This window comes from Bradyrhizobium sp. 62B (genome assembly GCF_030272265.2).
Lineage (GTDB): Bacteria > Pseudomonadota > Alphaproteobacteria > Rhizobiales > Xanthobacteraceae > Bradyrhizobium.
Window position 1 is genome coordinate 4992080 of the sequence record NZ_CP092841.2, and the last position, 57303, is coordinate 5049382.

The following is a 57303-nucleotide window of genomic DNA, read 5'->3' on the forward strand; positions in this document are numbered from 1 at the left end:
GGAAATTCCTTCCACTCGGCGATCTCCATCGCGCGCTTGAGATGCGCGGCGAAGTCGCCGGAATCATAGACCTTGCCCGTGGCCGTCTTGTACGGCAGCGCCTTCGGCGGGATGAAATTCTTGCGGCGGATGGCATCCGGCGTCATGTCGAGTTTGCGCGCGCAGGCATCGACGAGGCGCTCGATGACATAGGCCGCCTCGGGCCGGCCTGCGCCGCGATAGGCGTCCACCGGCACGCTGTGGGTGAAGATGGTGCGCACCCGGCAATGGAAGGCCTGGATGTCGTAGAGCCCCGGCAGCATGCCGGCACCACCGTGCGGAATGTAGGGCCCGAAGGTCGACAGATACGCGCCCATGTCGCCCATGAGGTCGCAATCCATCGCGAGGAACTTGCCGTCCTCGGCCAGCGCCATCTTGGCGGTGGTGACGTTGTCGCGGCCCTGCGCGTCGCCCACAAAATGCTCGGTGCGGTCGGCCGCCCATTTCACCGTCTTCTTGAGCTTCTTGGCCGCAACCGCCATCAGGGCGTATTCGCGATACGGAAACAATTTCGTGCCGAAGCCGCCGCCGACGTCGGGGCAGATCACCCGCATCTTGTCGGTGGGGATGTTGAGCACGTTCTGGCACAGGATGTCGCGCAGGCGATGGCTGCCCTGGCTGCCGATCGTCAGCGTCAGATAGTCGCGCTTGGAATCGTATTCACAGACCGCGGCGCGCGTCTCCATGAAGCTCGCGACCACGCGCGGATTGACGATGGAGATTTCGGCGATCGCATGCGCCTTGGCGAAGGCAGCTTCGGTCGCCGCCTTGTCGCCGATCGAGACGTCGAACAGCACGTTGCCGGCCTTGTCGGGCCAGACTTGCGGCGCGCCCTTCTTCACGGCGTTGACGACACCGGTGACCGCCGGCAGCGGCGACCATTTGACCTCGATCGCCTCGATCGCGTCGCGGGCCTGGTCGATGGTCTCGGCGACCACGAAGGCGATGGAATCGCCGACATGGCGAACCTCGTCCTTGGCGAGGATCGGGTATGGCGGACCGGTGAACGGATCGGTCTCGAGATTGAACAGGCACGGCAGATTGCCGAGATCGGCGACGTCATCCGCGGTCAAAATCAGCGCAACGCCGGGCATGCCGCGGGCACGGCTTGCATCGATGGTGTATTTGGCATGCGCGTGCGGCGAGCGCAGCATCAGGCAGCGCAGCGCGGCCTGCGGCGCGTAATCGTCGGTATAGCGGCCCTTGCCGCGGATGAGCGCGTCATCCTCCTTGCGCAGCACGCTTTGGCCAACGCCGAACTTGATGGGAGCCGCCATTTTATCTTCCCGTTCTCATGGTTGTTTTGCGGGCATATTGCCGTGGAAAAACCGGCAAGGCAAACGGGGATTGGGCACGCCCACCCTCGAAAGGTCGGCATGCTGCCCCTGTCGGAGGCGATGAGACGGAAAAGTCGCAGCTCGGTCATTTCTCGGTGAAGATCGATCCCGACCGAGGCACGATAGTTGCCAAACTTACCTGCCGTGCATGCATGCTTGAACAAGCGGCCACGCTGACCGCCGCTTGTTCGCAAAGCGCATGCCCTCTCCGATGGTTGATCACCTACATCCCACCACGGTTCAACAGATACCTTGTTCGATCCCTGAGCGCATCGATCGCGCGTCCGGGTGCGATGCAGTCGATCTCACCGCGCGTCAAGCCGATATCCATCAGCTCCCGGTCGTTCAGATCATGGAGGCTGACCTGTGATCGCTCGCGCCTCTGCAAAAGCGCCTTCCAATACTGATTGAGCAGACCCAAAACGCTTCGCGTCGCGGATCCGGCGGCATTCTTGTCGTGCAAAGCGGTTTCCAGAGCCGCGGCCGATGCCTTGAGCCGTGCTGCCAACGCCTGGTCGACCGCGCTCTTCGCTTGCACAATGGAGAGATTGAGGCCGCGCCTTGCGGCATCGCCCTCTATCCCGGGTGATATGTTCGTCAGTTGAGGTGGCATCGGATGCTCCTGCTGTTGAGCCGGCAGGGAGCGTGGCCACAAAAAAGGCCCCGTCCGATGCCGGCGGGGCCTGGTGGAAAAGATGTCGTTGAATTCCTAGCGCACGACTCCTCCCACGGCCCAGCCGAAGCGGGTCATGTGGTTGCGGTTGACGGTGCACGAGCATTTGGTCATGGGCTGCGAATAGCACGGCAATCGCGCAAAATCAAGAGATGTGGAGGGGCTGCCTACATCCTTCAGGCGAGCGCCTCGTTTCGGCGGATGCACCTGCAAGGCCCTCGGATCATCTTCCGCGGGGAGGCGCTGCAGCAGGACAGGCAAGCGAACTCGATACGTGCCGGCGGCTACTTTTGCTGAATACGGCCGAGATAATCGACGACGGAGAGGATACGTTTTCGCACGACGACCTCCGGGCTCTGCTCCGGTCCGGCTTTCTGCCAATAGGACGGATCGACATAGTGAGGCAAGTTGATGATGGGATTGAATCGTTCTCCCCAAACTGGCATCTCACGCGTGCCGTGAGCGGGAATTGTCTTCATCCCATCGATGACTTCATAGATGTTGTTCGTGGGAAACACGCCGTTGTTGTTCTTGGCCAGCATCGTCAGATCGGCAGGCGCTGTCTTCAACTGGCCGCTCACCGGTCCCTTGCCTCTGGCATCCGCACCGTGGCAACTCGCGCACGACGCCTGAAATTCCGACTTGCCGACGTCGAAATCTTCGGCCTGAGCCGCTGCGGCGAAACCAGCGGCAAGACCGGTAATGATCAAACATTTCACAGCAGATTTTACCATGTCCTGCTCCGACGCTGGCCAGCAAGCCCCTACTCCTAGCCACTTCGCCCGCCGGCAGTTTGACCCACATCAAGACTGGCTTACGCGCGCTCCGATCCGACCCGGGTTCGGGCGGACGCGGACGGGATTTTGAAAAAGCTTGCGACCGCGCCTAACCGCGCACCAGCGAGACCAGCCAGCTGCGGCCGAACAAAACGAGGATCGCGAGCGCATAGACGATGGTGCCGCCGGCGGCGAGCAACACCAGCGTCACCTCGTCACGGAAATGCATCGAGCCTAACGAGGGACCGCTGAAGCGCGCGATCAGCCAGAACGCCATCGCGAGGATGATGCCAATCAGCAGGAATTTGCCGAGCGACATCAGCCAGGCTCGGTCCAGCACGAGGAAACCGCGCTGCACGGCGAAGAACAGCACCAGCAACAGATTGGTCCAGACGCCGACGGCGGTGGCGAGCGCAAGGCCGATCTGGGCGAGCGATCCCATCAAGGCGACTTTGAGGGCAACGTTGACGGCGATGCCGGTCAGGGATGCCCGCACCGGCGTCGCGGTGTCCTTGCGCGCATAGAAGGTCGCGACCGCGCTACGGATCAGCACGAAGGGGATCAGGCCGATCGCATAAGCCGCGAGCGTGCCGCCCGCGGCGACCGCATCGGCCTTGGAGAATGCGCCGCGGGCGAACAGCGCGCGCATGATCTCGTCAGGCACGGTAAGGAAGGCCGCGACGAACGGGATCGAGAACAGCAGCGTGAAATCGAAGGCGCGGCGCTGCGCCTTCATCGCGCCGTCGAGGTCGTTGGCCGTGATCCGCCGCGACATCTCCGGCAGCAGCACGGTGCCGATGGCGATGCCGATCACGCCGATCGGAAGCTGGTTGAGCCGGTCGGCATAGTACAGCGCCGACAGCGCGCCCGCGGGCAGGAAAGTCGCGATGATGGTGTCGGCGAACAGCGCGACCTGGGTGCCCATGGAGCCCAGTGTCGCAGGTCCCAGCGCTTTGAAAAAGCCGCGGACGTCTTCGTCGAGCTTCAATGGCGCAAAGCGCGGCAGGCCGCCATGACGGGCGAGATCGCCGGCAAGCAGGAAATATTGCAGGAAGCCCGAGATCAGGACGCCCCAGGCGGCGGCGTGGCCTGCGGTCGGAAACCAGACCGCAACCGCCAGCGTCATCATCATCGCGACGTTGAGGAAGATCGACGCCGCCGCTGCGCTGGCAAAGCGCTGCATCACGTTGAGCATGCCGCCATAGAGCGTCACCAGCGTGATCAGGAGCAGATAGGGAAAGGTGATCCGGGTCAGTTCGATCGCGAGCCTGCGCTGCTCGGCGTCCTCGGAAAAGCCTGGCGCCAGGATGCTCATGGCCTGCGGCATGAACAGCCAGGCGACGAGCAGCAGCACCATCTGCGAGGCCAGCAGCAACGTAAAGATACGGTCGGCGAACAGATGTGCCGCCGCCTCCCCCTTCTCGCCATGGACATGGGCATAGGCCGGCACCCAGGCGGCGTTGAAGGCGCCCTCGGCGAAGATCGCGCGGAAATGATTGGGCAGCCGCAGCGCCACGAAGAAGGCATCGGCCACCGGGCCGGCGCCGAGGATCGCCGCGAGCATGATGTCGCGGGCAAATCCCGTCAGCCGCGAGAGCAGCGTGTAACCACCGACCGTGAAGATGCGTCCGAGCATGCGTCTGTTTTAGAGCATGGCGCGATTAGGTCTAGGTGGAAGCGGCCACAGAAGTCGATTGCAGCGACGATGCCCGTTGCTGTGCCCTCTCCCCTTGTGGGAGAGGGCAGCGCCGAGGGTAGACGCAAGCTCAATCGCCGCTACGCGGCGATCCACCCTCTCCCACAAGAGGAGAGGGAAAGAAATCAGCCCGCCAGCGCGCCGCGCACGGCGGCGATCACGCGTTCCTGGTCGGCTTCGGTCAGATAGGCGTGCATCGGCAGGCTGATGACGTCTTGCGACAGGCTCTCGCAACCCGGAAGGCCGCCCTCGGCGACCGGATACTGCTTGTAGGCGGTCTGCTGGTGCATCGACTTGCCGTAATAGATCGCGGTCGGCACGCCCCGGGCCTTCAGCGCGGCAGCGAAGCCGTCGCGGTCGGTACCTTTGGGCAGGCGGATCGTGTACTGCGCCCAGACCGAGGTGTTGCCGGGCGCGAGGCGCGGCACGGTGACGACGTTGGAGAGGCCACGCGCGTAGCGCTCCGCAACCTTGTTGCGGGCGGCGATCTCGTCGTCGAAGATCTTCAGCTTCTCGATCAGGACCGCGGCCTGCATGGTGTCGAGCCGGCCGGTCAGGCCGAGGCGGACGTTGTCGTATTTGTCGACGCCCTGCCCGTGCACGCGGATGCTGCGCAGGGTCGCCGCGAGCTCGTCGTCATCGGTGAAGATCGCGCCGCCGTCGCCGAAGCAGCCGAGCGGCTTGGCCGGGAAGAAGCTGGTCGCGGTGGCGAGGCCGAAGGTGCCGAGCTTGCGGCCCTTGTAGCTGGCGCCAAAGCCTTGCGCTGCGTCATCGAGCACGAACAGGCCCTCGGCCCTGGCGATCTCGGCGATGGCGTCGTGATCGGCGGGCTGGCCGAACAGGTCGACCGGAATCACCGCCACCGGCTTGAGCCCGGCCTTGCGCGCGGTCGCGATGCCGCGCTTGAGCGATTCCGGGCTCATGTTGAAGGTGGTCTCGTCGACATCGACGTAGACGGGCGTAGCCCCAGTCCGCGCTACCGGCGAGGCCGTTGCGATGAAGGTGAAGGACGGACACAGCACGGCATCGCCGGGCCCGACATTCTTCGCCATCATCACCATCAGAATGGCGTCGGTGCCGCTGGCGCAGCCGATCACGTGCTTGGCGCCGCTATAGGCTGCGAGCTGCTTCTCGAGCTCGAACACCTCAGGGCCGTTGACGAACTGGCAATGGTCCATCACGCGCTTGACGGCCTCATCGAGCGAGGCGCCGAGCCGGCGGCGCTGCGAGGCAACGTCGATGAAGGGAATGGGTTCGGAACGCAGATGCTGGTTCATTGTCTGGTTCTTGGCGCCTTGCTGGTGTTGAGCAGTCGACATGGTAAGGGATCAGCCGGCGACGCGGCGCGGCCCCTTGAGGGCGGACGATTTGGCCGCGGGCCGCGACGGCGTCTCCAGGCACTGGGTCGCGATCTCGAGGCTGGCGACACCCTCGTCCCCGGTGACCGCCGGCGTCTCGCCGTTACGCACCGCCTTGAGGAACGCGATCAGCTCGGCGCGCAGGGGCTCGTCATGGCCGACCGGCAGATGCCGCATCGAATAGCTGCCGTCAGGCTTGAAGCCGAAGCATTCGGTGACCTGGCGCGTCAGGAGATCGCCCATCACGTATTTGCCGCGGGTCGCGACCGTGACGCTGCGCGCCTTGAACGGCGTCAGCCAGTTGGTGTTGATGTGGGCGAGCACGCCGCTCTCGGTGCGGAACTGCAAGAGCGCGATGTCCTCGCGCTCGGCAACCGCGCTCGACAATTGCGGCTGCACCTCGACGATATCGGATTCGGTGAACCAGCGGATCAGATCGATGTCGTGCACGGCAAGGTCGATGACGACGCCGACATTGGACATGCGCGGCGGGAACGGACCGACGCGGGTGATGGCGATGGAGAGAATGTCCTCGCCCGCGATCGCCTGCTTGACGGCGGCCACGGCCGGATTGAAGCGCTCGACATGACCGACCATCAGCGTCACGCCGGCCTTCTGCGCGGCGGTGACGATCTCGCGGCCCTCTTGGACGGTGGAGGCGATCGGCTTCTCGACCAGGACATGGATGTTCTTGGCGATGCAGGCGAGCGCGACCTCGTGATGCAGATGGGTCGGCGCAGCGATGGTGACGGCGTCGACGCCGGCCGCGAACAATTCGTCGAGCGTCTCGAAGCTCGGGCAATTGGCAAGTTCCGTCGCGCGGCTGCGATGCGCCGGCGAAGGATCGACGACGCCGACGAGGCTGACGCCGGGCAGTCCGCTGAGCACGCGCGCATGGTTGCTGCCCATCACGCCCGCGCCAATGACGCCGACGCGCAAGCCGGCCTTGGCCGGTGCAGATCCTTTGGAACTCATCTGAGCAAACCCCGATTCAACGCAAATCCCCGGCGCGCTTCTAGCACGGACGCCACATTTGTGGCGAATGCCGCCCTCGCGGCCCGGACACGATTTGATTCAAAAAGTTACACGTTCCCCGGGCCTTAGGCCGAAAAATGTCGCCTGTTTGGCCCGGGTCTCGTGATTCGGAGTTTGCTGGTTACGACCTTTGGTAGTCGTCTTCAATCCGGATGATGTCGTCTTCCCCGAGATAGGAGCCGGTCTGGACCTCGATCAGTTCCAGCATGATTTTACCGGGGTTCTCCATGCGGTGGACGGCGCCCATCGGGATGTAGATCGACTCGTTCTCGTGCACCATCTTCACGGTGTCGTCGACCGTCACCTGCGCGGTGCCGCGGACCACGATCCAGTGCTCGGCCCGATGATGGTGCTTCTGCAGCGACAGCCGCCCGCCCGGCTTCACCACGATGCGCTTGACCTGGTGGCGCTCGCCATTGTCGACGGACTGGTAGCTGCCCCAGGGACGATGCACCTTGAGATGCTCCTCGGTGACCTTCGGCGCGACCGCCTTCAGCTTGGTGACGAGACGCTTCAGGCCGTTGGCATCCTTCTGGCGCGAGACCAGAACCGCATCCGCGGTTGCGACCACGACGAGATCATCGACGCCTTCGAGCGCGACCAGCGCCTGGTCGGTCGTGACGTTGCAGTTGCGGGAATCCTCGAACACCGCGGCACCGTGCGCCGCATTGCCCTGCGCGTCCTTCGCGGACAATTCCCACACCGCATGCCAGGAGCCGACGTCCGACCAGCCGCACGACACCGGCACCACAGCGGCGCGCGAAGTCTTCTCCATCACGGCATAGTCGATCGAGATCGCCTTCGCCGCGCCGAACGCCTCGGGCTCCAGCGTGACGAAGCCGAGATCGCGGCCGGCATTGTTGACCGCGTTGCTGACCGCCTCGACGCTTGCCGCATCGACCTTGCGATATTCGTCGAGCAGCACACTCGCCGGGAACATGAAGTTGCCGCTATTCCAGAGATAGCCCGAATTGACGTAGTCGGAGGCCTTCACCGCGTCCGGCTTCTCGACGAAGCGCGCGACCGCATGCACCTCGCCGGAGATCACCTCGCCAGGATTGATGTAGCCATATTCGGTCGCCGGCCGCTCCGGCTTGACGCCGAAGGTGACGATGCGTCCGGTGCTCGCGGCGGTAAGCCCCTCGCGGCAGGCGGCAACGAAAGCGGCATTGTCCTGCACCACGTGATCGGCGGCGAGCGCGAGCACGATGGCCTCACTGGCGCGGTTCTGCGCGAACACCGCGCCGGCTGCGATCGCCGGCCCTGAATCCCGCCGCATCGGCTCGAGGATCACGTCGGCCTCGACGCCGATCTCGGCGAGCTGCTCCAGCACCATGAAGCGATAGGACGCGTTGGTGATGACGATCAGCCGGTCGAACAGGGAGGGATCGGAGACGCGCAGCAGCGTGTCCTGGAAGGTCGAGCGCGTGCCGAACAGGGGAAGGAACTGCTTGGGCCGCACCTCGCGCGACGCCGGCCACAGCCGCGTGCCGGCACCGCCGCACATGATCAGGGGGATTATGCGTTTGTCCATCGTCATCTCAAACCTTGAAGTAGTCCCGATACCAGGTGACAAAATTATGGACCCCATGCTCGATCGGCGTTGACGGTGCAAAGCCGGTGTCGCGCATCAAGTCCTCGACATCCGCGAACGTTTCCAGCACATCTCCCGGCTGCATCGGCAGCAATTCTTTGATCGCCGTCCGGCCCAGCTCCCGCTCCAGAAGACCGACGACGTGCATCAGTTCCTCCGGATGGTGATTGCCGACATTGTAGAGCTTAAACGGCGCATTTGCGGCAGAAGGATCGTCCGAGGGCACAAGATCGATCAGCTTGGATACGACACGCGTCACATCATCAATATAGGTGAAGTCGCGGCGCATCTGCCCATGGTTGAAGAGCCGGATCGGCTTGCCGGCCATGATGGCGTTCACGAACAGAAACATGGCCATGTCGGGCCGTCCCCATGGCCCGTAGATGGTAAAGAAGCGCAAGCCCGTGACCGGCAGGCGATAGAGATGGCTATAGGACTGCGCCATCACCTCGTTCGCCTTCTTGGTCGCGGCGTAGAAGCTGACGGGATGATCGGTACGGTCCGCAACCGCAAATGGCATTTTTGTGTTGGCGCCGTAAACGGAGGATGACGAGGCGTAGACGAGATGGCGACAGCCGTTATTGCGGCAGCCCTCGAGCACGTTGAGAAAGCCGACGAGGTTGGAATCGGCGTAGGCGTGCGGCTGCTCGATCGAGTAGCGCACGCCGGCCTGCGCCGCGAGATGCACCACCTCCGTGAAACGATGCTGCGCAAACAGCCTCGCGATCGTCTCGCGGTCGGCAAGATCGGCCTCGACGAAGGAGAAACTGGAGTCGTTCTGCAACAGCGCCAGGCGGGCCCGCTTCAGTGCCGGATCGTAATAGGGGTTGAGATTGTCGAGCCCGACGACGGTGCGGCCTTCGCCCAGGAGCTGCCGGGCGACGTGAAAACCGATGAAACCAGCCGCGCCGGTAACCAAAATCGCCTGATCTGTCATCCTGTTCCCTGGGGATCCAAGCCGGCCCTGTTTAGCCGCCACCTCGATCGGCTCGCAATAGGCCCGCCGCGCGTCATGAGGACTCCTCTCAGCGTCCTTAACGAGGGTCAGCATCCTTAACGATGGCTATTGCAAGATCGGCGCCAAAACCATACCAAAGCGGCCGAATTCGGCGCCTCGCGTCGGGTTGCCTCAAATCTTCGCAAACCCTGTACATGCGGGCGAGATGCGCCGAATCCTGCTTTCTGCGGCCAAAATCCTGATTTCCGCGGCGCTGCTCTATCTGGCGCTGCGCAAGGTCGATCTGTCCGAACTGTTTTCGCGCTTCACCGTGAGCAGCCTGTTCTGGATCGGCGTGGCGATCGCGGTCACATTCCTTCAGATCTTCGTCGGCGTGCTGCGCTGGCGCGAGATCAGTGCCGTCTGCGGCGCGCCGCTCGAGCTCGGCCGCGCCATGCGCTACAACGTGATCGGCTCGTTCTTCAACCAGACCCTGCCGTCGGCGATCGGCGGCGACGCGGTCCGGCTGTGGCTCGTGGCACGCGCCGGGGCCGGCTGGCGTGCAGCCACCTACTCGATCTTCGTCGACCGCGCGATCGGCCTGATCGCGCTCGCGGTTCTCATCGTCGCGAGCCTGCCCTGGAGCTACACCCTCATCACCGATCCGCACGGACGCTCGGCGCTGCTGCTCGTCGATCTGCTGGCGCTCGCCGGCGGCGTCGGCTTCCTGATCTTCGGTGCGCTGAAATGGCGCTGGCTGAAGACCTGGTGGGCCACGCACCATCTTCACGCCTGCGCGGTGATCGCCAACCGCGTGATCTTCAGCCGCAGCCGCGGGCCGATCATCGCGATCCTGTCGATCCTCGTTCACGTCCTCGCCGTCGTCATCGCCTGGTGCGTGGTGCAGTCGATCGCGGCCCCGGTTCGCTTCAGCGATGTCTTCATGCTCGTGCCGCCGGTGATGCTGATCACGATGATGCCGATCTCGATCGCCGGCTGGGGCGTGCGCGAGGCCACGATGGGCCTGGCATTCGGCTTCGCGGGACTCGCCGCCAATGAGGGCGTCAACGTCTCGCTGCTGTACGGCGCCGTGTTCTTCATCGTCGGCGCGTTCGGCGGCCTGGTCTGGATCCTCAGCGCGGAAAAGGCCGCGCAGGGGGCCACTCCGATCGGGGTGCCGGAGTGACGACGCATGCTTGCGATCCCGTGATGACGATCGGCCTTGTGCTGCTTGCGCTCGCTGCGGCTGCGTTGCTTTCTGCCTTCATCACTTGGCGAAGTATGCCGCTGCTGCAGCGATATTCGCTGGCCCGTCCTAACCATCGCTCCTCGCATCGGATTCCGACACCGCAGGGCGCTGGTATTGCGGTTATCGCTGCAACCCTGGTGGTGGCGTCGTCATTGGCCGCCTGGATGAATACCGCCATTCCGGCAGTGTTGATCGGCTCTACAGTGCTGATTGCACTAGTTGGCCTTGCTGACGATATCAAATCATTGCCGGTGCTGCTCCGGCTTACACTACAGGCGGCAGCCGTCGGAGCTGTCGTATTATCCGCCCCCGAAACCGCTCGGATCGTGCCGTCGCTGCCATTTTCGCTGGAGCGCAGCCTAATCCTGCTTGCCGGCGTGTGGTTCGTAAATCTCATCAACTTCATGGACGGGCTCGACCTGATTACGGTCGCGGAGGTAGTGCCTGTTACCGCGTCCCTTATGATGCTTGGATGGCTTGGCGAGCTGTCTTGGCCAGCTGCGCTAGTCGCCGCAGCGCTGTGCGGGGCGACCCTCGGCTTCGCGCCCTTCAATCGGCCGGTCGCCAAAGTATTTCTTGGAGACGTCGGAAGCCTACCAATTGGTCTGCTGCTCGGCTGGTGTTTGCTGGAACTCGCCTGGCATCGCCAGCCAGCCGCAGCACTGCTGCTGCCTGCCTACTACCTCGTTGACGCTACCGTCACGCTATTTCGACGCATTGCACGTCGCGAACAGTTCTGGACAGCGCACCGCACACATTTTTATCAGCGCGCCACCGACAACGGCTTTACAGTGCCACGGGTGATCGGCGAGGTGTTTGCGCTCAACCTCCTGCTCGCGCTGCTCGCTATAGTGACGGTCCGCAGTACGCTGTTGGCGACTACGGCACTGGCATTGCTGGCTGGAGCGATCGCGATCGGCGTCGTCATCTGGCGCTTCTCTCGGCCTCGCAAGTTCTAACATGCGAGCGCCAGCCGAAGGCCCTCGTCAAGAGACACTTGTGGCTGCCAACCAATACCGAGCGCCTTGGATACGTCGAGCTCGAATGAGCCGATTAGACTATCATGTGCATCCAATCGACCGAAGATATTGAGCAAGAAATTCAACAGCTGCGGCTGCATATAGAACAACCGGGGGCGCTTGCCGGACGCTCCGGCCAAGCGCTGGATCAGTTCGGGCGTCGAGACCTGCTCCTGGTCCGCCAATAGGAAAACCTCGAAATTGCTGGTCGAGCGGGGATCAGCCAATCTCCAAACGATGAAGGAGGCGAGGTTCTGCACCGCGAGAAAGGCCCGCCGATTACGGATCCCGGCGAGCGGCAACGGCAATCCAATCTTTACTGCGCGCGTTAGCAGAGCGAAATTGCCTTTAGCTCCCTCACCATAGATCAGCGGCGGCCTGACCACCGTGATCTTCATTTCGCTGCCGCTCGACAGCCTCCGAAGACCAGATTCAGCCTCTGCCTTAGACATACCGTAGAGACCACTTGGCTTCAGCATGTCATCCTCGCTGAACGGCGGCCGGCCCGCGTTGCAGCGACCATGAACGAGAGCTGTGCTCACGAAGATAAACTGGCGCACGCCGGCCGCCGCCGCGCAACGCGCCAAATGCAGGGTGCCGGCCGTGTTGACGCTGCGATAGAGTCCTTCAGCGTGCTCCTCGTGCTTGTGATGCACGCGCGCGGCAAGATGCACGACGGCATCGACACCCTCGAGCGCGCCCGTCCAATCGGTCTCCGGGCCGATCGTTTCGATCACGACCTCGTCGCCGGTCCCCTCGGGGCTGCGCACCGCGCGGCGAACCGACCATCCCGCGCGCGTGAGCGCGGGCACGACATGACGGCCGACGAAACCGTTCGCCCCCGTCACAAGCACCACTGGTTTCCGCTCGCTCATCCTTGCTCCGCCAGAACAGGGTTGCGCAACAATTCGCCGATCACGCCGGCATAGGCGTTCATCGCGACGGTCCGGTCGAACTGTGCGGCCGCCTTCACCGCGCGTCCCGCCATGGCGTCGGCGTCGGAACGGGACGCCACACGGATCGCGTCCGCCAAAAGATCGGCGCGGCCGGGCTTCACCACCCAGCCGAGTCCGTTCTCCACCACCGTCAGCGCGGCCTCGGCCTCCGGCTCGGAGACCAGCGCCACGGGACGGCCAACCGCCAGCAGATTGTAGAACCGGCTCGGCACCGACACCCCCGCAACGTCCTTCCGGTACGGAATGATCCAGAGATTGGCCGCCGCCAGGAACGCCTCGAGCTCGGCATCCTCGACCCGCGCCACGAAGGTGACATTGGCGAGCTTCGCCTCGGCCTGCAACTGCTTCAGCCGGTCGAAGCCGATGCCCCAGCCCGAGAGCAGAAAATGGATCTCCGGCTGATCCTTCAAGAGGCGCGCCGCCTCGAACACAATCTCGGGATCATGAGTGAAGCCGAGATTGCCCGACAGGCCGACAACGAAGCCCGCCGACAGCGTCTTGCGGAACGGATTTTCCGGTGTGATCGGACGGGCACCGGGCACCAGCGTCGCCCAGTTCGGGATGAAGCGGATCTTGTTCCGCGTCATTCCGGAATAGCTGAGGAGCGGCCGCTCCGCATCGCGACCGATGGTGATGACCGCATTGAGCGCGCGGAACATCAGGCCGTTGGCGGCCCGCATCATCCGCGTCACGAACGAGCCGGGCTTCAGCAGGCCCGCCATCACCAGCACGTCGGGAAAGAGGTCATGCATGATCAGCGCCGAGCGCGCGCCCTTGAGCCTGGCCGCTGCCGCCACCGCGTAGGGCAGCATGAACGGCGCGGTGACCGTGAGCACGACGTCCCCTCGCCTCAGCTGCCGCGTCAATGCGAAGAACGTGCGCGCCGCGAACATGAGCTCGGACATCGCGCGCCGCACTAGTGCCGCCTTGCCGGCCAAGCGGTTCTTGATGGCGACGACGCGCGGCATGCCGGGACCGGTCTGCGAGGCCGGCAACGCGCCCGGCCAGCCCGAGAGCACGAGGACCTCGTGCTCGGCGGCGAGACGGCAGGCGATCTCGGCCATGATCGCCGCCGTCGTGCTGGTATCCGGCGGATAATGCTGGCTCGCGACGACGATCTTGCCGGAAGGCTGCATGGTCAGGCCGCGGTCGACCCGAATTCCGGCACCGCATCTTTCAGGATGGTCCTGATGGTGGCACGGTCCTCGCGCGCGACGGCCTGCTCCAGCGCGGTGATCCATTTGCGCAGCGTCTGCATCGGTGGTTCGTTCGGCTGCGCGGCCATGATGCCGGCAACGCCGATCTCGCGGGTCGGCTCCTCGGAGGCGAACAGGATCTCGTGCAGCCGTTCACCCGGCCGCATGCCCGTGAACACGATCTCGATGTCATAGCCGGGCTGCAGGCCCGAGAGACGGATCATGCGCTCGGCGAGATCGACGATCTTCACCGGCTGACCCATGTTGAGCACATAGACCGCAACGTCGGGACGCTGCGTGCCGAGCGCGTGCGTGGCCGCGGTGATGACGAGATCGCAGGCCTCGCGGATGGTCATGAAGTAGCGGACCATGTCGGGATGCGTCACCGTCACGGGGCCGCCGGCCTCGATCTGGGCCTTGAACTTCGGCACCACCGAGCCGTTCGACGCCAGCACGTTGCCGAACCGGACCGAGATCAATCGCATCGGTGGCCTGGCACCGCCGCTGGCCGCTGCGATGTCGTGATCGAGCGCCTGGCAGTACATCTCGGCGAAACGCTTGGTCAGGCCGAGCATCGACACCGGCTCGATCGCCTTGTCGGTCGAGATCATCACCATGGCTTCGGCGCCGGCACTGTGCGCGGCATCGGCGACATTGATCGAGCCGAAGATGTTGGTCTTGACGCCCTCGCTCCAGTCGCGCTCGAGGATCGGCACATGCTTGAGCGCGGCGGCATGGAACACGATATCGGGCTTGAACTCCGCCATCAGGCGCATGATGCGATCGCGATCCCGAATGTCGGCGATCCGCCCCTCGATCTCGGCAACCGCACCCCGGGCGGCGAGCGCTTCCGTGATCGCATAGAGCGCCGGCTCCGAGTTTTCGACGATCAGGAGCCGCGCGGCGCCGAAGGCGACGACGCGCTCGCAGATCTCCGAACCGATCGAGCCGCCGCCGCCGGTGACGATCACCGCCTTGCCGTTGATCAGGGCCTCCAGGCGGGCATAGTCGATCGTCTCGCTCGGCCGCAGCAGGAGATCCTCGACCGCGACAGCCGTGAGCCGCGGCGTGTCGCCGCTCTCGAGCGAAGGCATCCGGTTGACGATCACACCCAGCTTGCGCGCCCGCATCAGGATCGATTCCGGATGCGCCTCCGGCTCGAACGCCGACGGCGTCATCACGAGGCGCGCGATCGGCTTGTTGCGCTTGGCGAAGTCCGCAATGACGTCCTCGATATCGTCGATGCCGCCCAGCACCGGCAGATTGCGGATGAACTGGCCCCGGTCCGAAAGCGACGGCGACAAGACGCCGACCGGCCAGATGCGCTTGATCGCCCCGCTCTCGATGCCGCGCAGCAGCACCTCCGCATCCGCGGCGCGGCCGATCAGCAGCGTCGGCGCGGCCTCATCGGTCCGCGCATGACGCCGCACCCGCGTATAGCGGAAATAGCGATAGGCCATGCGCAGCGCGCTGAGGAAGGAGATCTCCAGGAACCAGTAGAGGACGATCGTCACCTTGCCGAGGAAGAAGGCGCCGCGAACGTTGGGGGCAACAAAGATGTAGTCGAGGACGAGCAGGGCAACCGTCAGCACGGTCGCAGCGCGAATGATATTCAGCGCGTCGGGCAGCGAGATGAAGCGCCATTTCGTCGTGGTCAGGTTCAAGACGAAGAACACGACCACGCTGAAGGCCAGAAAATAGGGCAGGATCTGGAACAGCAGCGGCAAACGGTCGAAGAAGCCGTCGCCCCCTTCGAATCGCACGTAAAAGGCGGCGAAGAGCGCTGCCGTGGTCGCCAGCAAATCGTGGAGCGCGATCAGGAAATTGCGCAAAGTGAGATGCGAAAGACGCGTCATCCGCCGACCGATGAAAACCCAGTTAGATGCAACCTGCTTGCGCTGATAGCCTATCTGGATCAGACTTGCCAGCCGCGCGGCCGGTCAGGAACCGCTTCCCCCATCTTCGCCTCGCCCCATTCGGCCCGGATCACCATGCCGCCGGCAACGCCGACGCCGATGACGTACATCCAGCCCTCGTGGAAGTCGAACAGATGGGAGTTGAACAGCGAGGTGAAGACGTTCTGCACCACGACCAGGAGCCCGATCCAGTTGGCAAGTCCGTCGCCGCGAAATAACATCAGGTGCAGGATCCAGATCGCATAGAGAACGGCGACGCCGATCACGCCCCATTGCACGGCAACGTTGAGCGTCTGGTTGTGCGGATTGCCGATCACCTCGGCCGAGGCTTTGTTCTGGCCGCCCGGCGCAGCGGCCCTTTCGAACAGGCCGCGCGTCGAGCCCGTGCCGTGCCCGGCGATCGGCGCCTCCGCAAAGAAGCCGAGCGATTTCCGCCAGAATTCGAGCCGCAGGCCCGCCGAGGTGGCCTCGCCCTTCTCGACATAGCGCGTATAGTCGCTGGCAAAGGTGTCAGCAGTCCTGCGCAATTGCGGCGAGGTCTGCCAGGCGATGGCGGCGCCGGCGAGCACGACCGCGGAGATGACGACGATGCTGCGCCATTTGAGGTGGAGCAGCGCGAACACGCCGAACATGATCGGAACGGTGACGAGCGCGGTGCGCGACACGACCACGAAGACCATGTTGACGAAGAAGCTCAGCGCCAACGCGGTCAATAGCCCCGCGAGCAGGTAGCGCCTTTCACGCAACAGCATCACGACCGGATAGGCCAGCGCGACGGCGCAAAGCGCGAATTCCTGGCTCTGGTCGATGTAGTTCTTGACGAAGATGCCGCGTTCGGGCGGATCGGTCTTGAGCGCGAGGTCCGGGTAGAAGGCGACCAGCCAGGACATCACCGACAACAAGGCGCAGGACACCAGGAAGGCGATGAAGATCCAGTGGGCGCGCGGCGACCGCTCGAAATGATAGAGCAGGACCGGCAGCACGAGCAGCTTGATGGTCGGATTGATGGCATAGAAGCGTGCGCCCCAGGTCGCGTCCGACCAGAGTGTCCCTACCAGCGCGAGCAACACCAGCGCGATCGGGGCCGCGCAGATCGGACGCTTCAAGGATTGCAGGAACGCGCGGACGTCGAGGAACGGCACCATGCAGACCAGCATCAGCGCGTTGAATATCCCCGCAAGCGAGGTCGACCAGGGCAGCGAGGCCGCGGTCAGGACCGCGAATATATCGACGGTCTCGCGCCAGGCGGCCGGGCTGCGCAGACGGCGAAGCAGCATTTCGCCGGTCGTCTCGCGTGCGAGCACCGTCACTTGCCCCCTCCCCGGGCGCGGTGGACCAGCGCCGTCGTGCTGAAGCCCTGGAGGATGTCGACCAGCACGACCACCCCGCCCGCTTCCTCGACGACCTCGTGGCCGACCACCTGTTCGCGGGTGTAGTCGCCGCCCTTCACCAGCACGCCGGGCTTGATGCGCTTGATCAGGTCGATCGGGGTGTCCTCTTCGAAGACGACGATGAGATCGACGGCCTCCAACGCCGCGAGCACCTCGGCACGCGCGCGCTCGTCCTGGACCGGCCGCTCGGCGCCCTTGAGCCGCCGCACCGAGGCGTCGCTGTTGAGGCCCACGATCAGGCGATCGCAGGCGGCGCGCGCCGCGGTCAGCACCTTGACGTGGCCGGGATGCAGGATGTCGAAACAGCCATTGGTGAAGCCGACGCGCCGGCCCTGCCTCTTCCATTCGGCGAGCTGGGCGTCGAGCGTATCAAGCTCGAGCACGATCTTTTCCTCGGCCGCGAGGCTGGCATGCGGCAGGATCTTTCGGCGCAGCTCGGCCGCACTCACGCTGGCAGTGCCCTGCTTGCCGACGGCGACCGCGGCCGCGGCGTTGGCGATGCGCAACGCCGTGTCCCAGTCCGCGCCGGCCGCAAGCGACACCGCGAGCGCGGCGGCGACGGTGTCACCGGCACCGGAGACGTCGCGCACCTTCACCGGGAATGCCGGGACGTGAACGGCCTCGCCGCTCCGCGGCACCAGCGTCATGCCGTGCTCGCCCTGGGTGACCAGGATCGCCTCGCAATCGGCTAGCCGCATCACGTCCTCGCTGGCATCGACGATGCTCTGCGGGGTATCGGCGCGACTGCGGGTCGCCTCCGAAAATTCCTTGCGGTTGGGCGTGAGCATCGTGGCGCCGCGATAGATCGCCCAGTTCAGGCTCTTGGGATCGACGATCACGGGCTTGCCAAGCTTTCGCGCGGCGTCGATGGTGTGGCGAATGACGCGCGCCGTCAGCACGCCCTTGGCGTAGTCCGACAGCAGCACGAGGTCGGCGCGCGCGATTCCCGGCAGGATCGCCTCGATCAGCTTCGTCTCGATCTCATCGGATACAGGCGCCGCCTGTTCCCAATCCGCACGCAACATGTGCGTGGAAAAATGCTCGGAGACGAAGCGGACTTTTCGCGTGGTCGGGCGCGAGGGATCGCACACCAGCACGCTTTCGATTGCAGCGAGCTCGTCCAGCGCCGTCTTGAGCCGTGCACCGGCATCGTCCTCGCCGACGAGGCCGACGAAAATGCAGTGCGCGCCGAGAGAAGCGACGTTGCGCGCGACGTTGCCGGCGCCGCCGATATGGATCTCGCTGCGCTGAGCCGTGATGACAGGCGTCGGTGCTTCCGGCGAAATCCGCGAGACCTCGCCATAGACGAACTCGTCCAGCATGATATCGCCGATGCACAGCACCGTGCGGCCTGAGATGGCTTGCGCGAGGGCGTCGAAATCGAGAATGGGCGTCGGCATGGCGTTGGGCGTCAGCGGAAGCGGTCCGGCCGGTCGAGGTAATCCCCGACATAGGCCTTCACCGCGTCCTCGAGCGTCGTGAAGCCGCCGTTATAGCCGGCGCGGTGGAGCCGATCGACCTCGCTCTGGGTAAAATACTGATAGGCCCCGCGGATCTGCTCGGGCATGTCGATATATTCGATGTTGGGCTTGGTGCCGAGCGCCGCATAGGCAGCCAGCATCAGGTCCCTGAAGCTGCGCGCCTTGCCGGTTCCGACGTTGAAGAGGCCGGACACCGACGGCGTCGCGAGCAGCCACATGACGACGCGCACGACGTCATCGACATAGATGAAATCGCGGCGCTGATCGCCGTCGGCGATGCCCTCGCGATGCGACTTGAACAATTGCACGACGCGGCCGGCCTTGACGTCGTCGAAGCGGCGCGCCAGCACGCTCATCATCGAGCCCTTGTGGTATTCGTTGGGGCCGAACACGTTGAAGAATTTCAGGCCGACACATTGCGGCGGCAGCGGATCGCTGTTCGCACCGCGCGCGGCAACCGCAAGATCGAACATGTGCTTGCTCCAGCCGTAGAGATTCATCGGCCGAAGCTTCTTCAATGCGGGGATCGAGGCGTCGTCGTCAAAACCCGTCTCGCCCTCGCCATAGGTCGCCGCCGAGGAGGCGTAGATGAACGGCACCGCGTTCGCTGCGCACCAGTCGAGGAGGCGCATCGACAAGCGGAAATTGGTCTCGAACACGAGGTCGCCGTCGGTCGCGGTGGTCGCGGAAATCGCCCCGAGATGGATCACGGCATCGAGCTTGCGACCCTTCAGCCAGTCCATCAGCTCGGCCGGCGGGACGATATCCACAAGCTGGCGCTTGGCGAGGTTCCGCCACTTGCCATCGCCGCCCAGCAGATCGCAAACCACGACGTCGCTACGGCCCGAATCATTGAGCGCGGCCACGACATTCGACCCGATAAAACCGGCCCCGCCGGTCACCAGCAACATTCCGAAATCCCTGCCCGATTCTTTGCGGCCCAGTCCTGCCGTAGCGCATGAGCCGCCAAAGTGTAAGCGCTTTTGGGATTGAGCGGTTTGCCCGCTTTACCTGCCGGCCGGGAGCGGCTACCGAACCGCCAAAATCATTGCGGCCTCATTTAACGAATGAATCAAAATTCACAATTTAGTGGAGATGCGGACCGGAGCGACACCCGCCCGATTCTGATCATTCCCTATATGTGGATCGGCGATTTCGTCCGGAATCACACAGTCGTACGGGTCCTGAAGCAGCGCTGGCCGAACCGGCCGGTCGATCTCCTCACCACGTCGCTGTGCGCCCCCTTGGTCGATTACATGCCCGGCGTGCGCGAGGGGATCGTCTGGGACCTGCCGCGCGGCCGCCTCGCCGTGGGCCGGCAGCTGGCTTTGGCCAAGCTCCTGCGCGAGCGGAACTACGGTACCGCCCTGGTGCTGCCGCGCACCTGGAAGGCTGCCATCGCGCCTGCCCTGGCCGGTATTCCTGAACGGGTCGGCTTCGTCGGCGAGTTCCGGTTTGGCCTGCTCAACCGCTGGCGCTGGGGCGAAAAGAAACTGCCCCGTTTCATCGACAAGAACGCCGCCCTGGCCCAGCCCGACGGGGCCCCCCTGCCCCCGGAATGGCCGGTGCCTCAATTGCGGGTCTCCCCCGAGGAGATCGTCCGCTGGCGGCAGGCCAACGGTCTCAGCGCCGCAGCCGCGGTGGCGCTCGCCCCTGGCTCGGTAGGGGCCTCAAAACGCTGGACCTACTATCCGGAAGCCGCCCGGCTCCTGGTTGAGCGCGGGCTGGAGGTCTGGGTGGTCGGCGGCCCCGGGGAAAAGGCCCTCGCCCAGGAGATCGTCGCGGCCGGCGGCGCGGGCGTGCGGAACCTCACCGGCAACGACCTGCGCAACGGCGTGCTGGCCATGGCGGCCGCCGGCGCCGCCATCTCCAACGATTCCGGCCTGATGCACATCGCGGCCGCGCTCGGCACGCCGACCATGGGCATCTTCGGCCCGACCAGCCCCTATCTCTGGGCCCCCCTCAACGGCCTCGCCGCGACCGTGGTGCAGGACAAGGAAGCGCTGTCCTGCCAGCCCTGCCAGAGCACGATCTGCAAGATGAACGACCACAGATGCATGCGGAATATCGCAGCGAGCGAGGTGGTAGCGATTGCGCAGCGGGTGCTGAGCGAGGCTGGGGCGAAGGCGGAGAACTGAGCGCCGCTGGCGAACGCGATCCGCATCGCCGCTACGCCAGCACGATCAAGCATGCGCACGCGACAGCTCATATTGAGCCGTCAAAGCGCCAATGGGAATGCTCCATTCCTTGCTGATGGTCCGGATCATATCCAGCGTCAGTGGACGGATGCGATTCAAGACTTCGGACGCCCGATTGCGTCCGATCAGAGCCGCCAATTCTGTCTGCGAGCGCCCCATGGATTCAATTGCGAAATGGAGAACGTCGATGGGATCGCCCCGGGTGGTCGCGAAGTGATTATCCTCGTACGCCTTGATGAGTGAGGACAAAACTTCGAAGCGATCACCGTCAGGCGTGCCGGGAGCGGGCTCGGCCTCGAAATAGCGGGATACTTCACCGATAGCCCAATCGTAATCCTGTTCGTTGCGAAGCGGCCTTACGTCCATCATCACACGGTCTCCGCGTCTATTCCGTCGTACTCTGCATGCGTGCCGACAAACTTGATGAGAGCTGTTTTGAACTTGTAGGAGAAGTGAACCACAAGGCGATACTTGTTGCCGCCAATGTCGAAGACGGCTCTGTTGTCGCCAACAAAGTCGATGTTGTTTCCAAACGCTCTCTTCAGGTCTGCGGGGCCGCTCCAGTCACCCTCGAAACGATTTCGTACCAGGTGCCCAAGGGAGTTTCCGCTTGGGGGTATCGCTCCCAAAAGACCTTGAGCGCCCTTCTAGCTATTACGTTCATAGCCATAGCATGTTCCCAATTCGGGATCAACGCAAAATTCCCAAAGCGGGAACAAACCTCTGGCACCAGCGGCATAAATCCGCAGTTCAGCGCTGTCGCCAATCCATTGATTTCCTTACGGCCGCCTACTGTGCATGGGGTTGTTTTCACAGTTTTTGTTTGCGGGTGAGGGCGGCAGGTCAGAGCAGCGGCCGATAGACCTCCCCGATCCGAGCCGCTTCCGCATCGAGACTGAACTTTGCGAGCACCCGCGCCCGCCCCCGCTCGCCCATCATTGTGGCCGCAGCGACGTCGCGCATCAGCGGCTCCAATGCCGCCGCCAATGCATCGGCATCGCCTGTCGGGATCAGCACGCCGGTGACACCATCCTCGACCACGAGTTCGGCCGCGCCGGCGCGCGCGGCGACGAGCGCGCTGCCGGCCGCCATCGCCTCGATCAGTGTCAGGCCAAAACCTTCGTTGCGCGAGGTGAAGGCGTAGATCGTCAGCCGCTGATACCAGCGCTGTACATCTTCGATCGGCAGCTCGCCGGTGATGACGATGCGCGATTGCAGGCCGGCGGCCTCGATCCGCTTTTTCAGATTGTTGGCAAAGGGCATCTGCTCCGCCGTGACCTGACCGACGATGACGGCGGTGAAATCCGGATGGCGCGGCAACAGGCGGCACATCGCATCGACGAACAGATCGGTGCCCTTCTGCGCACGCACGCGGCCGAAGCAGCCGATGGCGTAGCGGCCCGGCAGCGCGGCTTCCGCGAAGGCCGCCGCGCGATCGACCGGCGGCGCGTAGACGTCGGTGTCGACGCCGTGCGGGATCACCGTCGCCTTCACCTTCAGGAACGAGGCCGAGAGATCCGACGTCGCGATGATCGCGTCCATGCGCCGGATCAGCCAGCGCGTGATCCAGCTATGGTGCCGCTGCGCCGCCGAGGTGAACACGAGCTTCAGCGGCCAGCCGAGCGCGCGCAATGCAACGCCGGCAATCATCTCGTTGTTGCGCCGTGCGTGCCAGATCAATGGTTGCTTGCGGCGCCATAGCTTGAGAAAATCGGCAACGCCGAGGCGCGCGATGCCCGCCGGCGCGTCGGAGCCGAACCAGGCGGCGCGATACAATTTCGCCAGCCGCGGCGCCACCATCCGGTTGGTCGCGGTGACCCCGGAATAGCGCCTGTGCAGATTTGGCACGATCACTTCGAGATCGCCGGGGGAATTGGCCACGTCACGCTCCGTTTGACAGGCCCCCTATACGCAACATTAAGCATAGTGACCAGTTCGGCCGCCCCGATACCCCCTCTTCACCACGCAGACGTTAGCTTGCAGCGTTGATCGAAGACGGGTGAGATCATGACTGTGCTAGTCACCGGCGGCGCCGGCTACATCGGAAGTCACACGGTCCTCGCGCTGGCGGAAGCCGGCGAAGACGTCGTCGTGATCGACGATCTCTCGACCGGATTTTCCGCGTACCTACCTGAGGGCGTGCCGCTGTTCATTGGCGATGCAGGCGACGAGAACCTGCTCGAAGGCGTGATCGCCCAGCACAACATCGAAAGCATCATCCATTTCGCCGGCTCCGTCGTCGTGCCGGATTCGATGCGCGACCCGCTCGGCTATTACCGCAACAACTTCATGACCGCGCGCAACCTGCTCAACGTCGCGGTCAAGCGCGGCATCAATCGCTTCATCTTCTCCTCGACCGCCGCCGTCTATGGCAATCCGGACCAGGTCCCGGTGCCCGAGCACGCGCCGACGCGGCCGCTGTCGCCTTACGGCTCGTCGAAGCTGATGACCGAGATCATGCTGCACGACGTCGCCGCCGCCTACGGCATGCAGTACGTGACCTTGCGCTATTTCAACGTCGCCGGCGCCGATCCGCACGCCCGCATCGGGCTGGCCACCGTCGGCGCGACGCATCTGCTCAAGATCGCGGTGGAAGCCGCGACCGGCCAGCGCGCCAAGATCGACGTATTCGGCACCGACTATCCGACGCCCGACGGCAGCTGCATCCGCGACTTCATCCACGTCACGGACCTCTCGCAGGCGCATCGCTCGGCCCTTGCGTATTTGCGCAATGGCGGCGCCTCGACGACGCTGAATTGCGGCTATGGCCGCGGCTATTCGGTGCTGGAGACCATCGACGCCGTGCGCCGGGTGTCGGGCCGCAGCTTCGCCGTGCAGTACGCGCCGCGCCGCCCCGGCGACATCATGACCATGGTCGCCGACACCAGCCGCATCCGTGGCCTGCTGGACTGGAAGCCGCAATACGAGGACCTCGAGACCATTGCCGCCCATGCTCTGGCGTGGGAGGACAAGCTGTTCCACGAGCGCCATGGCGAGCTTCGCCACGCCGCCTCGGCCTAGAATCATCCCCAGCGCAAGCCCTTAATTGGGCTTGAAAAACCCCGCTTGAGCGGGCACAGAGGCCCATCGATCCCTGACGCGCGGGCAGGCTTTGTCCTGCGCCGTCAATGGACACCGGATGGCCCAGTTTCCAAAGAAAATCACCGACGATCCCTATGCGGCGATGGCCCTCGTGCGCCGCCTGGTCACGGAACAGGGGATCGTCTACTGGCGGCGCTACCTCGTTGCCTTCGCGCTGATGGCGGCGGCCGCGGGCGCGACTGCGGGCGCGACCTACGTGCTCGGCCAGGTCATCAACCAGGCCTATGTCGACAAGAACATCCCGGGCATCGCGATGTTCTCCGGGATCACGGTGCTGCTGCTCTTCATCAAGGGCGTGGCGACCTACGGCCACATGGTGATCCTGACCAAGATCTCGAACGCCATCCTCGCCACCAACCAGCGCCAGCTGTTCGCAAAACTGATGCGCGAGAGCGTCGGCTTCTTCTCCGAGCGCCATTCCTCCGAATTCCTGGCGCGGCTGACCGCCGGCGCCAAGTCGATCACCGACGTGCTCAACATGCTGGTCAACGCCATCGGGCGCGACCTGTTGATGCTGCTCGCCATGATCGGCGTGATGGTGTGGCAGGACCCCGTGATGTCGTTCATCGGCCTCGTCGTGGTGCCGCCGGCGATGCTGGTGCTGCGCAAGCTCGTCAAGCGCATCAAGGGCCTCGCCTTCAACCAGTTCACCGGCACCGCCGACATCATGGAGACGATGCAGGAGTCGCTGCAGGGCATCCGCACCGTGAAGGCGTTCACGCTGGAAGAGACCATGCAGAAGCGCATCGACGAGAACATCGCGATCGTCGAGCGCAATGCCAACAAGATGGCGCGCGTCGCCAACCGCTCCAATCCGCTGATGGAGATGCTCGGCGGCTTCGCGGTCGCCGGCTGCCTGATGTATGGCGGCTACAGCGTGGTCGCGCTCAACGCCACGCCCGGCGCGTTCTTCTCCTTCATGACCGCCTTCCTGATGGCGACCGAGCCGGCCAAGCGGCTGGCGCGGCTCAACATCGATTTGAACAGCCAGCTCGTCGGCGCGCGCATGCTGCTCGAGATCGTCGATAGCCCGGCGAGCGAGCATTCCGACGACGACAAGCCGCCGCTGAAGCTCACCGAGGCGCGGATCGAGCTGCGCGACGTCAGCTTCGCCTACCGCAGCGGCGAGACCGTGCTCAACCGCATGAGCTTCGTGGCCGAGCCCGGCAAGGTCACGGCGCTGGTCGGGCCGTCCGGCGGCGGCAAGTCGACCGTGCTGGCATTGCTCTTGCGCTTCCACGAGGTGACGCAGGGCGACATCGTGATCGACGGCCAATCGATCGGCGCGGTCTCGCGCAAGTCGCTGCGGTCGCAGACCGCTTATGTCGGCCAGGACGTCTATCTGTTCCGCGACACCATCCGCAACAACATCGCCTTCGGCAAGCCGGGCGCGAGCGAGGACGAGATCATCGAGGCGGCGAAGGCGGCCTGCGCGCATGATTTCATCATGGGCTTCCCGCTCGGCTACGACACGCCGGTCGGCGAGCACGGCACGCAACTGTCCGGCGGCCAGCGCCAGCGCATTGCGGTTGCGCGTGCACTGATCAAGAACGCGCCGATCATCCTCCTGGACGAAGCCACCGCCGCGCTCGATTCGGAGTCTGAGCGGCAGGTGCAGGAGGCGATCGAGCATCTCTGCCAGAACCGCACCACCATCGTGATCGCGCACCGCCTGCACACCATCATGCACGCAGACAGGATCCTGGTGGTCGAGGGCGGCGAGATCGTCGAGCAGGGCCGGCACGAAGAGCTGCTCCGCCGCGGCGGCCGCTATGCCTCGTTCTTCCGCCTGCAACACCACGATTCCGGCGCCCTGGCGCCGATCAGCGCAACCGCATAGAGTTCGTTCCACCTCAAGAGCAGCGAGACCCGCTTCATGAACGCCGCCTCCTACGTCATCCCGCTTCCGCCCCAGGCTTCGCTTCCCGTCGTCGGGGAAAGCGGCCGTTATCCCGTGCGCCGCATCTGGTGCGTCGGCCGCAACTATCTCGAGCACATCCGCGAGATGGGCAATGACGAGCGCGCCCCGCCGTTCTTCTTCGCCAAGCATGCCGACATGCTGGTGCCCGACGGCGCCACGATTCCCTATCCGCCGCTGACCAAGGATCTGCATCACGAGGTCGAGCTGATCGTCGCGATGAAGAGCGGCGGCCTCAACATCCCAGCCGACAAGGCGCTCGATCACGTCTACGGCTACGCGGTCGGCATCGACCTCACCCGCCGCGACCTCCAGATCGCCTCGCGCAAGAAAGAGCGTCCCTGGGAGATCGGCAAGTCGTTCGACGGCTCCGCCCCGTGCTCCGCGATCCAGCCGGCCTCCAAGATCGGCCATCCCGCTAAGGGCAAGATCTGGCTCACGGTCAACGGCAAGGAAGCCCAGAAGGGCGACCTCACCGAGCTGATCTGGAACGTGCCCGAGATCATCTGGCAGCTCTCGCAGCAGGTGAAGCTTGCCGCCGGCGACATCATCATGACTGGCACGCCGGCCGGCGTGTCCCAGCTCCAGCCCGGCGACAAGCTCGAATGCGGCGTCGACGGCGTCGGCACGCTGAAGGTCAGCATCGGCCAGCCCGAGTAATTTCCGAGCGTAGGGCGGATTAGCGATAGCGTAATCCGCCACCTTCGCGGCCATCGGCAACGTCGATTGTTGCTCGACCGTACGGCGGATTACGCTGCGCTAATCCGCCCTACACGCTACCAGGCCTTCACCGGCCGGTTGGCATAGCTCGCCTGCGGCACACCGCGGTTGAGCGACATATGCGAATGCACGCACAGCCAATTATCGCCCTCTCTTGAAAACACCATCGTCGCCCGGCCCGGGCGCGGAAATGGGTTGCCATCGGGATGATAGCCCGTGCTTGTCCACGGCGCGATCACCGTGGCCATCGTGCCGTCGGGCGATGCCAGGATCGAGGTCTGGTCGAGCACGAAACGGAAGTCGGCCGTCTTCGGCCAGACATTGTCCCATTGCGTCGAGACCCATTGATCGAGGCCGGGGATGACATCGTTGTGCGTGCCGAAGGCCAGTACGTCCGGATGAAAAAGCGGCCGCGCCGAGGCGTAGTCGACCTCGCGGACATAGCCGGCGAAGGTCTCAAGCCAGCCGCGGAAGAATTGCACGATCTCGGTATTCGCGGTCGGCAAGGAGGCCATCACCTGCTCCACATTCGACAACTCAATCACGGCAATCTTTGTTGCCATGAGCCGGGCCATCCAGCAAGATTTAGCTCCGGGATCACTCGATCGCGATAGGGGTAACTCGCAGCCGGCTCTGATGCTTCGACATCGGCTGGCTCGATTTGATGGAGCCAGAGTCATGAACCGCCTCCTTCTGCTTGCTGCCGCTCTCCTCCTCACCGGCAGCGCAGCCAGCGCACAGTCCAGCCAACCCTATGCCGGTCTGGAAGGGCGCTCCATCAAGACGCTGTCGCAGCAGCAGATCGACGATCTTCGCGCCGGACGTGGCATGGGCCTGGCTCTTGCCGCGGAGCTTAATGGATATCCCGGTCCCAGCCACGTGCTCGAGCTCGGCGATCGCCTCGCCTTGACCGCCGATCAACGCGCCGAGGTCCGGCGGTTGTTCGATGCCATGAAACAGGAAACCGTTCCGCTGGGTAACAAGCTCGTCGAACAAGAAAGAGCGTTGGAAGACCTTTTCGCCTCCCGTGCGGTCACATCGGAAACGCTCAAGACGAGCATCGGAGCCATTGCCGAGACGCAAGGGCAGCTCCGCGAGAGCCACCTCAAATATCATTTGTCGACCGCTGCCTTGCTCGATCAGAGCCAGATGCAGCGATATGCAGAGTTACGGGGCTACCAGCGTCCCGACAGCCACGCAGGGCACAAGCACCATCATTAGACAATGCCGATCGAGATCAGGCGATCACGGCAGGATAGGCAAAGAACTCCATATCGGCACGATGCAAGGGCGAACCAAGCTATGCTGATCCGCCCTCCTGCAGCGCTTCAATTCAGTGCCGAATATACGATGAGGCCGAGGATCAGCGCCGTCAGCGAGTATTTCAGCGTGCAGTAGACGTTGCGGTTCCACTCCTTGACCTTGCGGCTAGCAAGATGGATCTCGTAGAGCTTGCCGAACACCTTGTTGAGCACGCCGACATTCTCACCCTCGACGTTCTGGGTCGCCGACGCCTTGACGATGTGATGGCTGACCCAGCGGTTGATCGCGGTCATGAAGCCGAACTTCATCGGGCGCTCGACGTCGCAGAATAGGATGATGCGATTGACGTCGGTCGCATTCTCGGCGCTGTGGATGAAGGTCTCGTCGAACATGAAGGCCTCGCCGTCGCGCCAGACGCATTCGACGCCATCGACCAGGATGCGGCACTTGTTCGAGTTCGGCGTGACCAGGCCAAGGTGATAGCGCAGCGAGCCGGCGAAGGGATCGCGGTGCGCGCCGAGCTTGCCGCCCGGCGGCAGCATCGCGAACATCGCGCCATGCACGCTCGGGATCGACTTGAGCAGCTCCACCGTCTTCGGGCACAGCGTGTTCGCCGAGGGCAGGAAGTCATCGTACCATTTCAGGTAAAACCGCTTCCAGCCGCTCTTGAAGAAGGAGTAGAAGCCCCAGTCGTTATTCTTGGCGGCGGCGCGAATGAAACCCTCGTCAAACAGGCGCACGGCCTCGTCGCGGATGGTCTCCCAATTCTCGCTCAGCGGCTTCAGCTCCGGAAACTGCTCCACCGAGATCACCGGCTTGTTCGGCACCGCCGAGCCCGCATACATCAGCACATTGTAGGGTGCCAGATAGGTCGAGTGATCGCCGAGCTGGCGCGCAAAGCGCAGCCGCTGCTTGCCGCGGAAGTGGACGTAAATCGTCGAGGCCGCCAGCACATAAAGAATGACGAGTTGCGGCGCAAAAAGCTGTTTCAACATTTCCCCGTTCCCCAGTGAACCCAGCCGGGGACGTCGTCTACTCCGGCCGAACGGGCGCGACAAGATGCTCACCGTTGGGTTGCGTTCACACTGGAGAGAGCGCACGAAGGAACCTGGCGCCGGCCGATCGAGCCATCAGGTCCGGGACAGCGCCTGGAGGCCCTTGAAGGTCAGGCGCTTGGGGTCGGTGACGCCAGCCTGATAGAGACGGCGGATGAAGGCGACGACGGCGTCGCGGTCGCAATCGGTCAGCGCGACGACGGCGTCGACTGCGATTCTCTGGGCTTCCATTGGGCTTACCTCGGCCTTGCGAGTAACCCCGGCCGAGACAGGCTAGGACTGATCCGTAAATCCGGCGTTAACCGTCCGGGTCACAACCGTCAGGAGTATCGCATCACGCCATCGTCGATGCGGCCGAAGCGCAAGGTGACGATGTCGAGCGCGTAGTTCTGATACAGCCGCCACGGCTGCTTGGAGCCCTGCTTCGGCATCTTGGCCACCGAGCGCTGCACATAGCCCGAGGTGAAATCGAGCGAAGGCTGCGCGGTGATGGCGGGGTCGTCATTGTGCGGCATGCACTGGCGGAAATTGTGCCGGTCCATGTAGTTGATGAGACGGCAGACATATTCGCAGGTGAGATCGCATTTCAGCGTCCAGGACGCGTTGGTGTAGCCGAAGGCCGAGGCCATGTTCGGCACGTCGGCATACATCATGCCCTTGTAGGTCAACGTCTTGGCGAAATCGACGACCCGGCCGTCGACACTGACCTCGAGGCCGCCGACGACCTGGAGCACCAGCCCGGTCGCGGTCACGATGATGTGGGCCGCAAGCTCGCTTCCGTCCTTCAGGCGGATGCCGTCATGCGTGAACGTGTCGATCTCGTTGGTCACGACGCTGGCGCGCTGCTCGCGGATCGCCTTGAAGAGGTCGCCATCGGGCACGAGGCACAGACGCTGGTCCCAGGGATTGTAGCGCGGGGTGAAATGGGTCGCGACATCGTAATCGGGGCCGAGCGCCATCCGCACGCCACCGAGGATCAGGTTCTTCACCTTGTCCGGCCGTCGCCGGCTGAGCTGGAAGAAGAACATCCCCCACATCACGTTGCGCCAGCGGATCAAATGATAGGCCAGCCGCGCCGGCAGATTGCGGCGCAATTTGTTGGCGACGGGATCCTGCGCCGGCCGCGACACCACATAGGTCGGCGAGCGCTGCAGCATGGTGACCTGCGCGGCGTTCTTGGCGAGCTCCGGCACCAGCGTCACCGCGGTGGCGCCCGAACCGATCACGACGACGCGTTTTCCCGCATAGTCGATGTCCTCGGTCCATTTCTGCGGATGGACGATGCGGCCGGCGAAATCACTGGCGCCCTTGAACTCCGGCGTATAGCCCGCCTCGTATTTGTAATAGCCCGAGCACATGAACAGGAAATTGCAGGTGAAGCGCACGAGCTCGCTCGCGCCCTCGCCCGTGATGCGCTCGGCTTCCACCGTCCAGCGCGCGTCTGGCGTCGACCACGATGCGCGCTTGACGCGATGGCGGAAGCGGATGTGCTTGTCGATGCCGTTCTCGGTCGCGGTCTCGCGCACATAGTTCAGGATCTGCGGCCCGTCCGCGATCGCCTTCGGATCGGTCCACGGCTTGAAGGAATAGCCGAGCGTGAACATGTCGCTGTCGGAGCGGATGCCGGGATAGCGGAAGAGGTCCCAGGTGCCGCCGATGCAGTCGCGGCCCTCCAGAATGACGTAGCTTTTGCCCGGGCATTTGGTCTGGAGATGATAGCCCGCGCCGATGCCGGACAGGCCGGCACCGACGATCAGCACGTCGAAATGGTTTGCCATGACGTTTCTCCTCGACGGCGCCAATACCCCATCAGATGACATAATAGCGCAGCCACGCAAGGGAGGGCCGTGTTGACGGTCCCGTAGCGCCGACTACTATAGGTGGTCTTTTTGCCTACGCACAGTCTTTGATTTTCAGTTCATAATCTGGTGGGGGGCTTCATGTTTGGCAGCAATGTATTGGATATCGCGATTGGCCTGATTTTCACTTTTCTGACCGTCAGCCTGATCGCCAGTACGGTCACGGAGGCACTTTCCTCGGCCATGTCCTGGCGGGCGAACACACTGTTCGAAGGCGTCAAGAAACTCTTGAACGATCAGAACTTCACTGGGCTGGCAGTGGACATCTACAACCACGGCCTGGTGAACAGTCTTTCGAGTGGCACTGCAACCGCTGGCACCAGTCCGCCGATCAAGCCGTCCTACATCGATCCGAAGCTGTTTGCGTCCGCCCTGACCGACGTGGTCAACCTCAACCCCGCCCAGACGCTCACCGAGCTGAAAGCGAGCATAAGCACGGTTCAGGATCAGCAACTGAAGGACGTTCTCAACGGAATCGTCGACCGCACGAACGGCAATTTCAGTCAGGTTCGCGATGAGATCGCCTCCTGGTTCGATCAAAGCATGGAGCGGGTCTCGGGCTCGTACAAGCGCAAGACACAACTATGGTCGCTCATCATCGCTTTCGTTGTCGCGGTCGCGTTGAATATCGACACGGTCAAGATTGCCGCGACGCTCTGGGATCAGCCGATGTTGCTCAAGGGTATTTCGCCTCAGCCTGGCGCGACTGCGCAACAGGCACTTGCGCAATTGGAACAGCTCAAGCTGCCTTTCGGCTGGAGCAACGGCGCCCTTGGCAATTTCTTCACGGGGCTGAACTGGGCCTTCGTCATCCCGGGATGGCTCATCAGCGCGATCGCCGCGCTGTTCGGCGCGCCATTCTGGTTCGATACGCTGCAAAAATTCGTGCAATTGCGTGGCACCGGGCCCGACCAAAAGAAGCAATCTTGACCGGCTTGCCGCCTGCGGGCCCCGCATAGAGCAATGGCCGGGCTTGCGCCCGGCCATTGTCGATTCGACGATTTCAGTCTCGTCAGCGTTCAGGACGCTGCGTCTCAGTAGCGGTAATGATCCGACTTGTACGGACCTTCCTGCTTGACGCCGATGTAGTCGGCCTGGTCCTTGCGGAGCTCGGTGAGCTTGACGCCGATCTTGGCGAGGTGCAGGCGTGCGACCTTCTCGTCGAGCGTCTTCGGCAGCACGTAGACTTCCTTCTTGTACTTGCCGTCCTTGTTGTTGGCGAACAGCTCGATCTGCGCCAGCGTCTGGTTGGTGAACGACGCCGACATCACGAAGGACGGATGGCCCATCGCGTTGCCGAGGTTCACCAGGCGGCCCTCCGACAGCATGATGATGCGGTGCTTGTCGGGGAACTCGATCTCATCGACCTGCGGCTTGATGTTGGTCCACTTCAGATTGCGCAAGCTGGCGATCTGGATCTCGTTGTCGAAGTGACCGATGTTGCAGACGATGGCGCGATCCTTCATCGCGCGCATGTGCTCGATCGTGATGATGTCCTTGTTGCCGGTGGCGGTGACGAAGATGTCGGCACGCGGCGCGGCGTCTTCCATGGTCACGACCTCGTAGCCTTCCATCGCGGCCTGCAGCGCGCAGATCGGATCGACTTCCGACACCATCACGCGGCAGCCGGCCTGGCGCAGCGAGGCGGCCGAGCCCTTGCCGACGTCGCCGAAGCCGGCGACCATCGCGACCTTGCCCGACAGCATCACGTCGGTGCCGCGGCGGATGCCGTCGACCAGCGATTCACGGCAGCCATAGAGGTTGTCGAATTTCGACTTGGTGACGCTGTCGTTGACGTTGATGGCCGGCCACAGCAGCGTGCCGGCCTTCTGCATGTCATAGAGACGGTGCACGCCCGTCGTGGTCTCTTCGGACACGCCCTTGATGCTCTCGGCAATCGCCGCGAAGTAGCCCTTCGGCTTCTCCTTGAGCTGCTTCTTCAGCAGCGCGAAGAAGACTTCCTCTTCTTCCGAACCGGGCTTGTCGAGGAAGGCGGTATCGCCCTTCTCGGCGCGCAGACCGAGATGGACGTACATGGTGGCATCGCCGCCGTCATCGAGGATCATGTTCGGGTGACCGCCGCCGTGCCAGTCGAACAGCTTTGCGGTGTAGTCCCAGTATTCGGTCAGCGTCTCGCCCTTGACGGCGAAGACGGGAATGCCGGCGGCCGCGATCGCGGCGGCAGCATGGTCCTGCGTCGAATAGATGTTGCAGGAGACCCAGCGGATGTCGGCGCCGAGCGCGGCCAGCGTCTCGATCAGCACGCCGGTCTGGATCGTCATGTGCAGCGAGCCGGCGATGCGGGCGCCCTTCAGCGGCTGCTTCGGGCCGTACTCCTCGCGGGTGGCCATCAGGCCGGGCATCTCGGTCTCGGCCAGCGAGAGCTCCTTGCGGCCGAAATCGGCGAGCGAAATGTCCTTGACGATGTAATCGGTGAAGCCGGGCTTCGCGTTCATAGGGGGTTCCTGTCTGTTTGGCTCGTCATTCCGGGCTCGCCGCCGTCGCGGCGCCCCGGAATGACGCAAGTGACTTAGAGCGCGCGCTTGAGCTGCTCGACGAGGTCGGTCTTCTCCCAGGAGAAGCCACCCTCATTGTCGGGCGTGCGGCCGAAATGGCCATAGGCCGAGGTGCGCGCGTAGATCGGACGGTTGAGGTCGAGATGGGTGCGGATGCCGCGGGGCGTCAGATCCATCGCCTGCGCCGCGGCCTTCTCGAGCTGCTCCTCCGGCACCTTACCGGTGCCGTGGGTGTCGATGTAGATCGACAGCGGGCGCGCCACGCCGATGGCGTAGGCGAGCTGCAGCGTGCAGCGGTCGGCAAGGCCGGCGGCAACGATGTTCTTGGCGACGTAGCGCGCGGCATAAGCCGCCGAGCGGTCGACCTTGGTCGGATCCTTGCCGGAGAACGCGCCGCCGCCATGCGGGGCCGCGCCACCATAGGTGTCGACGATGATCTTGCGGCCGGTCAGGCCGGAATCGCCGTCGGGACCGCCGATGAAGAACTTGCCGGTCGGGTTGATGTGCCAGATCGTCTTCGGCGTGATCCAGTCCTTCGGCAGCGCCTCGCGCACATAGGGCTCGACGATGTCGCGGATCTGCTTGGACGAGATGTCCTCGACCAGATGCTGGTGCGAGACCACGATCTCGCGCACGCCGACCGGCTTGCCGTTCTCGTACTGCACGGTGACCTGGCTCTTGGAGTCCGGTCCGAGCACCTTCTCCTTGCCGGAGTGGCGCGCTTCGGAGATCAGGCGGAGGATCTTGTGGGCGTAGAAGATCGGCGCCGGCATCAGATCGGGCGTCTCGTTGGTGGCGTAGCCGAACATGATGCCCTGGTCGCCCGCGCCCTCTTCCTTGACCTCGCCCGGCTGCAGCGCATCGACGCCCTGGGCGATGTCGGCCGACTGCGGATGCAGCAGGATCTCGATGTCGCAGGTCTTCCAGTGGAAGCCTTCCTGCTCGTAGCCGATGTCCTTGATCGCGCCGCGGACGACGCCCTCGATCTGCTCGTTGGTCACCGACTTCGGACCGCGGGTCTCACCCGCGATCACCACCTTGTTGGTGGTGGCGAGCGTCTCGCAGGCGGCGCGGATCTGCCAGGGGTCGATGCCGGCCTTCGGCCCTTCGCGGTAGAACAGATCGACGATCTCGTCGGAAATGCGGTCGCAGACCTTGTCCGGATGACCCTCGGACACGGACTCGCTGGTAAAGAGATAGGACGCGCGCATCAGTAACCCCTTATTCCGCCGCTAAGCCGGCGGGCGTTTGCGATGTTTACCTGTGGAGATGTCAATCACGCCGGCGCGAGATGACGTAGGATTCGTCGAGAAACCAGAGCCCATTGTACTTTCGCAGCACGTCCCTGGCGGCATCCAGAGTGCGGCCGTTTTGAGTCATTGCCGTCAACCGGTCGTCCTCAATCTGAGCGACATACACCGCCGCATTCCACGCTGCAAAGGCCGTCGAGGTTCCGATCGTCCCGGTCACCTCGTTGGGCAGCGCTTCCATATCATACCTGAAGATCGAGCGGTTATCCGCATATGCATTAAAATTTAAGTCGCGGCCCACCGATCCCAGTTCATACTTAACGGCGCGCAATAGCTCATGACGGCTCACCGCGAAAGGATTTTCTCCGGGCCAGATCGCCTGGATCATTTCCATGCCTGGATCCTGGCCATGGGAGTGGATCCCGATCAGCCGCCCGCCCGGCCGCAGCGCCCGCGCCAGCGGTGCGATGATCCGCTTGGCCCGGAAGTTGACCGAGGACAAAGCGCGGTAGGGCTGGGACGCGATGACGAGGTCGAAATTGGCTTCGGTCTGGCCCGGCCGAGGAATGGTCGAATCCAGCAGGAACCTGTGATCCTCTCGATACAGCACCAGAACGACGGGCCGCTCGTAAAGCGGCATGGCGGTGCGCGGGCTGATCGCGGCGCGCCAGTTCTGCTCCAGGAAGGGCCGGAGCTCTGCGATCTGCTGCTCGAACTCGCCCGACGAGGCGCCCCGCAGCGGGACCTCATGCCAGACGGTCGCTGCCGCCGCCGCGGGCGATGCCGGCGTGAGCCAGGGCGCTTCCGAGTAGAACATGTTGGTGAAGACGAACACCGACGCCGGATGCTCGAAAATGCGGTCCGGCACCTTCTCCAGCGTCAGGCGCAGGTCCTCGAGGCTGAGCTCCTTGCCGGCGACGTAGAACGGCATGTGAGGATAGCGCTGGTGCGTTGCGCGCAGCACCCGCGCCAGCACCGTGCCGTCGCCGACGCCGGCGTCGAAGATGCGCAGGGCCGGCGGGCGGGGATGGATCGAGGCGAGCTCCAGCGCCACCCGGTCCGCGACCACCCGTTTCTCGCTGCAGGTGTGGACGAACAGCAGGTACTTCTGCCGGTTCTCGAAAAAGCGGAAATTGCCGCGCGGATCCCGCTTTTCCGGCGGCACCTGAAGCCCCCGCGGCGGCGGCAGGCCACCGGTCGTCGATGCCGCGATATAGGCCTGGATCCGCTCCAGCGTGTCGATGGTGATGCGCTTGCCCTCGCGCAGGCGATGCACCAGCTTGCCATCGTTCACCGCGCGCCGGCCGAACGTCGATTCCGCCATGTCCGCCGTGCGGCAGAACTCCGTGATCTGGCTCAGGATTTCGTCGTTCTTCATGGATGGGATGCGGTGGGCAGACGGAGTGGGACGAATTCCCTAGCAAAATCTGCCCACCGAGGGAATAGCGCATCTGGGCTTCTCCCGCCCCGTTCGCGCCGCCGTGGACGGATGAACCCCGCCGGCCCGCCGGGCAACAAACAGGCGCTTCTCCTCTGACGGAGCCATCGCCATGCGCCGCCTGCTCGTCGCGCTCACTCTGCTCACAGCATTCCTGTGGTCCGCGCCCGCGGGCGCGCAGGCGCGCAACCAGCTTGGGGCCGCTCTGCACCACCGACACGGCGCCGGCGGACAAGATGATCGATGCCTGCAACAAGATCATCGCGTTGAAGGTGTTTCGGGGCGAGCAGCTTGCGACGATCCATTTCTGGCGCGCGGTCGGCTGGAACAAGAAGGGCGACTATTCCAAGGTCATCACGGACGCCACCGAAGCGATCCGGCTCCATCCGAGCCAGGCGGCCTACAATCTCAGGGGATCGGCCTATTACGACAAGGGCGACTACGAGATCGCGATCAGCGATTTCGACGACGCGCTGAAGCTCGGACCGCCCAGTGGCACCATCTTCCACAATCGCGGCAACGCCTGGCGTGGCAAGCACGACTACGCCAAGGCCATTGCCGATTACGACATGGCGATCAAGGCCGATCCGAAATCGGCGTTCTCGTTCCAGAACCGCGGCATCTCGAAGCAGGCACTCGGCGATCTCGACGGTGCGCTCGCCGACATCAACCAGGCGATCCGGCTTGATCCGTCGCTGCCGCAGCCGCTGATCAACCGCACCGCGATCTGGCGCGCCAAGGGCGATCTCGATCGCGCCATCGCCGATGGCAGCGAGGCGATCCGGCTCGCCAGGGACAAGTTGCCGGCCAACATCATGACGCCGCCGAACAGCGTGCTGATCTCAGGCTACACACACCGCGCGCTGGCCTATGAAGCCAAGGGTGACTACGCCCGCGCGCGCGACGACTACAACGCGACACTGGCGATCGTGGCGTCCGACGCCGGCAGCAAGGCCAACCAGGCCACTGCCAAGGTGCGGCTGTCGCTGGTGACGGACGCGAGCGCCCCGATCCCGCGCGATGCGCCCTCACCGACGCCGCAACCGGCGATGACTCCTGCCGCGCAGCAGACCGGCGCGGCACCGGCCGCCTCGCCCACTCCGACCATTCGCGGCGCCCGCATGGCGCTGATCATCGGCAACGGCGCCTATGCGCATGTCAAGGCGCTGCCCAATCCAGCCAACGACGCGCGCGCCGTCGCCAGAAGCCTGCGCGACATCGGTTTCACCGTGTCGGAGGGTATCGATCTGGACCGTGCCGCGATGCAGAAGATGACGCGCGACTTCCTGCGCGAGGCGGCCCGGGCGCAGGTCGCGGTGGTCTATTATGCCGGCCATGGCGTGCAGGTCGACGGCCGCAACTATCTCATTCCCGTCGACGTCGCGCTCAAGCCGGGCACGGCCATGACGGACGCGATGATCGACATGGACACGATCATGGCCGGCCTCGACGACCAGGTGCGCACCAACATCCTGATCTTCGATGCCTGCCGCAACAATCCGATGGCGCAGCAGGTGGCAAGCGCCGGCACCAATCGCGGCATCGAAGGCGCCTCGGGCCTCGCAGCTCCGACCAGCCTCGGTAGCGGCGCGACATTGGGAGCCGGCACGCTGATCGCCTTCGCGACCGCGCCGGGCCAGGTCGCGCTCGACGGCGAAGGCGCCAACTCGCCGCTCTCCGCCGCGTTGTCCCGCCATATCGGCACGCCCGGGGTGGAGTGCAGCAGATGCTGACGCGGGTGCGGGCGGAAGTGGTCTCGTCCACGAAAAACAAGCAGGTGCCGTGGTCGAACTCGTCGCTGCTGGGCGAGGTGTATCTGGCGGAGAAGTGAGGGCGGGCTTTTGCGTCGTGACGTCCAGGATCGCGGAGCTATCAGCCACCTGCCCGGTGTCGTCGCCCGACTTTGATCGGGCGATCCAGGACTCCGTGACGGCCGCGCCTTATCGAGCGGCCGCGGCGTACTGGATTCCCCGCCTTCGCGGGGAACGACAGTGAGTGTGTGGAGAGGCCTCGCCTCTACGCAAGCGACAATGCGAGGCTTACTGGCCCCACACTTCCTTGGCGATCTCGACCGCGAGGCTGAGCTTGGCCCACTGCTCTTCCTCGGAGAGGATGTTGCCCTCCTCGGTCGAGGCGAACCCGCATTGCGGGGAGAGCGCGAGCTGCTCCAGCGGCGCGAACTTGGCGGCTTCCTCGAGGCGGCGCTTGATGTCGTCCTTCTTCTCGAGCTCGCCGAACTTCGAGGTGATGACGCCGACCACGACGACCTTGTTGCCCTTGGGCAGGAAGCGCAGCGGCTCGAAGCCGCCGGCGCGATCGCTGTCATATTCCAGGAAGTAGCCATCGTAATTGGTGCCGGCGAGCATGGTTTCGGCCACCGGCTCGTAGCCGCCCGAGGAAATCCAGGTCGAACGGAAATTGCCGCGACACACATGCGTCGTCACCACCATGTCGGCGGGCTTCTCGGCCAGCGCGTAGTTGATGATGCGTGCATAGATCTGCTGCAGGCCGTCCGGATTGTCGCCGCGCTCGCGCGCCTTCTGCAATTCCTCCTGCGAGCAGAGGTATGCCCACACGGTGTCGTCGAACTGCAGATAACGACAGCCAGCGTCGTAGAACGCCTTGACGGCTTTGCGATAGGTCTTGCCGAGATCCTCGTAGAAGGCCTCGAGATCGGGATAGACGTCCTTGGAGATCGACTTGCGGCCGCCGCGGAAGTGCAGCACCGCGGGCGACGGGATCGTCATCTTGGCGGTGACGTGGGCCTGATCAGCGACCTTCTTCAGGAAGCGGAAGTGGTCGAGCATCGGGTGATCTGCGGGGAAGTCGAGCTTGTCGATCACGCGCACCGCATCGTGACGGGTCTGCACGCCCGCGAACTGGATGCCGGCGTCGGGATGGAACAGCTCGCATCCGGTGAGCTTGGCCAGGAAGTCGAAATGCCACCAGGAGCGGCGGAATTCGCCGTCGGTCGCGAGCTTCAGGCCGACCGAGGCCTGCTTGTGCACGACCTTCTCGATCTCCATGTCCTCGATCTTGCGCAGATCGTCGGCCGAGATCTCGCCCTTCTCGAGCCGGCTGCGGGCTTCCTTGATCTTGGCCGGACGCAGGAGGCTGCCGACCTTGTCGGCGCGGAAGGGGGCTTTGGTGCGCTGCATGTCTTACTCCCTGGACATTTTAGTTTAGTGAGCCGCCGCCCCGGCGACGCCGAGATGGCGTTCCAGGACCGAAGGGTCGGCCTTCAGCGCGGCGCTCGGAGCGTCGTGGACGATCGTTCCGCGCTCCAATATCACAACGCGGTCGGCGAGCCCCAGAATCTTTTGGGCATTCTGCTCGACGATGATCGAACAGATGCCGCCCGCCCGGGTGATGGTCCCGATCGCCTTCAAGAGCTCCTCGACGATGATCGGGGCAAGGCCTTCCGTCGGCTCGTCAAGCAGCAGTACTTTCGGGTTCAAGGTCAGCGCGCGGCCGATCGCCAGCATCTGCTGCTCGCCGCCGGAGAGCTGGTTGCCAAAATTGCTCCGCCGCTCCTTCAGCCGCGGGAACATCTCGTAGATCCTCTCGACCGTCCAGGGGCCAGGCTGCGCCACCGCGGTCATGTTCTCCTCGACCGTGAGGGAACGAAAGATATTGCGCTCCTGCGGCACCCAGCCGATGCCGGCGCGCGCGCGCTGGTCGGGCCGCAGGCTCGTGACGTCGGTGCCGGCGAGCGCGACCGAGCCGGAGAAGCGGCGCGTGACGCCGACGATGGAGTTGATCAACGTGGTCTTGCCGGTGCCGTTGCGGCCGAGCAGCGCCAGCACCTGCCCCTCGGCGAGGCGCAAGGACATGTTGGGCAGCACCACCGCCTCGCCATAGCCGGCGCGCAATGCCTCGATCGCGAGCAGGTCAGACATTGACCGCCTCCTCGCCGAGATAGACCGCCTTGACCTGCGGATCGCGCGCGACCTGCTCGGGCGGGCCTTCGGTCAGCAGCGCGCCAGAGACCAGCACCGAGATGCGGTCGGCGAAGGAGAAGACGAGGTCCATGTCGTGCTCGATCAAGAGCACGGTGACGTCGCGCGGCAGCGCGCCGACCACGGCGAGAATATCGTGACGCTCGCTCTCGGGCACGCCGGCAGCGGGCTCGTCGAGCAACAACACGCGGGGCTTGGCGGCAATCGCGACCGCGATCTCGAGCAGGCGCTGCTTGCCGTATGGCAACGTCACGGTCTGCTCGTTCATGACGTCGAGCAAGTGGAAGCGCGAGAGCAGATCGGCGATCTCGCCGTTGACGTCGCTGCGCGTCCCCATCCGCCGCCACCAGTCGCCGCCATGGCCGAGACGTTCGGAAACGGCTAGGCCGATGGTTTCGAGCGGGGTCAGGTCGGGATAGAGCTGGTTGATCTGGAAGGTACGCGACAGGCCGCGCAGCACGCGCTTGTGTACGGGCAGATCGGTGATGTCCTGGCCTTCGAGCAGGATGCGCCCCGAGTTCGGCTTGAGTACGCCGGTGAGCTGGTTGATCACCGTGGTCTTGCCGGCGCCGTTCGGACCGATCAGCGCGTGGCGGGCACCCTGCTCGATCCTCAAGGACAGATCGCGAGTGACGCGCAGGCCGCCGAACTGCTTTTCGAGATTTTGGGTTTCGAGCGCGATGGTCATGAATCGCTCTCCGGCACGGCAACGACCGCTCTACGTCCCGCAACCTGCCTGATGACCAGGTTGGGCACATACAGCACCCAGCGATGCAGGCGCTGGCGGCCGATCAGCACGATCAGGACCAGCACGAGGCCGATCCAGAACTGCCAATATTGCGGGGTGATGGTGGAGAACAATTCCTGGAGCATGCGGAAGATCACCGCGCCGATCAGCCCGCCATAAAGATAGCCGGTGCCGCCGATGACGAGCACCAGCATCAGGTCCGCCGAACGTTCGAAGGCGAAGACGTCGAGCGAGGCGATCGCCGTGGTCTGGGTGAACAGCGCGCCCGCAATGCCGGCATAGAAGGCCGCCAGCGTGTAGATGGCGATCAGGCGGCGGTTGACGGGGATACCGATCGCCGCTGCCCGCAGCGGATTATTCTTGATCGCGCGCAGAGACAGGCCGAACGGCGAATGCACGACGCGGCGGGCGAACAGGAACAACAGGAACAGGACAGCCAGCGAATAGAAGAAGCCAGCCTTGCCGAACATGTCGAACGGAATCTGGCCGAAGATCGGCTGCATCTCGATGCCCTGCAGGCCGTCGGTGCCACCGGTGATGTTGGAGAAGCGTTCGGCGAGTGCTTCCAGCAGCAACGCGATGCCGAGTGTCACCATCAGGCGCGTCAGGTCGACGCCGCGGATCACAAGGAAGCTGGTGGCAAAGCCGAGCACCATTGCGGCAAGGCCGGCGACGATCAACGCGAGCACGGGCTCGTTGATGATCCCGTGCAGCGCGAGAAGCCCCGCCGCATAGGCACCGACGCCGAAGAAGGCGGCGTGGCCGAGCGAGACGATGCCGGCATAGCCGAGGATGAGATCGAGCGACATCGCGAACAACGCGAGCCGCAGGATGTCGGTCATGATCAGATAGCGCGTGGGAAAGACGAAGCCACAGGCCAGCACGATCAGCCAGAAGGCGGCTTCTCCGTAAGTCCAGCGTGCCTGGCGCTGGGCGTGATATCCGACGTCGGAAGCAGCGCTCATCGGCAAACTCAACGCGCGGCCGTGCGGCCGAACAGGCCGTTCGGGCGCCAGATCAGGATCACGATCATCATGGTGTAGATCACGAAGGGGCCCATCTTCGGCACGTAATATTTGCCGGCGACGTCGCCAATGCCGAGCAGCAGCGAGGCCAGGAACGGGCCTGTTATAGAGGAGGAGCCGCCGACGGTGACCACGATCAGGAAGTAGATCATGAACTTCAGCGGGAAATACGGATCGAGGCCAAGGATCTCGGCGCTCAGCGCACCGCCGAGACCGGCGAGTCCGCAGCCAAAGGCAAAAGTGAAGGCGAACACCTGCGGCACGTTGATGCCGAGGCCGCTCGCGGCGCGCGGATCATCGACCGCGGCGCGCAACCGGCTGCCGAAGCGCGTCTTGGCCAGCACCATCTGCAGAGCGATGGTGAGCAGTCCGCAGATCACGATGATCATCAGGCGATAGCGCCCGATGCCGACGCCGAACAGGTCGAACTGGCCCTGCAGCGCTGCCGGCAGGTTGATGAAGACGCGCGATGATCCCTGGATGTAGTCGACGGCGGCGACCGACATGAACGTAAGACCAATGGTGAACAGCACCTGGTCGAGATGGCTGCGCGTATAGAGGTGGCGGTAGAGCGTGCGCTCGAGCGCGATGCCGATTGCCGCCGACGAGACGAAGGCGAGCGGCAGCGCGGCGAAGAACGGCCAGCCCATCCGGTTGACGAGCACCATGCAGACATAGCCGCCGGCCATGGCGAAGGCGCCGTGCGCGAGGTTGACGAAGTTCATCAAGCCGAGCGTAACCGCAAGCCCGCAAGCGAGCACGAACAGCAGCATGCCGTAGGCAACGCCATCGAACAGGTTGGTGAGGATGGAGGTCATCGTGTCAGCTTGGAGTTACTCGTCTCGTTATGGCCGGGCTTGTCCCGGCCATCCACGTTCTTGTCTGGCCGTTCTCTTCTTGGGCTTTGCGTGGATGCCCGGAACAAGCCCGGGCACGACGCTGGAGTGGGGCGAAATCCCGGATGCGCGCGAAGCGCGCTCCGGGACGACGCGCTTTCGCGCGTCACTTCTTGGTCTTGCCGAGATCCTTGACCGCCTCGAAGGTCGCGAACTCGACGTTGTAAAGTTCGCCGTCAACCTTCTCGACCTTGCGGATGTAGATGTTCTGCACGATGTCGCGGGTCTCGGGGTCGATCGAAATCGGGCCGCGCGGGCTCTCCCACTTCTGGCCCTTCATGGCTTCGACCAGCTTGGTGCCGTCGGTGTCGCCATTCGTCTTCTTCAGCGCTTCGTAGATCAGGTGGATGCCGTCGTAGCCGCTGACTGCCATGAAGCCCGGACGATTGCCGAACGCCTTCTTGTAGGCTGCGACGAAATCCTTGTTCATCTGCGAGGGGTGCGCCGCGGAGTAGAGATGCGCGGTGACCGTGCCGAGCACGGCGTCGCCCATGTTGTTGAGCAGGTCGTCGTCGGTGACGTCGCCCGGCCCGATCACCTTGATGCCGGCCTTGTCGAGGCCACGCTCGGCATACTGCTTCATGAAGTTGCCGCCCTGGCCGGCCGGCACGAACACGAAGATCGCATCGGGCTTGGCGTCCTTCATGCGCTGCAGGAACGGCGCGAAGTCGGGATTGGCGAGCGGCGTCTTGACTTCTTCGACGACCTCGCCGCCACCCGCGGTGAAGTTCTGCTTGAAGAAATTGAGCGCGTCATTGCCCGGCGCATAGTCCGAGGTCAGCGTCGCAACCTTCTTGATGCCGTTCTTCACGGCCCAGTCGCCGATGATGGTCGAGGACTGCGCCAGCGTGAAGCTGGTGCGCACGATATAGGGCGAGCGCTCGGTGATGATCGAGGTGCCGGCCGCCATCACGACTTCCGGGATCTTGGCCTGCGTTGCCAGCGGCGCGGCCGCGAGCGCGGCCGGCGTCACGCCGAAGCCGGCGATGAAGTTGACCTTGTCGTTGACGATCAGCTCCTGCGCCGCGGTCTTGGTCTTGTCCGGAATCGCAGCGTCATCCTTGAGGATGATCTCGATCTTCTTGCCGGCGACGGTGTCGCCCTTCTGCTGCATGTAGAGCTTGATCGCGTTCTCGATCTGCTTGCCGGTCGAGGCCTGGCCGCCTGTCATCGGCAGGATCAGACCGACCTTGACGGTGTCCTCGGCCTTGGCCGGCGCGACGGCCGCGAAGCTTGCGATGGCGGCCGCTGCTGCGGCGCGCGAAAAGATCTTGCGTTCGAACATCAAATGTCCCTCCCCTTCATTCCTGCGTTCTTGTGAGCCGGACCGAGTGCCCGGTCCTTGCCGCTCTTTACTTACGGACAAGCCATGCCGTGCGGCCACATGGCGTCCTCTGCAACCCCGTTGTCAATCGGACGTTGGGCGACCATTCGGCGCAAGCCGCGTGATCCGCTCTCGACGTCGGCGGGAGACATTTGTACGATTGTACAAAGAAGATGGTCCTGTCAACAAAAAAGCCCCTGAGCGGGTGGCGATGGCTCGTTGACACGCCACTCTAAGGAGGCCGCACGATGCAGTGGATGGAGGATTCCGCCTCTCACTTGCAGAATCTGGACATCTCACGACTGCGCGGTGAAGCCCCTCGTCACGCTGCCCCCAAACAACTAAGCGTAAGCACGTAATGTATACCGTATCAGCTGAAACGAGCGCTTCAAGGTCAAAATTTGAGTATTATAATACCTATCATGTATACATTCTCGCCCACCGCTGAATAGGCCAATTTTACTGGTTGAGAGCTATGGTTTGCCGCTGACGCCATCCGGTGCTCAGCCTCCAGGCCCGATCGGGCACGACCCAAAAGATGTCCATGCGCACCCGTCCGCTTTCGATCGCTGTAGTCGCCCTGCTCGCTTCCACCCTTGCAGGCTGCGGCACGGTCAACGAGAGGCTCTCCGCCGGCATGGGCGACTCCATCCCGCAATGGGCCGGCGGCCTGCCGGCTGATGCGCCGCCGCGACCGGGGACGCCGCAATACGAAGCCTACATGAAGGAGCGCGAACGCAAGCGGCTGCTGCCGGCAGCGGACCGCGAGAAGGAAGAGCAGGCGCAGAAGGGCGCGGCAGCGACGACGTCGGCTGGCGCGGTGCGTTAAGGAGCGAATGGCGAATAGGGAGTGGCGAAATGGCCATCCCTTCTACTCGCCACTCACTATTCGCTAATCCACGAACACCACGGTCTTGCGGCCGTTGAGGATGACGCGATCGTCGAGATGGTAGCGGATCGCGCGGGCGAGCACGCGGCGCTCGATGTCGCGGCCCTTGCGGACGAGATCTTCCGGCGTGTCGCGATGACTGATGCGTTCGACGTCCTGGTCGATGATCGGGCCCTCGTCGAGATCGCGCGTGACGTAATGGGCCGTGGCGCCGATCAGCTTGACGCCGCGCTCATGGGCCTGGTGATACGGCTTTGCGCCCTTGAAGCCCGGCAGGAACGAGTGGTGGATGTTGATGCAGCGCCCCGAAAGCTTCGCCGACAGATCGTCCGACAGGATCTGCATGTAGCGGGCGAGCACGACGAGATCGGTGCCGGTCTTGGCGACGAGATCGAGGACCTGCGCCTCCTGCTCGCGCTTGGTTTCCTTGGTGACCGGCAAATGGTGAAACGGGATGCCGCCGAAATCGAGCCCGGCATAGACCTCGCGCGGATGGTTGGACACGATCGCAGTCGGAACCATCGGCAATTCGCCGGTGCGCCAGCGATAGAGGATGTCGACCAGGCAGTGGTCGGACTTCGACACCAGCAGCATCACCTTGCGATGCGCGGCCCGGTCGCGCATCTGCCATTCCATGCCGAAACGCTCGGCGATCGCCGCAAAGCCGGTCTGCAGCGCCGACAGTTCCACGGCGAGATCGGCCGCGGTGAACACGACGCGCATGAAGAACTTCTTGGTCTCGACGTCGTCGAACTGCTGGGCGTCGAGAATGTTCTGTCCGTTGTGGGCGAGGAACGTCGACACCGCCGAGACAATGCCGGGCCGATCCGGACAGGACAAGGTCAGAACATATTGATGATCGGGCATGTTGATGGACGGGCTTGGCTCTTGATGAAGGATTGTGCAGCGGAACGATCCGCGAGTTGCGCCCTGCTCTAGCACCGACCCCGCCCTTGCGCCAATCCCAACCGTGGAGTCAGGATGAACGGACGATTGCGAATGACCACCGGAGAATCCCCATGGCCGACCGTTTGAACGGCACCCGCATCCTGATCCTGGAAACGCGCGAAGAGGCGCAGTTTTCCAAGTTGCTGGCCGAGCAAGGCGCCGAGGTCGTGCAATGCCCGATGTTCACCATCCACGATGCGCCGGACCCGGCCCCGGTCGAGGCCTGGATCCGCCGCGCCATCGAGAAGCCGCTTGACGACCTCGTGCTGATGACCGGCGAAGGCCTGCGGCGGATCATGAAGCTTGCCCGCGCCCGCGGGCTCGATTCCGCGCTCGTTGCGGCGCTCGCCAAGACGCGGAAATTCACGCGGGGCCCAAAGCCCGGCAAGGCGCTGCGCGAGGTCGGTCTGGAGGCGCAGCACACCACGGAGAAACCGACCACCGACGGCGTGATCGAGATGCTGGGCAAGCTCGACCTCAGTGGACGGCGTCTCGGCCTGCAGCTCTATCCGGACAAGGATCACAGCGCGCTGACCGGCGCGATCGCCGCGCAAGGCGCCGCGATCGATACGGTGCTGCCGTATGTCTACGATTCCAGCGCAGCCGATACCAACATCGTCGCCGCCGTCGACGACATGGCCGCGGGGCGGATCGATGCGCTCGCGCTCACCAATCTCGGCCAGGTCCGCCGCCTGATCGAGGCGGCAAAGGCGCATGGCAGCGAGGCCAAGCTGCGCGCCGGTCTCGAACGGACGCTGATCGCGTCGGTCGGCCCGGCGGTGTCGGGCGAGCTCGCCGCTCACGGCCTGCGCACCGACGTTTCGCCGGCCGAAGACGCCTATTTCATGCGTCCGCTGATCTCGGCGATGGCCACGGCGCTGGCAGAGCGCAAGCCGGCCCCGACGCGCTGATCCACCGGGCCGCTACATCGAGGTATTGCCCACCAGCACGAACGGCGCCCAGAGGCCGGGATGCGCATTCGCGCCACCCCTCGCAATCAAGACGGAGATCGAGCGGCGCAGCGCCTCGGCGCGGCCGATGTCGGGATGGGCGTTGATGGCATCGATCGTGCCGGTGGTGATGACAACCGCGGCATCCGAGTTGACCGCCCAGTGCGAGACCAGCAGCGCACGCGTGCCCGCATAGAAGAAGGCTCGCGCGAGACCGGAGAAGGCCTCGGAATTGGCAGCCTGGCCGCCGGCGGTGTTGCACGCCGACAGGATCACCCAGTCGGCATCGAGCCTGAGGCCCGAAATCTCCGACGAGGAGAGATAGCCGTCATCGGCTTGCGTCGCGATCGCCGGCGGGCTCAGGATCAACCCGGGCTCGATCGAGCCGCGCACCTGCCCCGCCAGCGCGCCATGCGTCGCGAAATGCAGGATGCGATATTTCGCGAGATCGCCGCTCTGGCTGAGCGTCTTCATCCTCGTCTCGGATGCATCATTGGCGAGCACGACATCGCCTTTGACCGGCGCGAAACTGTCGGCCACGGCGCATAATTCGACCGCGGTTTCCGGCAACGGCATCTGGCGCCGGAGCTGAGCAATGTCCGCCGTGGCGCCCGACAGTGCGTCGACGGCGCGCAGGCTCCGTTGTGCGACCTTGGTAGCCTGCGTCGGGATGACGGCGCAGCTCTGGATCTGGCGCGCCAGCGTGGCGCGCGAGATCGAAAGCTCGCTGCGGCCATCGCCATCCAGCGTGGGATTGCCGACGCCGAGGAACGGTTTCGATGCCGTGCTCCTGCGGGCGACCTGGCGCAGCGCCTTGAGGCTCGAGACGGACGGCAAGACCGTGGTCGCAAATCGCTTGACCAGCCAGGGGGCCTTCGCGAGGTCTCCACCCGTCACGGGCTTGTCCGTCAGCAGGACCTGGAAAGGCAGCGTCGCCAGTGGGCCCGACGGCACCAGGATCAGCTCCTTGCCGTCGATGTCGCGCGCAACCGGACCAAGCAGGGCCTGGTAAAGCGCAAAGGCGCGCTCCTGATCGAACGGCAGCGGCTCGTCTGCGCCCAATGGAGCATTGCGGCCGAGCTTCTGCGGGCATGTGGATGCCTTGTCCAGCCATGCCTCCGCGTCGAGACCACAGCGCAGCGCGCCGACGGTCTCCTTGAGCTGGCTCTCGCCGAGATCGGCGGCATGCCAGCGCACATCCGAGCGCGTCACGGTCCAGACGAACGTCGCGCGCGAGGTCGTCGCAAACAGCAGCACCGCCTCATTGGGACGAAGCTGCCTCTGGACGTCCTCGATCGCGATCGGCGTCCTGGTCACCAGCGCCGCATAATCCGGAAACTGCGCGGCGATTGTACGATCCAACTCCCGAATCTGATCCGCGAGGGCTGAGGCCCGGGCACGAAGCGCCTGTTCTGCGGCCGCATCGCGGGCGACATTGGCTTGCGAGATCGCCGCCACCAGCAGCTTGTCGGTTGCCGCCGCCTGCGTGCCGAGGTCCTGCCGCTCCCGGACGCGGGCCGCCAGATCATTGCGCCCATCGGCAATGCGGGCCGACATCGCGGTAATCGCGCGCGCGGCCTGCTCGTCACCGATCCACTGCGCCGCCTCGAACGCCTGCGATCGCAAGGCGCTCCTCTGCTCGTCACTGGCGGCGCGCGCGAGATTGTAGGCGGCGGTGATCAATCCCGGATATGGATTGGTGTCTTCACGGGCCTTGAGGTCGCTGCGGCCCTCTTCGCCGAACTCCGCGACGCGGCGAGCGCTCTGGATCGCCACCGCCCGCGCAAATGCGGCGCGCGCCTGCGGCCAGTCCTGCAAATCGAGAAAATGGGCGCCGAGATTGGCCAAGCTAGAGGCGACGTCCGGATGCGTCTCGCCGAGCGCGTGCAGTCGGATATCCAGCGCGCGTTTCAGGAGCGGCTCGGCCTCCTGCGCCCGGCCGGTGCTGTCCAGGATGACGGCGAGATTGTTCAGGCTGTTCGCGACCAGCGGGTGAGAGGCGCCGAGGGCGGCTTCGCGCAGCGCAAGCGAGCGGCGCGCGAACGGCTCGGCCTCGGCGTACCGATCACCGTCGGCCAGCAAGGTCACCAGATTGTCGAGAGCGATGGCAACGTCGAGATGCCCGGGACCGAGCGCCTTCTCGCGTATGGCGAGCGATTTGCGCAAGATCTGCTCGGCCTCCTGCTTGCGATTGAGATGGGCCCAGGCCTCGGCAAGATTGTTCAGAGCCGTCGCAGCGTTCGGATGCGCCGCTCCGAAAGCCTTTTCCTGAATGGCGAGCGCCCGCGTCAGCAGCCCCTCGGCCTCGGCGTCCCGGCCTTCTCGCGAAAACACCAAAGCGAGATTGTTGAGGCTCGCCGCGACGTCGGAATGATCGGGCCCGAGCGTCTTTTCCCTGATGGCCAGGGCCCGCCGGGCCAATTGCTCGGCGTCCTGAAGCCGGCCCTGCGCACGCCGGAGCTCGCCGAGATTGCTCAGCGTCGCGGTCAGATAGATGCTGTCCGCGCCGTGCTGCTTCTCCTGAAGCGCGAGCGCTTCGGCGAAACTCGCTTCGGCCTGCTGCAACCGGCCTTGCGCGCGATTGACCTCCGCGATGTTGTTCAGCGTCACCGGGATCATGATGTCAGCCTGCCCCGAAGTCTTCCTGAAGACCACGAGCGCGCGACTGAACATGTCGAGCGCCTCGGTCTCCTTCATCTGACGGTGACGGAGATTGCCGAGTTGCATGCGCGCAAGGGCCGTCGTGAGATGGTCGGAGCCCAGCACGCTCTCGTTGATGGCGATGGCGCGTGACATATCCCGTTCGGCCTCGCTCAGCCGGTTCAGGCCGAGCTCGATCTGGACGAGCGTGCCGAGCACGGCGGCGACGTCTGGATGATTGGGCCCGAGGCTCTTCTCGCGAATCGCAAGAGCCCGCCGCAGCACGGCTTCAGCCTCCGTCGTCTCGCCTTGCGCCTGGAGCGACTGACCCAGCACCACCAGCGTGGTTGCCGTCAGCGGCGACTGCCGGCCCGCGCTCTTCTCGGCCTCACCGACGAGCTTTCGCGCAAGCCCCACCGCCTCGCCGTAGCGGCCCTCCTTCGCCAGCGACGTAATGCGCTGCATCAACGCCAGCATGTCCTGCGGACCCGCCCGGCAGGGCGACACGACCATGCCCACGAGAAGCAAGAAACCCAACAGCCGCGCAGTCAAACCATGCCGAAATACCAACATGCCGCAATTGCTCCGTCCGCCCGCCCACCGTCTCCTAGGGCCACAGCAAAATGAAAACTGTGTGACCTCGCCGGCAGATCGAGGGCCGCAACAACGGGCCTGCAGCCGGGCCGACAGTGTCGCTGGCGCACGGCGAATCGCCCGTTGTCGTCGAGCATGACGCCATGCGGCAGCTTCAATTGACATGAACGCCGCCAGCGCTACGCTTGCAAAGAACAATAACAAGGCAGGGAATCGCCGTGATACGAGCCATCGCGCCTTGAGCACAGCCGCACGACCTTCCGCGCTGGCGCCATTCCGCATCCGCAACTATCGCTTTCAGTGGCCGTCCGATCTGCTCACCTCCTGGGCGTTCGAGGTGGAGACGCTGGTGCTCGGCTGGTACATTTTGGTCGAGACCGGCTCGGTGCTGCTGCTCACCGTGCTTGCTTCGCTCCAGTTCGTCGGGACGTTGGTCGCGCCGGTGTTCGGCATGATCGGCGATCGCATGGGCCATCGCGATCTCCTGGTCGTGATGCGTCTTGCTTATACGGTGCTGTCGTCGACCATCATGGTTCTGGCGCTGACCGGTCATCTGTCGCCGCTGAGTGTCATGATCATCGTCGCGATCATGGGCCTGATTCGTCCCTCCGATCTCGGCGTCAGGGGCGCGCTGCTCGCCGAGATCATGCCGGCCGAGCAATTGGTGGGCGCCATCAGCGTGGCGCGCACCACGCAGGACAGCGCGCGCATCGCCGGCGCGTTGACCGGCGCCGGCTTGTTCGCCGTCCTCGGCATCGGCCTCGTCTATGTGGCGATCGCCTGCCTCTACTTCGTGGCCGCGCTTCTCATGCTCTGCCTGACCCGTCCCAAGAGGACCGTCATCACGAGCGATCTTCCGGCAAACAGTCATGCAGTGTCGCGACTATTGGGCGACCTCAAGGAAGGCATCGTCTACGCCTGGAATGGCCCGGGAATGCGTGCGGCGCTGTGCGTCGCCTTCCTGGCCAATCTCACCGCATTTCCCTTCACTGGCGGACTGTTGCCCTACATCGCCCGCGAGATCTTTCACACCGACCAGACCGGCCTTGGTTACCTCTCGGCGAGCTTCGCTGTTGGCTCGCTGATCGGCTCCATCACGCTCAGCCTCGTCAGCGGAGTGCGCATTGCCCGGCTTCTGATCGGCGCGACACTGGCCTGGTACGCCATGCTGCTGGTGTTCGTCGAAATCAGGACCATGCCGGTGGCGATGGCCTGCCTCGTACTCGCCGGTATCGCCCAGAGCATGTCGATGATATCGGCCGCCGTGATCCTGATGCGGACGGCCAGCGCGCATCTGCGCGGCCGTGTGATGGGCGTGCGCATGATGGTGATCTACGGCCTGCCGATCGGATTGCTCGCGGCCGGCAGCCTGATCGACGTCATCGGCTATTCCGCGACCGGTTCACTCTATGCCGCCGCGGGCTTCATCGCGATGCTGGCGATCGCGATCCGCTGGCGCGCCGATCTGTGGCCGGTGCACGCGCCCGCCAATGCGCGATGAACCGCCTTAGTCCCCGTATCCGCGCAGCCGCTCGACATCGAGGATGGTCACGCCGCCATATTCGAGCCGCAGCAGCCCCTCCTTCTCCAGCCGGTTCAGCGCGCGGTTGGCGTTCTGGCGCGACATGCCGGAGAGCGCACCGATCTCCTCCTGGGTGATCTCCAGATGGGCGGTCGATTCCGGATAGAGGATCGGGTTGAACAGCGAGGCGATGCTGCGGGCAAGGCGTGCGGTGGCATCCAGCGTGCGATTGACCTCGAGCATGCCGATGAACTGGCCGAGCCGTTCGTTGAGCTGGCGCACCAGAAAGCGGTTGAAGCCGACGCTGTTCTCGAACAGCCACATGAAGGCGCTGCGTTCCATCAACGCGACGCGGCTGTCGCGCAGCGCGACCACGTCATAGCGGCGCGGCTCGTTCTTCAGCACGCTGCCTTCGCCGAACCAGGCCCCTGCCGTCAGCCCGGCGAGGCTGGTCTCCTTGCCGTCCCGCGAGACCCCGCCCATGCGGGCAAGGCCGCCCACCATGCCGGCCCAATAGGCAAAGATATCGCCGCGCATGAACACGGTCTCGCCGGTGCCGTAGGACCGCTCCGTGATTCCGGCACGCGCGACCTCGATCTCCGCTTGCGTGAGCTCGCGCGACCACGCGGCGACGCGCTTCAGATGATCTTCTGAAATCATGATCTTGCGGCCAGCCGCACCGTTTCGTCACTCCACCTTCTGTTGCATTGCAACATGATTATTGCGACCGCCATCCGACGAAAGATGAAGGCCGCGGCCACCCGGCAAACTTTGTCGCAGAATTGTCAGCCGGGAGACATTTCAAAATAGCGCTTTCCCCTATTGAGGACCACCTCGGGAGATGCGGCTTTCGATCCCAGCGGGAACGAGAGTGGCGCGGCTCCGGTCGAGACCATCTGCTGCATGGCCTCACCGGCACCACCGTACTAGGATCGCCCGACGGAACGGACGAAGAGCGCCGCTAAAAACGCGCCATCACCGGGAGGGTTTCGTTTGGTGGCTACCAGTCTCGAAGTGCGCGGCGTGTCCTTGCGATTCGGCGGCGTCCGTGCGCTGACCGATGTCAGTTTCGCCATCAAGGACGGCGAGCTGTTCTCGATCATCGGGCCCAACGGCGCCGGCAAGACCTCGATCGTGAACTGTATTTCCGGTCGCTACAAGCCGACCGAAGGCCAGCTCTTCTATGGGGATCGCGACATCACCGGCCTGACGCCGAATGCGCGGGCCTCGCTCGGGATCGGCCGCACCTTCCAGAATCTGGCGCTGTTCCACCACATGAGCGTGCTCGACAACATCATGGTCGGCCGCCATCACCTCCTCAAAAACAACTTCCTCACCGGCTCGCTGTACTGGCTCACCGGCGCGCGCAAGGAGGAGCTCGAGCACCGCCGCAAGGTCGAGGAGATCATCGACTTCCTCGATCTCCAGTCGGTGCGGAAGGCGCAAGCCGGCACCCTCTCCTACGGCCTGCGCAAGCGCGTGGAGCTCGCCCGCGCCATGGCGCTGGAGCCGCGCCTCATTCTCCTCGACGAGCCGATGGCCGGCATGAACTTCGAGGAGAAGGAGGACATGGCCCGCTACATCGTCGATCTCAACGAGGAGTTCGGGATGACGGTGGTGATGATCGAGCACGACATGGGCGTGGTGATGGACATCTCCCATCGCGTCATGGTGCTGGATTTCGGCAAGAAGATCGCCGAGGGCGACCCGGCGGCGGTGCTCGCCGATCCCCACGTCAGGCGCGCTTATCTCGGCGAGGAAGACGAGGTGCTGGTCGATCCCGACGACGAGCCCGCAGCTCCGGAGTGCGCGGCATGATGGATTACGCAGGCCGCGTCGCCCAGGCCGACACCTATCCGAAGATACTCCGGCTCAACGCCAAGGAGCACGGCAACGAGATCGCATTGCGCGAGAAGGATCTCGGGCTCTGGCGGTTGTTCACCTGGAACGACTATCAGGCCCGCGTCCGCGACTTCGCGCTCGGTCTCGTCGAAATGGGCCTTGGCCGCGGCGACGTCGTCGGCATCATCGGCGACAACCGGCCGGACTGGGTCGCGGCGGAAGTGGCGACGCACGCCATCGGCGGCCTCAGCCTCGGGCTTTATTGCGACGTGCTCGACGAGGAGGCCTCCTATCTCCTCAACTATGGCGAGGCGCAGCTGGTCTTCGCCGAGGACGAGGAGCAGGTCGACAAGCTGCTCACCCTCGCCGAGCGCGCGCCGAAGCTGAAGCACATCATCTATTCCGATCCGCGCGGCATGCGGAAATACGACGATCCCAGGCTGATGTCGGCGGAGACATTTGCCGAGCTCGGCCGCGCCCGTGCGGCGCGCGAGCCCGAACTTTACGACAGACTGGTCGATGCCACCAAGGGCGAGGACGTCGCGATCCTCTGCACCACGTCGGGCACCACGTCTCATCCCAAGCTCGCGATGCTCGCCGCCGGCCGCGTGCTCGGTCACTGCGCGACCTACCTCGCCTTCGACCCCAAGGGCCCGGACGACGAATACGTCTCGGTGCTGCCGCTGCCGTGGATCATGGAGCAGGTCTACGTGCTCGGCAAAGGCTTGCTCTGCCGGATGAAGATCAACTTCGTCGAAGAGCCCGACACGATGATGAACGATCTGCGCGAGATCGCGCCGACATTCGTGCTTTTTGCGCCCAGGGTCTGGGAATCCATCGCCGCCGACGTCAGGGCGAAGGTGATGGACGCCACGCCTCTCAAGCAGCGCCTGTTCGACGTTGGGATGAAATCGGGCCTTGCCGCGCTCGAACAGGGCAAGCGTTCGGGCCTTGCCGACGCGATCCTGTTCCGCGCGCTGCGCGATCGCCTCGGCTTCACCCGCCTGCGCTCGGCCGCGACCGGCGGCGCGGCGCTCGGCCCCGAGACCTTCAAGTTCTTCCAGGCCATGGGCGTGCCGCTGCGTACGCTGTACGGCCAGACCGAGCTGCTTGGAGCCTACACGCTGCATCCCGAGGGCAAGGTCGATCCTGACACGACCGGCGTGCCGATGGCCGACAATGTCGAGATCCGCATCGACAATCCCGACGTCCACGGCGTCGGCGAGATCGTGGTGCGGCATCCCAACATGTTCCTCGGCTACTACAAGAATCCCGAGGCGAGCGTCGCCGACATCAGGGACGGCTGGATGTTGTCGGGCGATGCCGGCTATTTCAACGCCAACCAGCAACTCGTCGTCATCGACCGCATCAAGGATCTCGCCGAGACCTCGCGCGGCGAGCGCTTCTCGCCGCAATTCATCGAGAACAAGCTGAAATTCTCGCCCTATATCGCCGAAGCCGTGGTGCTGGGCGCCGGCCGTGACGCGCTCGCGGCGATGATCTGCATTCGCTACTCCATCATCTCGAAATGGGCGGAGAAGAACCGCCTTTCCTTCACCACCTACAGCGACCTCGCCTCGCGGCCCGAGGTCTATGCGCTGCTTCGCAAGGAGGTCGAGACCGTCAATGCCACGCTGCCGCCCGCGCAGCGCATCTCGCGCTTCCTCTTGCTCTACAAGGAACTCGATGCCGACGACGGCGAGCTCACCCGCACGCGAAAGGTGCGCCGCAGCGTCATCAACGAGAAATACGCCGGGATCATCGACGCCATCTACCGCGGCGATGCCGACATCCCCGTCGACACCGTGATCCGCTTCCAGGACGGCACCACCCAGCGGGTGCGCACCACGCTGCGCGTGGTGGATCTGGGGATGCACGGGCATATGGCGGAGGCGGCGGAGTGAAGCACCTTCCGACCAAGCGCACGATGCCGACCGATGCGCTCTCTCCCCTTGTGGGAGAGGGCATCTCCGCAGCCAACGACACTCTCGGTCGGGTGAGGGCTTCTCTCTCCGCACCGTTACCGCCGAGACAGCCCCTCACCCGTCTTCGCTTCGCGAAGCGACCCTCTCCCACAGGGGGACAGGACAAGAGCGCGCCGGACTCGTCATCGAGCATCATCACATGAACACCGCCTTCCTCATCCAGCTCCTGGTCAACGGCCTCGTGGTCGGCACGCTCTACGGCGTGGTCGCGATGTCGTTCGTGCTGATCTACAAGGCGACCCAGGTCGTCAACTTCGCGCAAGGCGAGCTGCTGCTGGTCGGGGCCTGGGTGTGCTGGGCGCTGCTTGCGAAATACCAGGTGCCGTTCTGGATCGGCATGCCGATGACGCTGGTGTTCATGTTCGTGTTCGGCATCGCGGTCCAGGTGCTCATCCTGCGGCCGATGATCGGCGAGCCCATCATTTCCGTCATCATGGTGACGATCGGCCTCTCCACCGTGCTGCAGGCGACGCTGAAATGGATGTTCGGCGTCAATCCGCAGCCGTTCCCGCGCGTATTCGAGAGCCAGTCGGTCAGCCTGTTGGGCTTACAGATCCAGACCGTCTACGTCATGAGCCTCGTGGTGTCGGTCGCCATGATGGTCGGCATGGCCTGGTTCTTCCGTGCGTCCAAATACGGTCTTGCGATGCGCGCCACGGCGTTCAACCAGCAGGTCGCGCAATCGCTCGGCATTTCCGTCAAGAGCGTGTTCGCGATGGCCTGGGCGATCTCGGCGACGGTCTCGGCGGTCGCGGGCGTCGTCGTCGCAGTCGTGAACGGCGTGTCGTCGGGCCTTGCCGCCTATGGCATCAAGGTATTTCCGGCGGCAATCCTCGGCGGGCTCGACTCCGTCGGCGGCGCCGTGCTCGGCGGCATCATCATCGGCCTGCTCGAGAACGTCGCGCAATATGTCGACAGCGAGTATCTGCACTGGGGCAATCTCTACGAGATCGCGCCGTTCTACGTCCTCATCATCGTGCTGATGATCAAGCCCTACGGGCTGTTCGGCACCCACGACATCGAGCGGATCTGACCCATGGCCGGCCCTGCTCTCATTCCTGCTGGTGACTTCCGCACCTCTTACGCGGCGGACACCACGATCTTCCCGACCACCACCAGCCGCAACTTCGCCATCGCGGGCGTAGCGCTGCTGTGCCTCGCGCCGCAATTCTTCAGCGGCTACTGGCTGAGCATCCTGATCCAGATCGGCATCTTCTCGATCGCCGCGCTCGGCCTCAATATCCTCGTCGGCTTCACCGGCCAGATCTCGATCGGGCACGCCGCGTTCTTCCTGCTCGGCGCTTTCACCTCGGCCTACATCTCCAACAATGCGCCGATCCCCGTATTCTTCGCGATCCCGCTCGCGGGCGTCGTCACCGCGCTGGTCGGCCTGATCTTCGGCATCCCGGCGGCGCGGCTGAAGGGGCTGTACCTCGTCATCGCGACGCTGGCCGCACAATACATCCTGCTCGACTTCTTCTCCCGCGCCGAGTGGTTCACGGGCGGCTCAGTGCCGGCGAGCGCCAATCCGTTCTCGATCTTCGGCTACACGCTGCGCGGCGATAAGCAATATTTCTATGTCGTGCTGGCCTATGTGGTTGCGAGCTACATCCTCGTCACAAACCTGATGCGCACGCGTGACGGCCGCGCGCTGGTGGCGATCCGTGACCATTATCTCTCCGCCGAGATCATGGGCATCAACCTGACGAAGTACCGCACGCTGTCGTTCGGGCTCGCCGCCTTCTTCGCCGGCATCGCCGGTGCGCTCTACGCGCACTACCAGCTCGTGGTGTCGCAGGAAGGTTTCGGCATCGAGCGCTCGATCCTGTTCCTGGCCATGATCATCATCGGCGGCACCGGCTCCGTCATGGGCACGCTGATGGGCACCGCCTTCGTGGTGCTGCTGCCGGAATCCATGGAATTCATCAGCCTGTATTTGAAGGGCGGCGCGATCGACAAGGCGCTGTCGCTCAACACCAACATCACCTTCCTGCGCGAGATCGCGATCG

Annotated in this window: 47 protein-coding genes and 2 pseudogenes (2 of these 49 only partly in view); 16 read left to right on the forward strand and 33 right to left on the reverse strand. The window is 64.2% G+C overall.

All coding sequences use genetic code 11. The features are described 5' to 3' along the window. The 8 genes from ML401_RS23810 to ML401_RS23845 all read right to left on the reverse strand — a co-directional run. Positions 1–1316: the 5' portion of a xanthine dehydrogenase family protein molybdopterin-binding subunit gene (locus tag ML401_RS23810; RefSeq protein WP_285807103.1), read on the reverse strand. The gene continues 994 nt to the left of window position 1, outside the view; only the first 1316 of its 2310 coding nucleotides appear in the window; it begins with the start codon at positions 1314–1316; its stop codon lies beyond the left edge, outside the window. A 283-nt stretch (positions 1317–1599) separates the two neighbouring features. Further along, positions 1600–1989, reverse strand: a complete 390-nt coding sequence (locus tag ML401_RS23815; RefSeq protein WP_285807104.1) for a DUF1127 domain-containing protein — start codon at positions 1987–1989, stop codon at positions 1600–1602. A gap of 344 nt (positions 1990–2333) precedes the next feature. Continuing rightward, positions 2334–2783: a c-type cytochrome gene (locus ML401_RS23820; RefSeq protein ID WP_285807105.1), complete on the reverse strand. Its 450-nt coding sequence runs from the start codon at positions 2781–2783 to the stop codon at positions 2334–2336. Between the two features lie 151 nt (positions 2784–2934). Beyond that, positions 2935–4461 carry a murein biosynthesis integral membrane protein MurJ gene (gene murJ, locus ML401_RS23825; protein WP_285807106.1) on the reverse strand — a complete coding sequence of 509 codons (1527 nt, stop codon included), beginning with the start codon at positions 4459–4461 and terminating at the stop codon, positions 2935–2937. 185 nt (positions 4462–4646) lie between these two features. Next, the gene (locus ML401_RS23830; RefSeq protein ID WP_285807107.1) at positions 4647–5798 is read right to left on the reverse strand and encodes a DegT/DnrJ/EryC1/StrS aminotransferase family protein; all 1152 of its coding nucleotides are present in this window, start codon (positions 5796–5798) and stop codon (positions 4647–4649) included. 51 nt (positions 5799–5849) lie between these two features. Continuing rightward, the gene (locus ML401_RS23835; protein ID WP_194403316.1) at positions 5850–6854 is read right to left on the reverse strand and encodes a Gfo/Idh/MocA family protein; all 1005 of its coding nucleotides are present in this window, start codon (positions 6852–6854) and stop codon (positions 5850–5852) included. Positions 6855–7035: 181 nt separating this feature from the next. Continuing rightward, positions 7036–8448 carry a mannose-1-phosphate guanylyltransferase/mannose-6-phosphate isomerase gene (locus ML401_RS23840; protein WP_285807108.1) on the reverse strand — a complete coding sequence of 471 codons (1413 nt, stop codon included), beginning with the start codon at positions 8446–8448 and terminating at the stop codon, positions 7036–7038. Positions 8449–8455: 7 nt separating this feature from the next. Next, positions 8456–9445 carry an NAD-dependent epimerase gene (locus ML401_RS23845; RefSeq protein WP_285807109.1) on the reverse strand — a complete coding sequence of 330 codons (990 nt, stop codon included), beginning with the start codon at positions 9443–9445 and terminating at the stop codon, positions 8456–8458. A 226-nt stretch (positions 9446–9671) separates the two neighbouring features. Between ML401_RS23845 and ML401_RS23850 the strand changes: the two genes are divergently transcribed. Both ML401_RS23850 and ML401_RS23855 read left to right on the forward strand, forming a co-directional pair. Next, positions 9672–10631 (forward strand): lysylphosphatidylglycerol synthase transmembrane domain-containing protein, encoded by a 960-nt coding sequence (locus ML401_RS23850; protein ID WP_194403319.1) that lies wholly within the window; start codon positions 9672–9674, stop codon positions 10629–10631. A gap of 23 nt (positions 10632–10654) precedes the next feature. Beyond that, positions 10655–11653, forward strand: coding sequence for a glycosyltransferase family 4 protein (locus ML401_RS23855; RefSeq protein ID WP_285807110.1), 999 nt, complete (start codon positions 10655–10657; stop codon positions 11651–11653). Here the strand turns inward: ML401_RS23855 and ML401_RS23860 are convergent. From ML401_RS23860 to rfaD, 6 genes are read right to left on the reverse strand one after another with little or no spacing between them, the layout of a single operon-like run. Then, complete coding sequence (locus tag ML401_RS23860; RefSeq protein WP_285807111.1) at positions 11650–12588, reverse strand: NAD-dependent epimerase/dehydratase family protein; 939 nt, start codon at positions 12586–12588, stop codon at positions 11650–11652. The two genes, ML401_RS23855 and ML401_RS23860, sit on opposite strands and share 4 nt — an antisense overlap. After that, a complete protein-coding gene (locus tag ML401_RS23865) occupies positions 12585–13805 on the reverse strand; it encodes a glycosyltransferase family 4 protein (RefSeq protein ID WP_285807112.1) in 1221 nt (406 codons plus the stop codon). The genes ML401_RS23860 and ML401_RS23865 overlap by 4 nt, the downstream gene beginning before the upstream one ends. A gap of 2 nt (positions 13806–13807) precedes the next feature. Then, positions 13808–15721, reverse strand: coding sequence for a nucleoside-diphosphate sugar epimerase/dehydratase (locus ML401_RS23870; RefSeq protein WP_194403322.1), 1914 nt, complete (start codon positions 15719–15721; stop codon positions 13808–13810). 59 nt (positions 15722–15780) lie between these two features. After that, positions 15781–17091: an O-antigen ligase gene (locus ML401_RS23875; protein WP_285807113.1), complete on the reverse strand. Its 1311-nt coding sequence runs from the start codon at positions 17089–17091 to the stop codon at positions 15781–15783. Next, entirely contained in the window at positions 17088–18572 is a 1485-nt protein-coding gene (gene rfaE1 / locus ML401_RS23880; protein ID WP_285807114.1) for a D-glycero-beta-D-manno-heptose-7-phosphate kinase, read from the reverse strand. Before rfaE1 ends, ML401_RS23875 begins: the two co-directional genes overlap by 4 nt. An 11-nt stretch (positions 18573–18583) precedes the next feature. Beyond that, the gene (gene rfaD / locus ML401_RS23885; protein WP_285807115.1) at positions 18584–19564 is read right to left on the reverse strand and encodes an ADP-glyceromanno-heptose 6-epimerase; all 981 of its coding nucleotides are present in this window, start codon (positions 19562–19564) and stop codon (positions 18584–18586) included. Positions 19565–19720: 156 nt separating this feature from the next. Here rfaD and waaF point away from each other — a divergent pair, with 156 nt between their 5' ends. After that, positions 19721–20791 (forward strand): lipopolysaccharide heptosyltransferase II, encoded by a 1071-nt coding sequence (gene waaF, locus ML401_RS23890; protein WP_285807116.1) that lies wholly within the window; start codon positions 19721–19723, stop codon positions 20789–20791. 45 nt (positions 20792–20836) lie between these two features. Here the strand turns inward: waaF and ML401_RS23895 are convergent, their stop codons facing one another. From ML401_RS23895 to ML401_RS23905, 3 genes and pseudogenes are all read right to left on the reverse strand, one after another. Further along, on the reverse strand, positions 20837–21220 hold the full coding sequence (locus tag ML401_RS23895; protein WP_310473294.1) for an XRE family transcriptional regulator: 384 nt from the start codon (positions 21218–21220) through the stop codon (positions 20837–20839). Beyond that, positions 21220–21515 (reverse strand): annotated as a pseudogene (locus tag ML401_RS23900) (type II toxin-antitoxin system HigB family toxin). The gene ML401_RS23895 and the pseudogene ML401_RS23900 overlap by 1 nt, the downstream one beginning before the upstream one ends. Before the next feature lie 179 nt (positions 21516–21694). Then, a complete protein-coding gene (locus ML401_RS23905) occupies positions 21695–22732 on the reverse strand; it encodes a glycosyltransferase family 4 protein (RefSeq protein ID WP_285807117.1) in 1038 nt (345 codons plus the stop codon). Positions 22733–22858: 126 nt separating this feature from the next. On the opposite strand from ML401_RS23905, the gene galE reads away from it, so the two are divergent. The 3 genes from galE (at position 22859) to ML401_RS23920 (ending at position 26531) form a co-directional block, all read left to right on the forward strand. After that, a complete protein-coding gene (gene galE, locus ML401_RS23910; protein ID WP_259214385.1) occupies positions 22859–23872 on the forward strand; it encodes a UDP-glucose 4-epimerase GalE in 1014 nt (337 codons plus the stop codon). Positions 23873–23990: 118 nt separating this feature from the next. Then, positions 23991–25793, forward strand: a complete 1803-nt coding sequence (locus ML401_RS23915) for an ABC transporter ATP-binding protein (RefSeq protein ID WP_285807118.1) — start codon at positions 23991–23993, stop codon at positions 25791–25793. Between the two features lie 36 nt (positions 25794–25829). Next, positions 25830–26531: a fumarylacetoacetate hydrolase family protein gene (locus ML401_RS23920; protein ID WP_028137558.1), complete on the forward strand. Its 702-nt coding sequence runs from the start codon at positions 25830–25832 to the stop codon at positions 26529–26531. A 116-nt stretch (positions 26532–26647) separates the two neighbouring features. Here ML401_RS23920 and ML401_RS23925 read toward each other — a convergent pair whose 3' ends face one another. After that, positions 26648–27106, reverse strand: coding sequence for a nuclear transport factor 2 family protein (locus tag ML401_RS23925; RefSeq protein WP_285812729.1), 459 nt, complete (start codon positions 27104–27106; stop codon positions 26648–26650). A 163-nt stretch (positions 27107–27269) separates the two neighbouring features. Here ML401_RS23925 and ML401_RS23930 point away from each other — a divergent pair, with 163 nt between their 5' ends. Continuing rightward, positions 27270–27812, forward strand: coding sequence for a Spy/CpxP family protein refolding chaperone (locus tag ML401_RS23930; protein ID WP_285807119.1), 543 nt, complete (start codon positions 27270–27272; stop codon positions 27810–27812). A 107-nt stretch (positions 27813–27919) separates the two neighbouring features. On the opposite strand, the gene ML401_RS23935 is transcribed toward ML401_RS23930, so the two are convergent. The 3 genes from ML401_RS23935 to ML401_RS23945 form a co-directional block, all read right to left on the reverse strand. Further along, the gene (locus ML401_RS23935; RefSeq protein WP_285807120.1) at positions 27920–28849 is read right to left on the reverse strand and encodes an aspartyl/asparaginyl beta-hydroxylase domain-containing protein; all 930 of its coding nucleotides are present in this window, start codon (positions 28847–28849) and stop codon (positions 27920–27922) included. 135 nt (positions 28850–28984) lie between these two features. After that, positions 28985–29140 carry a hypothetical protein gene (locus ML401_RS23940; protein WP_194403332.1) on the reverse strand — a complete coding sequence of 52 codons (156 nt, stop codon included), beginning with the start codon at positions 29138–29140 and terminating at the stop codon, positions 28985–28987. An 89-nt stretch (positions 29141–29229) separates the two neighbouring features. Continuing rightward, the gene (locus ML401_RS23945) at positions 29230–30687 is read right to left on the reverse strand and encodes an NAD(P)/FAD-dependent oxidoreductase (protein WP_285807121.1); all 1458 of its coding nucleotides are present in this window, start codon (positions 30685–30687) and stop codon (positions 29230–29232) included. Between the two features lie 162 nt (positions 30688–30849). On the opposite strand from ML401_RS23945, the gene ML401_RS23950 reads away from it, so the two are divergent. Then, entirely contained in the window at positions 30850–31698 is an 849-nt protein-coding gene (locus tag ML401_RS23950) for a hypothetical protein (RefSeq protein WP_285807122.1), read from the forward strand. A 104-nt stretch (positions 31699–31802) separates the two neighbouring features. On the opposite strand, the gene ahcY is transcribed toward ML401_RS23950, so the two are convergent. The 3 genes from ahcY to ML401_RS23965 all read right to left on the reverse strand — a co-directional run bounded on the left by ahcY (position 31803) and on the right by ML401_RS23965 (position 35912). Then, positions 31803–33224 (reverse strand): adenosylhomocysteinase, encoded by a 1422-nt coding sequence (gene ahcY / locus ML401_RS23955; RefSeq protein WP_212091389.1) that lies wholly within the window; start codon positions 33222–33224, stop codon positions 31803–31805. A 74-nt stretch (positions 33225–33298) separates the two neighbouring features. Then, positions 33299–34495, reverse strand: a complete 1197-nt coding sequence (gene metK / locus ML401_RS23960; protein ID WP_097664730.1) for a methionine adenosyltransferase — start codon at positions 34493–34495, stop codon at positions 33299–33301. Positions 34496–34556: 61 nt separating this feature from the next. After that, on the reverse strand, positions 34557–35912 hold the full coding sequence (locus ML401_RS23965; RefSeq protein WP_285807123.1) for a hypothetical protein: 1356 nt from the start codon (positions 35910–35912) through the stop codon (positions 34557–34559). 172 nt (positions 35913–36084) lie between these two features. On the opposite strand from ML401_RS23965, the pseudogene ML401_RS23970 reads away from it, so the two are divergent. Beyond that, positions 36085–37803 (forward strand): annotated as a pseudogene (locus tag ML401_RS23970) (caspase family protein). 208 nt (positions 37804–38011) lie between these two features. Here ML401_RS23970 and ML401_RS23975 read toward each other — a convergent pair. The 6 genes from ML401_RS23975 to ML401_RS24000 all read right to left on the reverse strand — a co-directional run bounded on the left by ML401_RS23975 (position 38012) and on the right by ML401_RS24000 (position 43885). Further along, on the reverse strand, positions 38012–39130 hold the full coding sequence (locus ML401_RS23975; protein ID WP_285807124.1) for a cobalamin-independent methionine synthase II family protein: 1119 nt from the start codon (positions 39128–39130) through the stop codon (positions 38012–38014). A gap of 24 nt (positions 39131–39154) precedes the next feature. Next, entirely contained in the window at positions 39155–39871 is a 717-nt protein-coding gene (locus tag ML401_RS23980; RefSeq protein WP_285807125.1) for an ABC transporter ATP-binding protein, read from the reverse strand. After that, a complete protein-coding gene (locus ML401_RS23985; RefSeq protein WP_128918270.1) occupies positions 39864–40619 on the reverse strand; it encodes an ABC transporter ATP-binding protein in 756 nt (251 codons plus the stop codon). Before ML401_RS23985 ends, ML401_RS23980 begins: the two co-directional genes overlap by 8 nt. After that, positions 40616–41644, reverse strand: a complete 1029-nt coding sequence (locus tag ML401_RS23990) for a branched-chain amino acid ABC transporter permease (protein WP_285807126.1) — start codon at positions 41642–41644, stop codon at positions 40616–40618. The genes ML401_RS23985 and ML401_RS23990 overlap by 4 nt, the downstream gene beginning before the upstream one ends. 8 nt (positions 41645–41652) lie before the next feature. Beyond that, positions 41653–42522 carry a branched-chain amino acid ABC transporter permease gene (locus ML401_RS23995; protein ID WP_028143352.1) on the reverse strand — a complete coding sequence of 290 codons (870 nt, stop codon included), beginning with the start codon at positions 42520–42522 and terminating at the stop codon, positions 41653–41655. Positions 42523–42706: 184 nt separating this feature from the next. Continuing rightward, positions 42707–43885 carry an ABC transporter substrate-binding protein gene (locus ML401_RS24000; protein ID WP_259214414.1) on the reverse strand — a complete coding sequence of 393 codons (1179 nt, stop codon included), beginning with the start codon at positions 43883–43885 and terminating at the stop codon, positions 42707–42709. 577 nt (positions 43886–44462) lie between these two features. On the opposite strand from ML401_RS24000, the gene ML401_RS24005 reads away from it, so the two are divergent. Beyond that, positions 44463–44753, forward strand: a complete 291-nt coding sequence (locus ML401_RS24005; RefSeq protein ID WP_285807127.1) for a hypothetical protein — start codon at positions 44463–44465, stop codon at positions 44751–44753. 63 nt (positions 44754–44816) lie between these two features. Here ML401_RS24005 and purU read toward each other — a convergent pair whose 3' ends face one another. Then, complete coding sequence (purU, locus tag ML401_RS24010) at positions 44817–45680, reverse strand: formyltetrahydrofolate deformylase (RefSeq protein WP_211419815.1); 864 nt, start codon at positions 45678–45680, stop codon at positions 44817–44819. Between the two features lie 152 nt (positions 45681–45832). Between purU and ML401_RS24015 the strand changes: the two genes are divergently transcribed. Beyond that, a complete protein-coding gene (locus tag ML401_RS24015; protein ID WP_285807128.1) occupies positions 45833–46672 on the forward strand; it encodes a uroporphyrinogen-III synthase in 840 nt (279 codons plus the stop codon). 12 nt (positions 46673–46684) lie between these two features. Here ML401_RS24015 and ML401_RS24020 read toward each other — a convergent pair whose 3' ends face one another. Then, positions 46685–49888 carry a CHAT domain-containing tetratricopeptide repeat protein gene (locus ML401_RS24020; RefSeq protein ID WP_285807129.1) on the reverse strand — a complete coding sequence of 1068 codons (3204 nt, stop codon included), beginning with the start codon at positions 49886–49888 and terminating at the stop codon, positions 46685–46687. Between the two features lie 295 nt (positions 49889–50183). Between ML401_RS24020 and ML401_RS24025 the strand changes: the two genes are divergently transcribed. Then, a complete protein-coding gene (locus ML401_RS24025; RefSeq protein ID WP_211419818.1) occupies positions 50184–51446 on the forward strand; it encodes an MFS transporter in 1263 nt (420 codons plus the stop codon). A 6-nt stretch (positions 51447–51452) separates the two neighbouring features. Here ML401_RS24025 and ML401_RS24030 read toward each other — a convergent pair whose 3' ends face one another. Continuing rightward, positions 51453–52127, reverse strand: coding sequence for a Crp/Fnr family transcriptional regulator (locus tag ML401_RS24030; RefSeq protein WP_194403349.1), 675 nt, complete (start codon positions 52125–52127; stop codon positions 51453–51455). Between the two features lie 336 nt (positions 52128–52463). Here ML401_RS24030 and ML401_RS24035 point away from each other — a divergent pair, with 336 nt between their 5' ends. From ML401_RS24035 to ML401_RS24050, 4 genes are all read left to right on the forward strand, one after another. Continuing rightward, positions 52464–53285: an ABC transporter ATP-binding protein gene (locus ML401_RS24035; RefSeq protein ID WP_194403350.1), complete on the forward strand. Its 822-nt coding sequence runs from the start codon at positions 52464–52466 to the stop codon at positions 53283–53285. Beyond that, positions 53282–55213, forward strand: a complete 1932-nt coding sequence (locus ML401_RS24040) for a long-chain fatty acid--CoA ligase (RefSeq protein ID WP_285807130.1) — start codon at positions 53282–53284, stop codon at positions 55211–55213. Before ML401_RS24035 ends, ML401_RS24040 begins: the two co-directional genes overlap by 4 nt. A 220-nt stretch (positions 55214–55433) precedes the next feature. Further along, complete coding sequence (locus ML401_RS24045) at positions 55434–56327, forward strand: branched-chain amino acid ABC transporter permease (protein WP_194403352.1); 894 nt, start codon at positions 55434–55436, stop codon at positions 56325–56327. A gap of 3 nt (positions 56328–56330) precedes the next feature. Continuing rightward, positions 56331–57303, forward strand: the 5' portion of a protein-coding gene (locus ML401_RS24050; protein ID WP_194403353.1) for a branched-chain amino acid ABC transporter permease. Its footprint extends 101 nt past the window's final position; 973 of the gene's 1074 nt are visible here — the first part of the coding sequence; the start codon lies at positions 56331–56333; its stop codon lies off the right edge, out of view.

What these genes read in the sequence shown, in the direction of transcription:
- ML401_RS23815 (WP_285807104.1), bottom strand. Translation starts at nt 1,989, where the DNA reads ATGCCACCTCAACTGACGAACATATCACCCGGGATAGAGGGCGATGCC.
- ML401_RS23820 (WP_285807105.1), bottom strand. Translation starts at nt 2,783, where the DNA reads ATGGTAAAATCTGCTGTGAAATGTTTGATCATTACCGGTCTTGCCGCT.
- murJ (WP_285807106.1), bottom strand. Translation starts at nt 4,461, where the DNA reads ATGCTCGGACGCATCTTCACGGTCGGTGGTTACACGCTGCTCTCGCGG.
- ML401_RS23830 (WP_285807107.1), bottom strand. Translation starts at nt 5,798, where the DNA reads ATGAACCAGCATCTGCGTTCCGAACCCATTCCCTTCATCGACGTTGCC.
- ML401_RS23835 (WP_194403316.1), bottom strand. Translation starts at nt 6,854, where the DNA reads ATGAGTTCCAAAGGATCTGCACCGGCCAAGGCCGGCTTGCGCGTCGGC.
- ML401_RS23840 (WP_285807108.1), bottom strand. Translation starts at nt 8,448, where the DNA reads ATGGACAAACGCATAATCCCCCTGATCATGTGCGGCGGTGCCGGCACG.
- ML401_RS23845 (WP_285807109.1), bottom strand. Translation starts at nt 9,445, where the DNA reads ATGACAGATCAGGCGATTTTGGTTACCGGCGCGGCTGGTTTCATCGGT.
- ML401_RS23850 (WP_194403319.1), top strand. Translation starts at nt 9,672, where the DNA reads ATGCGCCGAATCCTGCTTTCTGCGGCCAAAATCCTGATTTCCGCGGCG.
- ML401_RS23855 (WP_285807110.1), top strand. Translation starts at nt 10,655, where the DNA reads ATGACGATCGGCCTTGTGCTGCTTGCGCTCGCTGCGGCTGCGTTGCTT.
- ML401_RS23860 (WP_285807111.1), bottom strand. Translation starts at nt 12,588, where the DNA reads ATGAGCGAGCGGAAACCAGTGGTGCTTGTGACGGGGGCGAACGGTTTC.
- ML401_RS23865 (WP_285807112.1), bottom strand. Translation starts at nt 13,805, where the DNA reads ATGCAGCCTTCCGGCAAGATCGTCGTCGCGAGCCAGCATTATCCGCCG.
- ML401_RS23870 (WP_194403322.1), bottom strand. Translation starts at nt 15,721, where the DNA reads ATGACGCGTCTTTCGCATCTCACTTTGCGCAATTTCCTGATCGCGCTC.
- rfaE1 (WP_285807114.1), bottom strand. Translation starts at nt 18,572, where the DNA reads ATGCCGACGCCCATTCTCGATTTCGACGCCCTCGCGCAAGCCATCTCA.
- rfaD (WP_285807115.1), bottom strand. Translation starts at nt 19,564, where the DNA reads ATGTTGCTGGTGACCGGCGGGGCCGGTTTTATCGGGTCGAATGTCGTG.
- waaF (WP_285807116.1), top strand. Translation starts at nt 19,721, where the DNA reads ATGAATCAAAATTCACAATTTAGTGGAGATGCGGACCGGAGCGACACC.
- ML401_RS23895 (WP_310473294.1), bottom strand. Translation starts at nt 21,220, where the DNA reads ATGATGGACGTAAGGCCGCTTCGCAACGAACAGGATTACGATTGGGCT.
- galE (WP_259214385.1), top strand. Translation starts at nt 22,859, where the DNA reads ATGACTGTGCTAGTCACCGGCGGCGCCGGCTACATCGGAAGTCACACG.
- ML401_RS23915 (WP_285807118.1), top strand. Translation starts at nt 23,991, where the DNA reads ATGGCCCAGTTTCCAAAGAAAATCACCGACGATCCCTATGCGGCGATG.
- ML401_RS23920 (WP_028137558.1), top strand. Translation starts at nt 25,830, where the DNA reads ATGAACGCCGCCTCCTACGTCATCCCGCTTCCGCCCCAGGCTTCGCTT.
- ML401_RS23925 (WP_285812729.1), bottom strand. Translation starts at nt 27,106, where the DNA reads ATGGCCTCCTTGCCGACCGCGAATACCGAGATCGTGCAATTCTTCCGC.
- ML401_RS23930 (WP_285807119.1), top strand. Translation starts at nt 27,270, where the DNA reads ATGAACCGCCTCCTTCTGCTTGCTGCCGCTCTCCTCCTCACCGGCAGC.
- ML401_RS23935 (WP_285807120.1), bottom strand. Translation starts at nt 28,849, where the DNA reads ATGTTGAAACAGCTTTTTGCGCCGCAACTCGTCATTCTTTATGTGCTG.
- ML401_RS23940 (WP_194403332.1), bottom strand. Translation starts at nt 29,140, where the DNA reads ATGGAAGCCCAGAGAATCGCAGTCGACGCCGTCGTCGCGCTGACCGAT.
- ML401_RS23945 (WP_285807121.1), bottom strand. Translation starts at nt 30,687, where the DNA reads ATGGCAAACCATTTCGACGTGCTGATCGTCGGTGCCGGCCTGTCCGGC.
- ML401_RS23950 (WP_285807122.1), top strand. Translation starts at nt 30,850, where the DNA reads ATGTTTGGCAGCAATGTATTGGATATCGCGATTGGCCTGATTTTCACT.
- ahcY (WP_212091389.1), bottom strand. Translation starts at nt 33,224, where the DNA reads ATGAACGCGAAGCCCGGCTTCACCGATTACATCGTCAAGGACATTTCG.
- metK (WP_097664730.1), bottom strand. Translation starts at nt 34,495, where the DNA reads ATGCGCGCGTCCTATCTCTTTACCAGCGAGTCCGTGTCCGAGGGTCAT.
- ML401_RS23965 (WP_285807123.1), bottom strand. Translation starts at nt 35,912, where the DNA reads ATGAAGAACGACGAAATCCTGAGCCAGATCACGGAGTTCTGCCGCACG.
- ML401_RS23975 (WP_285807124.1), bottom strand. Translation starts at nt 39,130, where the DNA reads ATGCAGCGCACCAAAGCCCCCTTCCGCGCCGACAAGGTCGGCAGCCTC.
- ML401_RS23980 (WP_285807125.1), bottom strand. Translation starts at nt 39,871, where the DNA reads ATGTCTGACCTGCTCGCGATCGAGGCATTGCGCGCCGGCTATGGCGAG.
- ML401_RS23985 (WP_128918270.1), bottom strand. Translation starts at nt 40,619, where the DNA reads ATGACCATCGCGCTCGAAACCCAAAATCTCGAAAAGCAGTTCGGCGGC.
- ML401_RS23990 (WP_285807126.1), bottom strand. Translation starts at nt 41,644, where the DNA reads ATGAGCGCTGCTTCCGACGTCGGATATCACGCCCAGCGCCAGGCACGC.
- ML401_RS23995 (WP_028143352.1), bottom strand. Translation starts at nt 42,522, where the DNA reads ATGACCTCCATCCTCACCAACCTGTTCGATGGCGTTGCCTACGGCATG.
- ML401_RS24000 (WP_259214414.1), bottom strand. Translation starts at nt 43,885, where the DNA reads ATGTTCGAACGCAAGATCTTTTCGCGCGCCGCAGCAGCGGCCGCCATC.
- ML401_RS24005 (WP_285807127.1), top strand. Translation starts at nt 44,463, where the DNA reads ATGTCCATGCGCACCCGTCCGCTTTCGATCGCTGTAGTCGCCCTGCTC.
- purU (WP_211419815.1), bottom strand. Translation starts at nt 45,680, where the DNA reads ATGCCCGATCATCAATATGTTCTGACCTTGTCCTGTCCGGATCGGCCC.
- ML401_RS24015 (WP_285807128.1), top strand. Translation starts at nt 45,833, where the DNA reads ATGGCCGACCGTTTGAACGGCACCCGCATCCTGATCCTGGAAACGCGC.
- ML401_RS24030 (WP_194403349.1), bottom strand. Translation starts at nt 52,127, where the DNA reads ATGATTTCAGAAGATCATCTGAAGCGCGTCGCCGCGTGGTCGCGCGAG.
- ML401_RS24040 (WP_285807130.1), top strand. Translation starts at nt 53,282, where the DNA reads ATGATGGATTACGCAGGCCGCGTCGCCCAGGCCGACACCTATCCGAAG.
- ML401_RS24045 (WP_194403352.1), top strand. Translation starts at nt 55,434, where the DNA reads ATGAACACCGCCTTCCTCATCCAGCTCCTGGTCAACGGCCTCGTGGTC.